Source organism: Vibrio glycogenivorans, from assembly GCF_051660965.1.
Classification (GTDB): Bacteria; Pseudomonadota; Gammaproteobacteria; order Enterobacterales; family Vibrionaceae; genus Vibrio.
This window is the reverse complement of the sequence record NZ_JBPVIS010000004.1, coordinates 1-57,671: the sequence shown is the minus strand read 5'-3', so window position 1 is coordinate 57,671 and position 57,671 is coordinate 1. Positions and strand designations below refer to the sequence as shown.

Sequence of the window (57,671 nt, the reverse complement as noted above, 5' to 3'; positions counted from 1 at the left end):
ACCAATAGTGCACCCCAATACGCGGTCCAAGGCAAGTTACGACGCATGTTGTCACCCATCGACAGAGAAACGATGTTGGGTACAATCAAGCCAAGAAACGGGATCACACCGACGATCATCACCACCGAAGATGATAAAACCGCCACCAACATCACGCCCACCATCACGACTTTGCGGTAGTTCAAGCCGATGTTTCTCGCAAAGCTCTCACCGATACTGGCTGCACTAAACTTGCTCGCGTAAAGGTAAGCCAGAATTGAAGCTGGGATCGCCAGATACAGGGTCTCGTAATTGCCTTTGAGTACAGAAGCAAAGTTCGCGACCGTCCAGGAGTTAAGGGTTTGCACTAGGTCATATTTGTAGGCGACAAAAGTGGTGAGGGCCGAGACTACATTACCGTACATAATGCCTATTAGTGGGACCAACATCGCACTCTTGAATTGCATCCTTTGGATAAAGCGCACGAACAACAAGGTGCCAAGCACAGCAAAAGCCATGATGATGCTCAGTTGAACCCAGTTTTCGAGGCGAGCAAAAAATACCAGGCTGACAATGTAACCGAGCATGGCACAATCGATCGTGCCGGTCGTTGAGGGGGCAGCGAAACGGTTTTGCATGATCTGCTGCATGATAAGCCCAGCCACGCTGAGCCCAGCCCCGGCGAGAGCGATAGCAAAAAGACGCGGCAGGCGACTGGCGAGCAAGATTTGTATCGCATGATCATCACCGGCCATAAGCGACTCTAGGCTAATATTGGCGACACCGATAAACAGAGAAGCGAGACCCAAGGCAATGAACAGAGCTGCTGCAATAAGGGGTTTATTTAAGGTCATAGTCTGAAAAGCAACAACAGATGGTAATCATTACCATCCGAGTTTAATTTTGAATAGTTCTACAGGACGTTTTTGACGTCGTTAATCATGATTTGAGTGGCTTTGTAGCCCCCCGCTGTTACGTACCAAGCCGCCGGATCTAGATACACCACCTTACTATTCTTGGCAGCAGGCGTGCTGTTAAACAACGGGTTATCGAAGAATTGCTCAGAGCGTTCATTGGTGGCACCAATAGCTTGCTGACGGTCTAGGATAAAGATTGCGTCGGGCTGAGCATCTGCAACATACTCAAAAGAGACAAGGTTACCGTGAGGGCGTGCGATAGAGTCGACCTTGTTACTCTCTTGGATCTCAAAGCCTAACTCGTCATAGATGAGTGAGAAGCGGCTGTTGGAACCGAACATAGACAGACGGTTGCCCGCATTCATCAGGCTCATCGCATTCATCGACTCTGAAGAGACCTGCTGTTCGATCTGGTCAAACTGGGTCTGGATAGTCTCTATCATCTCCTCAACCTGCTTACTTTGACCAAACAGGTCACCGAGCACTCGCCAGTGATGTTGTGTTGTTTGCCAATAATCGCTGTTATCGATTTGATACATATAGACAGGCGCGATGGAGGACAGGTCCTTGTACAACTCAGCTTGGCGACCTTCTGCGATGATAAGGTCGGGCTTCGCCATGTAGATAGACTCAAAGTTGGGCTCTTTCAGGCTGCCAGAGGCGTGAAACTGCTTATCGTTGTATTGCTCAAGGTAACTCGGTAGAAGTTGCTGAACCACGCCAACAGGCTGGACACCAATTTCATCAAGAAAATCCAGAGCGCCATGACTGAGCACGACTACTCGCTGGGGCTCTGTTTTGATTTCGATACTACCTAGTTGATGTTCAATGGTTTTAGCTAGTGAAAATGGGCTGAAGGTCACCAGCGCTGTAGTCAAAATCGCGCTAAGTGAAAAGGTTATTGACGTTGTCATGCGAAAATCTATCTCTATTGGGCTAGTGGTTAACGCTCTTTGGGTTGTCTTGTATAAAACAATCTAGAAACCAAAATATACTAATTGATAACATTCCAGATGAAAAGACAAACAAGAATCATTCTTGATTACTGCTCAGCGTATCAGGTAACATCTATGCGTCAACGGAATTTAATCGATAGTGAGTATTCATAAAATGAATCTAAGTAAGATTGACTTGAACCTACTGGTGATCCTCAAGCAACTGCTGCACGAAAAGCATGTCTCTAATGCCGCTTTGTCACTTGGAATGAGTCAGCCAAGCGTGAGCCGTTCTTTACAAAAGCTTCGCAGCCTGTTTGAAGATGAGTTGTTGGTGCGCACAACTGGTGGGTATGAATTGACCCCAAAAGCAGAGTTACTAAAAGGTGAGTTGGATGCCATCGTTCAAGGATTGGAAAAATTTATCAAGGGCGATCACTTTGAGCCTGCGAGTTCAGATAATACGCTAAAAATATTTGGGCTAGCGCCGGGCATAATGGAAATTATGCCGCCGGTTCTTAAAGAGATCCGTCAACAAGCACCCAATATGGTGATCGATATCGACACTATCCCCAAGCGCCATTTTGAGAGTCTTAACGAGGGGAATGTTCATTTCGTGATCACAAGCTTTGAGCCTAACTCAAGGGAGCAAGATCTCTATCGCATGGTCATCAAGCCTCAGTCATACCTGTTAGTCATGAGTGCCAGTCATCCCTTAGCCATCGATAATTTAACCGCAGAAAAGCTTCGCTATGCCCATTTCGGCCAGATCTCGCTTGAGGGAAGCAAGGCACTATCGATTGAGCCTAGGTTTCGTGAGATGGGGATATTAGGCAGGAATGAAAAGATATCCACCCCGGTCATGCTGACGGACTTTAACACCGCCGCCAATGTTGCAGAGGTGAGTGATATTATTTTTCACCTTCCAGAAGGGTATGCGCGAGATATTGTCAAGGGTAAAAACTTGATCACCCGTGAAGTTCCTGATGTGGTTAAGCAGCCAAACCGTTCTGTGTTCCTTTACTGGCACAAACGTTTTCATAACGACCCGATGTGTATCTGGGTGCGCAATATTTTTCGGGACAAGCACCATGTTGCTACCCAACCTGAATAGTGATCTTCTCGTCGCTAGGTTATTGCATTAGTGAGTGGTTTAGTGACTTGATTGCTTCAATCAGTTTTATATTTCGCCTTTTAGCTTATTCCTTTGGCGAATAGCCACTATGTAGCTTACGCATAGAACCTTTGGTGTAAGTGGCAACGTTAGGCTGTAGGATGCGAGTGATTATCATTTAAGACTAAGGCGAAGGAATCAAGATGTCTCGCTCAACAACGTTTAAACTCACCCCTTTAGCAATGTGTATTGCAGCAAGTTGCTCTTTAGCTGCATCAGTAGTAGCCCAAGAAACTGACAGCTCGGAAGCGGAAGTGATTCAGGTTTGGGGCACCACTATCTCAGACTCTAACTCACTACTTGCGGACGATATTGACCGCAAACAAGCGGGTCACCTCAGTGACTTGCTGCGCGATCAGCCTGGCGTTGATGTTGGCGGCTCTCATACGATGAACCAAGGGATTAACATCCGTGGTGTGAGTGAGCTTGACCTTAATATCACTATCGATGGTGCGAACCAAACCAACAACGTGTTCCACCATGTGGGGAACTTATTGATCAACGCTGATATTCTAAAAGCCGTAGACATTCAGGTCGGTAATAACTCGGTCCTCAATGGTGGTATCGGTGGTGGCGTTGCCTTTGAGACCAAGAGTGCCAATGATTTGCTTAGACCAGGCGAGCGTGCGGGCGGACGGGTCAACTCAGGGTTTGCGAGTAATAACTACTACCACTATTCGGGCACCGCTTACGCTCAGTTGACGGATACGGTTGATACACTTGTGTACTACAGCGTGCTGAACAAAGACAACCCAGAAGACGGTGCAGGTATCGAGCAGCTTGGCTTTAAAGGTCAAATGGATAATTACCTAGTTAAATTTGGTTGGGAGCCGAATGATGCCAACCGCTTTGACTTTGCTTACGACTACTACATTGATGCGGGTGACTACAGCACCAAATCCAATATGGGTATGGACTGGCCAGGTCACGAAGACTTCATTAGTCCTAAAGAATATACGCGTGAAACCATTACCCTTAACCACAGCCTGACTCTTGTACATACTGACGTTAAATCAACGCTTTACTACAATGAAATGAACTACAAGAGTGAAGCAACGGAAGATACGTCTTACAGTGAAGGCAACACGCAGAACTATGGTCTAAAAGTCCTTGCCCAGACCTCTTATGAAATCGGTCCGATTTGGAGTACCGCGCGATACGGTCTAGAAGCCAACAGTGCCGAAGGTAAAAACCTCGATACTGGTAAAGAGAACCCTGAAAGTGTTGAGACGTCAGACTCGTACTCTGTCTACGCTGAAAATGAGATGGAGCTGTTTGATGGTTTCTATCTAACACCTGGCGTGCGTTACAATAGCTACACCGTTGATATGGCGGCAACAGACAAAACCTATACTGGCACTGTATTTGGTCTAGCGGCAAAGTATGAACTGACTCAAGACTGGACTGTTCGAGCAAGTGCAACAGAGCTGTTTAAAGGCCCAGGTCTTACAGGCTCTTATCTAACCTCGGGCTCTGAAGCAAATCCGGACCTGAAGCCAGAAACGGGTGTCAACTATGAAGCAGCGATTGCCTATCAAACCACCAATTTTGGTCACCTAGACTCTTTTGGTGCGTCTCTAACCGTGTTTAAAACCGAAATTGATGACTACATCGATGATGTGATGACCGGCAAAAGCTCAATCTACGTGAACGAGGGCGATGTTGAAATCCAAGGTTTTGAAGCGATTGTCAATGCTCGCGTAGGCGCGCTTGGTGGCCGCCTGACTTATGCCAAGTCCGACTCTGAGTTTACTCGACTGATTGAAGACTCATCGCGACTCATAGGTCAATCTCTTGACGACGCCGTGGGTGACAGCATCTCACTCAATCTCGATTACGATATTGCTGACACAGGGGTGAGCCTTGGCTGGTTGAGTCAATATACTTTTGAGTTAGATACGAAAGATGACAAGGAAGACCCTCGTATTAAAGACAGCTACCATGTCCATAACATCAATATGATGTGGACACCAAATGGGACACCTGATCTCACCTTGACGGCAGCGCTGGATAACATTTTTGATACCCAGTACTACTCACATGCGTCTCATGATTTGGGTTCGCCAGACTACGAGCCTGGGCGTAACTTCAAGCTATCAGTTTCTTACTTGTTCTAGATATAGTTAGACATCGATAAGATGAAACAAGGGTGTATTTTTCGAAATTCACCCTTTTTTATCGCTTTGAATTGAGCCTGGGTTGTGTTGATTGTTAAAACGCGTTGATTTTTGCTGGTTCTCTGTGTTCAAAATATTGATACCCAAGTGACCTATTGGTTTGGTTACTGAGAATAATTTCAACTAAAAGGATGATAGCGGGATGAATAAATGCATCACCTGTTTTTTCTTGGTCTTTATGACTGTATTTAGTGGCTATTCATCCGCTAAAACCGATCAACTGACAAACTGTTTAACAGGGGCTATTGCCGAGCAAGACAAAAAAGTTCTAACTAATTGGGTATCGTTTGCGATTGCCGCGCACCCAGAATTAGCGCAACTAACCATAATTGGCGATGATGACAGGGTCGCTGTGAACAAACAGATGGCAGATTTGGTCAGTCGGTTGCTTACCAAAGACTGTCGTAGAGAGCTTGCTCGCGCGCAAAAGAGGGATTCACAAGCGGTGGGTCGAGCATTTGAGCTGTTTGGGCAATTGGCATTATCGGAGCTTGTTTACAGTCGAGAGGTAAAAATGTCCCTTAGAGGCTATTTACCTCATGTGGATGAACGTGCAATTAACCGAATTATCACTCCGAACCCGCAGTGATTTGCCCCCGTCTAAATAAACACACACCTTAAGTAGGGTTAAATCAATAAGGTAAGACTGATAACGATAGCGTGTGACTGATTAAGAACAATACATAAAGGTGAGTATTTACTCACCGATAATCTTAAAAAAGCTAAGTGTAAGGACAAAGATGCTTCAATCTTCATGGTTATTATGGGCGGTACTCTCAGCGGTGTTCGCTGCGTTGACCGCGGTGCTGACCAAGCTCGGGGTTAACACCATTAACTCCGATTTTGCGACCTTTATTCGCACCTGTGTGATTTTGGTTTTAGTTGGGGGGATAGCCTATTTCACTAAGCAAATACAACCCTTATCTGAAGTGTCAGGCAAAGGTCTGGTGTTTTTGGTTTTGTCTGGTTTAGCAACGGGTGCCTCATGGCTGTGCTATTTCCGCGCTATGAGTTTGGGTCAGGCGTCACAGGTCGCGCCAGTTGATAAGATAAGTGTGGTCTTGGTTGCTGTGTTTGGTGTTGTTTTGCTTGGTGAGCAATTAAGCGCTATCAACTGGTTGGGAGTTGCGTTGATTACTGGCGGGGTGGTTTTGGTGGCTTGGCAAGGGTAAACCAGAGGTTTAAGTGGCGGGTTTCGAGGAATGAGGAATTTAACGTAATGGGTGAGCGCCTCAATGTCTTCTGGCTGCATCAGGAGCATGTCCTGAGCCCTAAAAAAAACCCTACCTAAGAAGGTAGGGGTTTGTATCGGTAACTGACGTTATTAGATTAGAATGTTGCGTTCACAGAGAACTTGAAGCGACGCTCGTCGCCGTAGTGGACGTCAGTAAGAACGCCGGTACTGTCGCTGTAAGAGCCACCGCCTGTGCCAGAAACGTACTCTTTGTCAAACAGGTTTTCGATGTTGAAACGGAAGTCCCAAACCACGTCACCGCTCTTCACTTTGTGAGAAGCACCTGCGTCAAAACGTGCGTAGCCATCGAGTTTGATAGTATTAGTCCGGTCAGCCCAACGCTCACCTTGGTAGTTCATACCTAGGTTAAGTGCTGTAAAGTCAGTTAGTGCGTAACGAGTCCATGCTGAACCTTGCCACTCAGGAACGTTTGCTGGTGTATTACCATTGAGCGTATTGTGGTTGGTGTACTCAGCGTCCAAGTACATGGCAGAAGCCATTACAAATAGTTTTTCACCGATACGGCCTTGAGCAGCAGCTTCGGCACCTTTGTGGACTTGGCTACCTTCTTGGAAATATACAGTATCATCGCGGCTTCCTTCAGAAAGAACGATATCCTCTTTCTCAATATGGAAAATCGCACCAGATAGAAGTAATGAATCATCCATCAACTCCCACTTGGTACCGAGCTCATATTGCGTTGAGTAAGTTGGGTCGAACTCCCACACAATGACTTCATCAGCAGGTTGTGTGTATTGGTTACTGTTGTATGAGAAGCTTTCAGCATAGCTTGCGTAGATACTACCATTGTGTGCTGGATGATAAATCACACCAACTTTAGGCGAAAATGCTGATGCATCACCAGAGCCTTCTTCTCCTGGCGTCACGCTACCGTCTGCTTCAAGGCTATCTTGGTAAACCGCGTCAAAACGAAGACCTAGTACGACTTGCCACTGGTCATTAATTGACACCATATCCTGGGCATAGATGCCAAAGGTTTGACTCTCGCTACGGCTTGTTACTCCGGCTCTCTCGTAGTCCAAGTCAGGGAACGTTGGTACATGTTCATCACCTGGGCCTACGATGATGCTATCACCGCTATAGCTGTCTCTTTTCTGCTTATAGCTGGAAAATTGTCCATTGATGCCGAATAGAGTGCGGTGGTCGACACCAAACGCTCGGAAGTCACCGTTCACGTCAAAGTGGAAAGTGTGGTGCTGCCAGTGGTCGAGACGATCAAACGGCTTAAGCTCATAAGAACCATCGACGATAGTATCTCCAGTAACGCCTGGAGAAGAGTCTCGACGGTGACGATACATGCTTTGGTAGTTATAGCTTGCAGCTAACGTCCAGTCAGGATTGACAAAGTACGTTAGATCTGCACCGATATTTTCAACGTTATTGTTGATAAATGCCCAAGGCGCATCACGGATTTCATTAGGATCTCCGATGACATTGCCATTACCATCAATCCATGAGCCTGTATCAAGCTGTGCATCGTCATGGGTGCGCTCATAATGAACTGACAAAAGAAGATCATCGGTTAAATCCGCTTCAACCACAGCAAAGCCAAGGAAACGGTCTCGTTCTTGGTTAGTACCGTTACGGAACTCACGACTAGATTCAGTGTCTTGTTTTACAAGAACCGTACGGCCACGAACGCTGCCCGATTCATTTAATGCACCTGATGCATCGATTTGGTAACGGGTGCTGCCGTTATCGTCAAAGTCAGTACCAATATTCACCATAGGAACATGAGTTGGCTTTTTAGTCACCATGTTAATCAGACCGCCAGGCTCGGTCGTGCCGTATAGCAAGCTTGATGGACCTTTCAATACCTCAATTCGCTCCAGTGTTTCGATTGGCTGCATATAGTGCGAAAACTGAGGGTGGCCATTTCTTAGGTAACCTGTGCTTGAGCTAAGCTCAAAACCACGTGATGAGAACACTTCGCGGTTCCATTTTTTTGTGCCAGCACTGATACTCGCGTCATTCTCTAGAGCGTCACTTAATGTTGTAGCAAGCTGCTCGTCAAGGATGATCTCAGGGATAACTGTAACACTTTGCGGTGTCTCTAAAAGCGTTGCATCAGTACGCATTGCACCAACAGCATGGTCAACTTTGTAATCTTCAAAGCTACGACCAGTAATCGTCATAGACTCATCAGTTTGTAATTCGGTATTGTCTTGAGCAATTGCAGCACCAGAGGCGAGAGCCGCCAAAATAGCAGTGCTAACGGTGCTTGGTTTAAATGTCATGTTCGAAATTCCTTGTTGTATTTTGAATCTAAGCGATGGAACTGATTGCAAATGATAATGATTATCAGAATAAATTAAATTGATAATTTACATTCTGTTACAAACTTGACGGAACTCATGGAAATGAAATATTTGGTTACATTTGGTGTGAAAAATAAGATTGAAAAACAACAACAAAAGAAATTAAATGAGACAAATTATCATTTGCATTTTCTCGTTAACCACGTCAAAATACGCCTACAATCGACGTCAGCAGTAAGACATGAATAAAGTAATTACCAACAAAAACGTCCAGACCTGGTCGCGAAAAATCCATATTTACAGCTCTATTGCCCTCCTTGTATCAATGTTCTTTTTTGCCGTAACGGGCCTGACATTGAACCGCCCAGAACTCTATGTTGCTGAGCCGAATATTAAAGAGTGGGTGGCTGAATTACCGACAGATTTCACTCATACCCTAAGTGAAGATCAGCAACAGTTTGAAAGCTCGATTGTTGAGTGGTCAAAACAGCAAGGCAAGCTGAAAGGGATTGTTTCTCCCGTGCGAACTTACACGCGCTTTAACGGGGAAGAACTAGTAGAAGGTGAAGTTGAATTTGACTTTAAAGGCCCTGGCTACGATGCCAGCGTTTTCATTGACCTTGCTGAAAATGAAGTGGAGTTTCGTGTCGCCGATTATGGCACAGTTGCTTGGCTAAATGATCTGCACAAAGGGCGTAATACCGGTGCAGCATGGCACCTATTTATTGATATCGCTTCCGTCGTGATGCTGCTGTTTATCGTGACGGGTTTTATTTTACTTTTTCCTAAGAAGAAAACACTCAATGTGGCCAGCAAGTGGTTATTTTTTGGCACCCTAGCGACAGTGTTTTCTTATTACTTAAGTTATTAACGGACGGTTTGAATGTTAAAGAAAACCCTTTGCGCAGTAGCGTTATCAACGCTGGCGCTGTCTCCCTTTGCCTCAGCAGAGACTCTTCCTGAACAAGCGCGCGTTTCAGTGCAGTTTGAACTGCCAGAACTCAATGTGGCCATGTATGCTCGCCCGTATGTGGCAATTTGGGTTGAAGATGGCGAAGGTCAGGTAGTCAAAAACGTTGCACTGTGGACCGGCAATCAAACGGAATGGCTTAAAGATATTCGTAGCTGGTGGCGTAAGTTTGGCCGTTATAACAGCGAAAAAATTGATGGTATTTCGTCAGCGACACGTGGAGCGGGTAATTACCGCGTTGAGTGGGACGGCACCAATGATAAAGGTGAGCGAGTAGAGCAAGGTCAATACACGCTATTTACCGAGGTGGTTCGTGAGCATGGCGGCCGTGACATCGTTCGCCAGGCAATTGAACTGGGTCAAGAAGAGTTTGTTATCAGCACAACGCCTCAAGCTGAGGTTGGTGTCATCGAAATCACTTACCAAACAAATTAATATTTTAAGGAAAAATAATGAAAAAAATCACTACAGGTCTTTTGGCTGCAGCTTTAATCGTACCGTCTCTTGTTAGCGCACACCCACTTTGGATTTTGCCTTCTCATTTTACTGTGTCTAAGGATGACGGCGACTGGGTAACGTTTGATGTGACTGCTTCACACGGCACGTTTGTTTTTGATAAAGCTGCGTCTGCGCATGGTGCAACTATTGTTATGCCAGACGGTACATCAGCGCGTCCAGATCACGTGCTTCGCGGCAAGCGTCGCTCAGTGTTCGATTTCTTCTTTGAAGAAGAAGGCACCTACAAGGTAGTTAATAACTTTGATCCAATGTACATGACGACCTATAAAATCGGTGGTCGTGACACAGTGCGTCGTATTCGTGCAAGCAAAGCAGAGCGCGATGCGCAAATCCCTGAGGGTGCACGCGATGTTAGCACTAGCCTAGTCGAGCGTCGCTCAGAGAGCTATGTAACTGTAATGGCACCCAGCACTAAAGCGATTGAACCAAAAGGCAAAGGCTTTGAGTTCAACCCGATTACTCACCCTTCAGACATCATTGAAAATGAAGAGGTTACGTTCCAGTTCCTATTTGACGGTGAGCCTCTAGCGGGCGTTGAGTCAACCATTACTCGCGAAGGCACTCTTTACCGCGCAGCGCAGGAAGAGATCACAGTCGTATCAGGCGAGGACGGTAAAGTATCGTTTACTCTAGACCAAGCAGGTCGTTACGTGCTGCAAACGTCTACCCGTACACCGGTTGAAAACAACCCGCAGGCTGACGTGATTTCTACCATGCTGTCAGTCACGTTCGAAGCGCAGCTAGACTAAGGAACTTCGATGAAATACTTTCTGTTGGCATTTGCCCTATTTTCACTGCCAGCTAAAGCGCATTACGGCATGTTGGAGTGCTGGTTTGTAGACGATCGCTCTGGCGTGCTATGTGAAGCCAGTTGGAGTGATGGCAGTGATGCATCAAATTACGATCTTGAGCTGTTTGACTACGATGATAACCTGCTCGAGCGTCAGCGCACTGACGCACAGTCGCTAGCACGATTTGAACTGCCAGAAGACGACTTTTATGTGGTTTTCGACCCAGGTCATGAGGCACCAGCGGAAGTGGACATCGTCGAGATCAAGGATAAATAATGGCATACACACAAAAAGTATGGCCAGACAATGGCGCCCGTGAAGGGCGCTATATCTTTTTCTGCATTGCCATATTATTACTGCTCGGCATGGTAACCATTCCGCTTAATCAACGTGATAATGGAATCGTTGAGCTTGAAGCCCATCAGCTTCGTGTTGACCAAATGAGCGTCAACCAGCAGACTTTGCTCAGTCAGCTGAAAATCGCTCATGAAGAGATCGTGGATATCTATCAAGATAACCTAGAATTCGATGGTGCTGATCAGTGGCCTAACGTTGATGAACTCGAAGCGCTCTACCTCGCCCCTTTTGTTAAAGACCACAACTGGAATAGTCTTGCTCAACTTGATTGGCATAGCCTTGAAGACGGTCGCTACTTGGGTAAAGCCGCCAATGATGATTTAGGTTACCAGTCGGTGTTACTCGATAGTCAGGCACAAGACGCTGTTCATATCTGGCTGCATCGAGCATCGGTCGAGAGGCCTGAAATCGATCTTATCAAGACCCATTGGCAAGAAGCTGTGTTTGTTCAAACCAGCCGTCAAGCTCATCATCACTAGTTTAATTAACGTACGAATATGAAAAATATAATAAAACGTAGCAGCCTTCTTCTTGCGCTAGCGCTCACTCCATTGGTTGCTCAAGCTAAAATGGTCGTTGGTACCACGCTACATCCATACTACAGCTATGTGTCGGTCGTCGTCGGAGATAAGGCTGAAGTCCTGCCATTGGTCGATGCTGGCTTTAATGCCCACAACTACCAAGCTCAACCCCAAGATTTACAGCGTTTGGCCAAAATGGACGCTATCGTGATCAATGGCATCGGTCACGATGACTTTGCCCTTGAGGTGATTCGCGCGGCTAATCGCAGCGACCTTACGGTGATCAACGCCAATAACTCAGTGCCACTGCTACCGGCAATGGGAGCCAGTGTTGGCTCAGATGCGGTCAACCCACACACTTTTATCGGTATTACGACGACGATTCAAAAGGTCTACACCATTGCACAAGAGCTGGGTAAACTGGACCCAGACAATGCACGTGAGTACCGCCGTAATGCACGTAATTACGCAGCACAGCTTCGCCAAATGAAGCAGAAAACCATGGAGTCGATCACGGGTATCGACACGCGCGGTATGAAAGTAGCAACGACCCACAATGCGTATGACTACCTGTTACAAGAGTTTGGTATCGGCGTGGATACAGTCATTGAACCTGCTCACGGCGTCGAGCCAAGTGCTAGCCAGCTGCAAGACACCATTAACCGTATCCGTGAATCGGGTATTAATATCTTGTTCTACGAACTGGATATGCCAAATCGTTTTGTTGCGACGATTGAAGAAGAGACTGGTGTGCGTCTGTTCCGCTTCTCACATATGACTTATGGTGCGTTTGATAAAGACAAAGTGACCCTTGAAACGACCTCTAATCTTGAGACTCTAGTCGAGGCGATCCACTTCTCTGCGGAGCAAAGTTAATGGGACCGAGTATCGAAATCTCAAACATGTCACTGAGTTATGTCGGTGGACCGGTGTTGCAGTCTGTCAACCACCAGTTTGCAGCAGGCAAGTGTCATGTATTGATGGGCCCTAATGGTGGGGGAAAAACCTCGCTGTTGCGTTCCATCCTTGGTTTAACGCCTTTCAGTGGCGATATCAATGTGATCTGGCCACAAGAGCAGGGCAAGATTGGCTACGTGCCGCAAAAAGCCGCGTTTGAGCCGAGCCTACCGCTGACCGTGATGGACTTTGTGTTGCTCAATCAGACTCGTCATCCGCTGTTTTGGCGTCAGAATGCGGCGCATAAACAGCGTGCGATGCAGCAGCTTGAGCGTGTTGGTATGGCCGACCGCGCCCAGCGCCGTATGGGGCAGTTATCGGGAGGGGAGCAGCAGCGTGTGCTATTTGCTCAGGCTCTGCTTGATGACCCTCAATTGATTATGCTCGATGAGCCAACAACAGGTATGGACGAGCAAGGTGTGCGCTATATCGAGGCTTTGATCTCAGAGCTTGTCGCCGACAAACGCACCCTTATCGCGGTGCTACATGACCCTGATACAGTAGAAAAACTGCCATCACCAGAGGTGCATGTAATCAACCGCAAACTGCTGCGCTCTGGCCCTGCCAGTGAGCTGCTGCAGGCAGAAAACCTGTCTACGCTGTATCAGCAAAAACCGTTTCAAGCACAGGGGGCTGCATAATGGAATGGCTTCGTGAATTAGTACAAAGCGCCGCGCATGCTGGTTACCTATCAGACAGCTTTACCTACGCCTTTGTTATCAATGCATTGATTGCGTCTTTGCTGATCGGCCCAATGCTTGGTGGTCTTGGCACCCTGGTTATCGCTAAACGCTTGGCGTTTTTCTCCGAGGCCGTTGGCCACGCAGCAATGACGGGGATTGCGATCGGTATCTTGCTTGGTGAGCCAACTGATAATCCGATCATCAGCCTGTTCTGTTTCTCAATGATCTTTGCACTGCTACTGCACTATGTACGTAACCGAACTCAGGTGCCTTACGATACGCTCGTCGGTGTGTTTCTTGCGGTTGCGTTGGCCGGTGGTGCGGCGCTGCTGATGTATGTGGCGCGCCAGATTAACGTTCACCTATTGGAGAATGTACTGTTTGGCTCAATCTTGACGGTAAGAGACAGCGATATCTATCTACTGGCGATTGCCTCAATACTGATCTTGATCTTCTTCTTGCCGACCTTTAACCGTATGCTTTTGACCTGTATCAGTCCTGATTTGGCCAAGGTGCGAGGCTATAAAACGGCGCTGTATGATTACTTGTTCGTTATTATGATCACCCTGATCACCATCGCCGCGGTGAAGATCATTGGTGCGGTTTTGGTCGGTGCACTGCTATTGATCCCAGGTGCGACTGCGCGCTTGATCAGCTCCGATATGGGCACCTTTGTGCGCCGTTCTGCGGCCATCTCAACGGTTTCGTGTGTGCTGGGTACGGTTGTTCCGATGGAACTCGGTTGGTCAATCCCATCCGGCGCGGCAATTATTCTGCTGTGTGCAAGCTTCTTCCTTAGCGCGACCTTGTACCGCATTATTGTTAAAGCCTAATTTAAGCGAGAATAACAACAAATGAACAAATATCTTTTGATCTTATTGGCTTGGCTTCCGACGTTGGCCAATGCTGAGGAGGCGACAAACTCAGAGCAAAAGCCTGCTGAGGTTCTAACGACTCTGCCTGCGACTTTTATGATTGCCGATCAGCTCACGCAAGGGACTGGCCTTAAAGTGGAAAACATTGCTCCAGCGCGCTTTGGATTTGAGCGTCTGCCAGGTTGGTTTGAGCAGCAAGGTGCCGAGCACGTTGAACAACTAACCCGCGAAGCCCAGGTTGTGGTTTCACTTGGCTCTATTTGGCAAGCTGACCCAATTTTCCCTCATGCACGCGCCCACAATATTCACATCGTGAACGTAGATGCCGGCCAAGCACTGCTACCAAATGGTCAAGCCGTAACAGCGCTGCATACTGCTGATGGCGTTTCACCCTTTGTTTGGCTGAGCGCAGCGAACCTGATGCGCATGACCGAGATCGTCGGTGATGACTTTGTGCGTATCTGGCCAGAGCATGCAGAGAAAATTCATGATAACCAAGGTGAGTTGTTGCAATCGCTTAAGCAGTTGAGCTCAACTCAGCAGCGCCAGTTGTTTGAATCAGACATTGATAGCGTGATCTTGCTGGATGAAGCACTGGAAGACTTTGTCCTAGCTAATGACTTGTTTGTGCTTGAGCGTAAATTTAAAGCCAACCTCGACTGGAACGAGCAAGATATTGCAGAGATCGCTCACTGGGCAGAAGAGGAGCCGGAGCTGTGGGTTTTGACTACTCGTCCTGTCAATCAGCGTCTGCTTGACCTTTTGCCTGAGGGGATATCAGTACTGCGTATCGATCCACTCGATCGTTGGGGACGCGGTATTCGCGCCGATAACCCACTTCAGCGCTGGAATCTCGATCTTTAGATTGGCGTATAACAAGCAATGAATGAGCAAAAGGGGATCATTGGAAACAATGTTCCCCTTTTTTGATCATGCTCAGTTATCCATCCGTCTGTTTTGCAGATCACTCTCTGGTGATGGCTACTTTAGCTAACTGTTACTCTCTATTGGTAAGCTAGGCGCTGCGTCAAATGTGAACAGCTTCCAATTATCAACAATTGCAATTGGTTATCATTAGTATTTGAGCGTTGACTTAGGAAAGGAATGTCATGCAAATAGATAACACGATTGCTCGCACCTTATTTATCCCTCTGTATATGAAAGCCAAAGAGGCAAAGCGCAAGGATGGCTTTTTCGATGATGAGGTGGCATGCCAACTTATCGAACAGGTCGATTTTGATTTTTCTGTCTTTGATAATGCGCTGCGCAGTCAAATCGGCTGTGTGCTGAGAGCGAACTACTTTGACCAACTTGTGTGTCAGTTTTTACAGACACATCCGCAGGGAGTCATAGTGAATGTTGGCTGTGGGTTGGATGCTCGCTATGAGCGCATTTGTCGCCAAATTCAGTGGCCTGAAACGGCGCTATTGTACGATTTAGATCTCCCTGAAGTGATGGATTTAAGAGGGAAGTTATTTACTCACAATCGACAAAATCCACCGTTAGCGGGCTCACTGTTTGAGCAGCAGTGGTTAGAGGAAATCTATAACAAACATGGCAACGTGCCAGTGTTTTTTATTATTGAAGGTGTGTTGATGTATTTTGATATTGACCGAGTCAAAGATGCCGTTGTGCAGATGGTTAACAGGTTCTCACAATGCCAAATTGCCTTTGATAGTTCGACGAGCCTGATGTGTAAGCTTTCTAATCATCATGATGCGATAAAACACACCAGTGCGGAGTTCAAGCTTTGTTTGGATAACCCTTATGATGTTGAGACTTGGCATCCCAGTATCAAACTCAAGTCGATTAAGCGCTACAGTGATTTCAAACGCTGGCGTGGTGTTGGCTGGTTTAACTATTGGTCAATGCGTTTGGTACCTCCACTGAATAATGCGTCATGTTTATTGCATCTAGAAGCGAATGACTCTTCAAGTTTGGGTAAAAATAAACGATTTAATCGATAACCAAGAAGAGCTTGGAGTAGCGTCTTGATAACCTCGCGACTCATCAACCCATAAGAGGTGGAAGTCTGTATCGTATGCAGCAGGTTAATCGATGCTCAACTCACGGCTTTATATTGACCACTTGATCATGAGAGCATTTCTCCAACCTGCAGAGCGTGTTACGCTAGTCGCCATTCTCAACCGCTTTGTTCATACATCATATATGTCGATTATTCTTGGGATCGATCCCGGCTCACGTATTACCGGTTATGGCGTTATTCGCCAGCAAGGCCGCCATTTGCAGTATTTAGGTAGTGGTTGCATCCGTATGTCAGAGAAAGAGCTGCCGGGTCGATTAAGACAGATCTATGCTGGGGTGAGTGAGCTTATTACCCAGTTTCAACCAGACGTGTTTGCGATTGAGCAGGTGTTTATGTCGAAAAACGCTGACTCAGCGCTTAAGCTTGGCCAAGCACGGGGCAGTGCGATTGTTGCGGCGGTGAATGCCGATCTTCCGGTTTATGAGTATGCAGCGAGATTGATTAAGCAGGCCGTGGTTGGCACCGGCGGTGCGGATAAAGCCCAGGTGCAGCATATGGTTCAGCATATGCTTAAACTGCCGGCCAAGCCGCAGGCGGATGCTGCGGATGCGCTGGGTGTGGCGATTTGTCACGCTAATACCAATAAAACGCTTGTTGCTTTAGCTGGTAAAGCCACCTCAGCGCGTCGTGGACGCTATCGTTAATATCCTCAGCCCTGCTAGATAGCACGGAATCGTGACTTGTACTGGCTATCCATCCAGTTATTGATTATCATCACTCCACTAACCGAACAACTATAGGAAACCTCCAGTGATTGGACGTCTGCGCGGAATACTGATTGAAAAATTGCCACCAGAAGTATTGATTGAAGTGAATGGCATTGGCTATGAAGTCCAAATGCCAATGAGCTGCTTCTACGAGCTGCCGAACGTTGGCGAAGAAGCCATCATCTATACCCACTTTGTGGTGCGTGAAGATGCTCAGCTGCTGTATGGCTTCAATACGGTGAAAGAGCGCGCGCTATTCCGTGAGGTGATCAAAGCCAATGGTGTGGGGCCTAAACTGGGTCTTGGCATCTTGTCTGGCATGACGGCAATGCAGTTTGTTGCGTGTGTTGAGCGAGAAGATATCTCGACCTTGGTTAAGCTGCCAGGCGTAGGTAAAAAGACCGCTGAGCGCTTGGTGGTAGAGATGAAAGACCGCCTCAAAGGCTGGGGTGAGGGCGATCTGTTTACACCTCATACTGATGCTGCGCCGATGGATTCAGGCGCGCCAAGTCAAAACAACGAAGAAGAAGCCGTCAGCGCACTACTTGCACTTGGCTACAAGCCGACCCAAGCTTCTAAGGTGATCTCGCAAGTTGCTAAAGACGGTATGTCGAGCGAAGAGCTGATCCGCGAAGCATTGAAGTCAATGGTATAAGTGTCAAACTGGTCAAAAGTTGAAGTGTCATGATTGAAGCCGATCGTTTAATCGCCCCAGAGAACCCAGTATTTAAAGACGAAGACGTGATTGATCGCGCCATTCGTCCTAAAAAGCTCCAAGATTACCAGGGGCAAGATCATGTCCGTGATCAGATGGAGATCTTCATTAAAGCGGCGCAGCTGCGCAGCGAAGCGCTCGATCACTTGTTGATCTTTGGCCCTCCGGGCCTGGGTAAAACCACGCTCGCTAATATCGTTGCCAATGAAATGGAAGTGAATATTCGCACCACCTCAGGCCCTGTGCTTGAAAAAGCCGGCGATCTGGCCGCGCTCCTGACTAACCTTGAAGAAAACGATGTGCTGTTTATCGATGAGATCCACCGCTTAAGCCCAATGGTGGAAGAGGTGCTGTATCCCGCGATGGAGGACTACCAGCTCGATATCATGATTGGTGAAGGCCCTGCGGCGCGCTCAATCAAGATTGATTTGCCGCCGTTTACGCTGATTGGTGCCACCACTCGAGCTGGCTCATTAACCTCGCCACTGCGCGACCGCTTCGGCATCACCCAGCGCCTTGAATACTACAAGATCCCCGATTTGCAACATATCGTCCAACGCAGCGCCGATTGCCTCGGCTTATCAATGGACCCAGATGGTGCACTCGAAGTAGCAAGACGTGCCCGCGGCACACCACGTATCGCCAACCGCCTACTACGCCGCGTACGCGACTACGCCGAAGTAAAAGGCGATGGCCACATCAGCGCCGAGATCGCCGACAAAGCACTTAACATGCTCGACGTCGACGCCGAAGGCTTCGACTACATGGACCGCAAACTCCTACTCGCGATCATGGAGAAATTCGGTGGCGGCCCAGTAGGCTTAGATAACATGGCCGCTGCCATAGGTGAAGAGAAGGACACCATCGAAGATGTTCTGGAGCCTTATCTAATCCAGCAAGGCTACTTGCAGCGTACGCCACGTGGCCGCATCGCAACTGATCGCGCTTATTTACACTTCGGCCTTGAAAAATAGAGGCGAGAGTCGAGAATAGAGAGGCGAGGGGTTTACAGCGTGTGATAAACCTTTCGCACCCGAATACCGGAGTCAATAATCGGTAGGTGGGCGAGATGTTCTCCGCGCGCGTTAAACCCCTCGAACCCCGGAACGAAGTGAAACCCGCTCCTCGGAACGCAGTGATACTCGCGCGCCCTGTGCGCGCCGTCACAATGTTACATTTTGGTTTTCATTATCGACCAAGCCTGGCTAGATAAATATGTTGCAAGTGTGTTCCAATTCACGCCTGCGACAGTTCCTTTCACCACATCTGTGTAACAGCCTGTAAAAAAAACGATTGACTTGCGTCAATCTGATGCTTTTTTATGCAATTTAACCTTTCAAATCTTGATCTTCATCAAGGCGCAATTTCGCAAGAAACTTTTTGAAACGCTCCCGATTAATCAGTAATATTAGCTCCAGCTATATTAGTTATCGCTTAACAAAAATACAACATTGCGATACAAGGCGGCAACAATCTCGCAAAAGGATTGCAATATTATTAGTCGCTAGGCGATAGCTAATGGAATTTAGTGTTTAGAAAGTGCCATTCAGCCGGCACAAAGGAGTAATAATGTTCGACATCGACGTAGTGGATCTGTCGCGGTTGCAGTTTGCAATCACCGCGATGTATCACTTCCTCTTCGTACCGTTGACTCTCGGTCTAGCTTTCTTGCTAGCTATCATGGAGTCTTTGTACGTTATGACCGACAAGCAAATCTACAAGGACATGACCAAGTTCTGGGGTAAGCTTTTCGGTATCAACTTTGCCCTTGGTGTTGCCACGGGTTTGACCATGGAGTTCCAATTCGGTACTAACTGGTCGTACTATTCGCATTACGTAGGGGACATCTTTGGTGCGCCTCTCGCCATCGAGGCCCTAGTTGCCTTCTTCCTTGAATCTACCTTTGTCGGTCTATTCTTCTTTGGCTGGGATCGCCTGTCCAAGCGCCAACACTTGGCGGTAACTTGGCTAGTCGCGCTTGGCTCTAACTTCTCTGCACTGTGGATCTTAGTCGCGAATGGCTGGATGCAAAACCCAGTTGGCGCTGAGTTCAACTTTGAAACCATGCGTATGGAGATGGTGAGCTTTGCTGAGGTCGTGCTCAACCCAGTCGCTCAGGTGAAATTTGTTCACACGGTTGCGTCGGGCTACACCACAGGTGCGATGTTCGTTCTTGCGATCAGCTCATACTACCTACTGAAAGGACGTGACATTGCCTTTGCTCGTCGCTCGTTCGCGATTGCAGCTTCTTTTGGTATGGCGTCAATCATCTCGGTTATCGTCCTAGGTGATGAATCGGGTTATGAGCTAGGTGACGTGCAAAAAGTCAAACTGGCCGCGATTGAGTCAGAATGGCACACCGAGCCGGCACCTGCTCCATTTACTGTATTTGGTATTCCTAACCAAGAAACTATGGAAACCGACTACGCGATTAAGATCCCTTACCTAATGGGTATCATCGCGACGCGTTCACTAGATAAAGAAGTAACGGGTCTGCGCGATCTGCGCGAAGAGCATATCGATCGTATCCGTAACGGTATGTACGCTTATGAGCTCCTTGAGCAACTGCGCGCTGGTAACAAGTCTGAAGCCAACATGGCGGCGTTTGATGAAGTCAAAGGCGACCTTGGTTACGGCATGCTGCTTAAGCGCTACACCGATGCGGTTGTCGACGCAACAGAAGATCAAATTCAAGCTGCAGCGGATGACTCAATTCCGACTGTATGGCCGCTATTCTGGTCGTTCCGTATCATGGTGGGCTGTGGCCTGATCATGCTGTTTGTCTTTGGTGCGGCGTTTGTTCAAACCTGTCGTCAGAAGATTGAGCAGAAACAGTGGGTGCTTAAAGCTGCGCTTTGGAGTTTGCCACTGCCTTGGATTGCAGTAGAAGCAGGTTGGTTCGTCGCTGAATATGGTCGTCAGCCATGGGCGGTGGGTGAGATCCTACCGGTTAGCGTGGCTGCCTCAGCACTGACTGCAGGTCAAATCTGGACATCACTGTTTGCCATCATTGCGCTTTACACTGTTTTCTTGATTGCTGAGGTTTACCTGATGCTGAAGTTCGCACGTAAAGGCCCAAGCAGCCTGAAAACAGGCCGCTACCACTTTGAACAAAACGCCACGACTGTCGAAGACAAGCTTGGCCGTCAAGTTGAAGCGTAATACAAGGAGAGATGTATGTTTGATTACGAAGTGTTGCGATTCATCTGGTGGGTACTGATTGGTGTCCTACTGGTCGGCTTCGCGATTACCGATGGTTTCGATATGGGTGTGGGTGCCCTAGTCCCATTTGTCGGTAAAACCGACAACGAGCGCCGCGTGATGATCAACTCGATCGCGCCGCACTGGGATGGTAACCAAGTTTGGCTAATTACCGCTGGTGGTGCGCTGTTTGCAGCCTGGCCATTGGTTTACGCGACGTCATTCTCTGGTTTCTACTTTGCGATGATCATTACCTTGGCCGCACTTTGGCTGCGCCCAATTGGCCTTGATTACCGCTCTAAAATCGAAGATCCAAAATGGCGTGAAGCGTGGGATTGGGGCATTTTTGTCAGCGGCTTTGTGCCACCGGTAATCTTCGGTGTCGCATTTGGTAACCTGCTGCAAGGCGTTCCATTCCAGCTCAGTGATTTCTTGATGCCAACCTATCACGGCTCATTCTTTGGTTTGCTCAACCCATTTGCTCTGCTGTGTGGTTTTGTCAGCCTGTTTATGATTGTGATGCAAGGCGCGACTTGGCTACAGATGAAGACCACCTCTGATGTTCACACTCGCTCACGCAATGTCGCACAAATCACCGGTATTCTTACCGCAGTATGCTTTGTCCTAGCGGGTTTCTGGGTGCAGTCTATCGAAGGCTACGTGATCGTCGGTGGCATTGACACCAATGCAGCGTCTAACCCACTGAACAAAGAGGTTATCCGTGAAGCGGGTGCGTGGATGCGTAACTTTGAGCAATACCCACTGTTGTGGCTAGCGCCAGCACTGGGTGTGTTTATGCCTCTCCTAGCCGTGGTTGCTTCACGCTTTGAGAAGTGTGGCTTTGCCTTCCTAACCTCAAGCTTGGGTAACGCAGGTATCATCCTGACGGCGGGCTTTGCCATGTTCCCATTTGTGATGCCATCAGACTTGGTGCCTTCACACAGCTTGACGATGTGGGATGCCACCTCAAGTGAACTGACACTGAACCTGATGACCGCGGTTGCGGCTGTGATGGTGCCAATTATTCTGGCTTACACATCTTGGACTTACTACAAGATGTTCGGTCGCCTTGATGACAAGTTCATCGAGGAAAACAAAAACTCACTGTATTAAGGAGTCGAAGCTATGTGGTATTTTGCATGGATTCTAGGTGTACTGTTGGCGTGTGCGTTCGGCATCATCAACGCGCTATGGCTAGAGCACACTGAAATGATGGACAAAGACAGTGAGTGATCTGAATCACCAGATTCAGTCGTTACATAAGCCATTGGATAGGGCGCCGCTGCGCGTCTTATCCCTGCTGCTGGGCTTCTTCCATGTCGCAATGCTGATGTGGGAGCCTGAGCTGTATAGCCAGGCGATAGGGGGCTTCAATGCGCTGATCGCGCCTTTGATGATCCTTGCGCTGTGCAGCAGCATGATCTTTGGGATTGGTTTTAAGCCACGCTTTTGGCTGTGGCAAATACTATTCAGCCCCTATATTTCACTGTCAGTATTACTCTATTTGTCGGTTGCTTACGTGCTATAAGCCGTTCAAAAGAGTTAGTAAATGTTAATAAAAAAACGCCAGCCGAAAGGTTGGCGTTTTTTTATGCATTTTCAGTGCGATAACATGATATATTCAGGCAAAAATGTACTTAAATGCTAAACACTTACTAATACTTTGCGTTATAGTAAGTTTTTCGTGTGGAACCCAAATGGATAACATTTTGCATACTTCTGATAACCCTTTTCATTGGCCTGTCACTATTTACTACGAAGATACGGACGCAGGTGGTGTGGTGTATCACGCTAACTACGTCAAGTATTTCGAGCGGGCGAGAACAGAGTTATTGCGTTCAGTTAACATCTCGCAACATGTGTTGCTGGAACAAAAAATTGGTTTTGTAGTCCGACATATGGACATCGATTTTTTGCAGTCAGGACGCCTTGACGATCAACTGACAGTAAGCACATATATTCATGAATTGAAAAAGGTTTCGCTGACTTTCTGTCAAGAGATTGTCAATCCCGCTGGGAAAACTTTGTGCCGTGCCATCGTTAAGATAGCATGTGTGGATATTGATAAACTAAGGCCTAAGGCCATACCAAACGAGCTACTTTTGGAGTTAACCGCAAGTGACCGCTGATATTTCTTTTTTCGACCTCTTTTTACAAGCAAGCGTGCTGGTGCAATTAGTGATGCTGACCCTACTTGGTATGTCAGTGATCTCTTGGGCAATGATCATCAAACGCAGCAAAGCGATCAAACAAGCCTCCAAAGAAGCTGAAGACTTTGAAGACAAATTCTGGTCAGGCAACGATCTGGCCATCATCTACCAAGGCATGAAATCGCGCAAAGATGAGCTGGCTGGTAACGAGGAGATCTTCTACTCGGGCTTTACTGAGTTTGCACGTCTGCGTAAGACCAACCCTGATGCGCCAGATTTTGTGATGGAAGCAACCGGTCGTGCGATGCGCGTGGCGGTGGCTCGTGAAGTTGATGATCTGGAAACCAACCTGCCGTTTCTTGCGACCGTTGGCTCAATCAGCCCATACATTGGTCTGTTTGGTACGGTATGGGGCATCATGCACGCGTTTATCGCCCTAGGTGAGGTGAAACAAGCAACCCTAGCCATGGTTGCACCGGGCATCGCGGAAGCATTGATCGCGACGGCGATGGGTCTATTCGCAGCCATTCCAGCCGTAATGGCTTACAACAGCCTAAGTAACAAAGTGGGTAAACTTGAGCACTCGTACGCGACGTTCTCAGAAGAGTTCCACACGATCCTGCATCGCCAAGCAATGGCAGCCAAGGATCAACACTGAACAGAACTCTTGAGGATTAAACATGGCGGGTTATCAACCTAAAAAACGTAAGATGACAGCGGAGATCAACGTTGTGCCTTACATCGATGTGATGTTGGTACTGCTGATTATCTTTATGGTGACGTCACCCTTTATTACTCAAGGGGTGGACGTGGAGCTGCCGAAGACCTCGGCGGCCAAGCCTGCATCGGAACTAGCAGGTGAATCCGAGTCGAGCTTTATCATTGTTGAAATCGATCGTGACGGTAACTTGGGACTGAGCGTCAATGATGAAGAGGTGATGCGCGGCTTGGGGATTCAGGACATTATTGTGCGTGTTCGAGCTGAGCGCTCGCTCAAGCCAGACTCTCCAGTGGCGGTCGGCGGAGATGCCGCAACGCCTTATGCCGACGTGGTGTTGGTATTGGATGAGTTGAGCCGAGCAGGAATTGAGAAAGTTGGCTTGTTAACGGACATCAAGGAGTAGATGCAGTTTACCATGCGAGAAAAGAGAACCAAGAATCACGGATTGGGTAAGCCTCTGGCGATCTCTTTCAGTATCCACGCAGCGGTGATTGTAGGGTTACTGTTTGGCACCGATTTTTCCATGTCAACGCCTGAGCCACAGCGCCAAGTCGTGCAAGCCGTGGTGGTGGACCCGTCTGCGGTTCGCCAGCAAGCGCAGCAGATCCGCGCTGAGCGCGAAGCTGCGGCTAAGCGCGAGCAAGACCGTTTGGACAAGCTGCGCCGCGAAAGCGAGCAACTGGAGAAGAATCGCCGCGCCGAAGAAGAGCGCATTCGTCGTCTGAAAGAGCAGCAAGCACGTGAAGCCAAAGCCGCTCGCGAGGCTGAGATCCAGCGCAAGAAGGTTGAGCAAGAGCGCAAAGCCGAAGAAGCGCGAGTCAAGCAAGAGCAAGAGCGGGTGCGTAAAGAGCAAGAGCGCGTTAAGCAAGAGCAGGAGCGTGTTCGCAAAGAGCAAGAGCGAGCGGCAAAGCTTGAGGCGGAGCGCAAAGCCAAAGAAGAAGCGATTCGTGTTGCAGAAGCTGAGCGTGTGGCGCGTGAAAAAGCCGCCCGTGAGGCCGAAGAGCGTGCTCGCGTTGAGCGTGAAGCGGCAGAAAAAGCCGAAGCCGAGCGTATTGAGCAAGAGCGCGCTGCTAAAGAAGCGGCAGAAAAAGCGCGGCAAGAGCAAGAGCGCCTAGATAGACTCGAGCGTGAGCGCAAAGAGCAAGAAGCGGCGCTGAACGATATTTTTGCCGGCATGGAAGCCGAGTCACAAAGCAATCAAGCGGCGCAGTCGCGTCATAACCAGTCTGAGGTGCAGCGATACAGTGCTATCTACACCCAGCTGATTCAGCAGAACCTGCTACTTGAAGACCGCTTTGTGGGAAAGTCTTGTCGAGTGAATCTGCGTCTGATCCCAACTGGTTCAGGCGCTATCGTGGGTAACATCAGTATTGAGAGTGGCGATCGTCATTTGTGTAATGCGAGTAAACGCGCGATTGCTCAAGTGTCGTCATTCCCAATGCCGACGAATCAGCCAGCGGTGATAGAACAGTTAAAAAACATCAATTTAACCGTTCGACCAGAGTAAGATTCACATCGCTATGACTTTCGAGCATCGGCGAGATAGTATTGTTACAGCCGTAGAGTTTGACTCTACGACCCGTGGACAAAATACAACAGAAAGGAACAAGCTTGTGATAAAGCGTGTATTTTTAGGACTTATCCTAACCCTCACCGCAGCGGTCTCCACCGCCCATGCGGCTTTGGAGCTGGTGATCACCGACGGGATCAACTCAGCGCGTCCAATCGCGGTCGTCCCGTTTAAATGGGAAGGGGCAACGCCGCTCCCTGAAGATATCTCTGGCGTGATTGCCTCTGACTTGCAGCGCAGTGGTAAATTCAACCCATTGCGGGTTAGTTCCATGCCACAAACGCCGAACGATGAGCGAGAAGTCGATTTCGATCAGTGGCTCGCGACGGGTGTTGATGCGGTTGTGGTCGGTTCGATTAAGCAAAACCAAGCCGGTGATTACCGCGTTAATTATCAGTTGATCGACGTGGTTCGCGGTCAGTTGACCCAAGGTGAGTCACGTAGCCTCTCTTCAGATGGCAAGCTGGTTTCATCTCGTGATCACGTGATGTTCAACAAGGTGGCGACGGTACCAAAAAGTCGCATGCGCGATTACGCTCACCGTATTTCTGATTTGATCTATGAAGAGCTTACTGGCGAAAAGGGCGCTTTCCGCACTCGTATCGCGTATGTGGTAGGTCAAGAAGATGCCCAGTACCCGTATCAACTGCGTGTGGCAGACTACGATGGCTATAACGAGCGCCTAGTATTGCGCTCAAAGCAGCCATTGATGTCTCCTGCTTGGTCACCTGATGGCAGCAAACTTGCTTACGTGAGCTTCCAAAACGGCCAATCTGAAATCTTTATGATGGACATCTACACCGGTGAGCGCGAGAAATTAACCTCTTTTCCACGTCACAACGGTGCGCCACGCTTCTCGCCAGATGGCAACAAGCTCGCAGTGGTTTTGTCTAAGTCAGGCAGCTTGCATGTCTATACCTTAGACCTTAAGACCCGCCAGCTTGAGCAACTGACCACCGGACGCTCAAATAACACCGAGCCATACTGGACGCCAGACGGTAAAGGCCTAGTGTTCACCTCTGACCGCGGTGGTCGCCCACAGATTTATCAAATCGCGTCTAACGGCGGCACGCCGAAGCGAATTACTTGGCAGGGCTCACAAAACCTCAGTGGTCAAATCACCCCAGATGGTCGTTTTATGGTGATGGTGAACCAGAACAACGCGGGTCAATTTAACCTCGCCAAACAAGATCTAGAGACAGGAGCGGTACAAATCCTGACGGAGACGCTCCTCGACGAATCACCAAGCCTTGCGCCAAACGGCAGCATGGTGATATACAGCTCTATGCATAATCAGGCGAATGTGCTATCGATGGTGTCCATCGATGGACGTTTTAAAGCTCGTTTACCATTGACTAACGGTCGTGTGCGTGCGCCCGCTTGGTCCCCATTTTTAAAATAAATACAAAAGGAATATTTAGATGCAATTTAGTAAAGTGTTTAAAGGCTTGATGATTGCTTTGCCGGTTATCGCAATGACGGCATGTAGTTCAAGTGATGAAGCAGTAAACGCTGAAGGTTCTTCAACGGATTATGAAACAAACCAACCGGCTGCAGAAACGCCAAAAACAGATAACACTGTTGTTTCTCCAATCGATGACGGCAAGGATGCACTGACTGAGCAAGAGCTACAACAAAAAGCACTTGCTGAGATGTCAACTATCTACTTTGCATTCGACAACGCGTCTATCTCAGGCGACTACGAAGAAGTGCTAGCGTCACACGCGGCTTTCCTAGTATCTAACCCATCAAAAGATGTGACTATCGAAGGTCACGCGGATGAGCGCGGTACTCCTGAGTACAACATTGCACTGGGTGAGCGTCGTGCTGAAGCAGTAGCGAAATACCTACAAGCTCTAGGTGTTCAACCTGATCAGGTATCTATCGTGAGCTACGGTGAAGAGAAGCCAATCGCCTTCGGTCAATCTGAAGAAGCTTACGCTCAAAACCGTCGCGCAGTACTGGTATACTAACCAGCCGCTCGGTTAATAATATATAGAAGGAGAGTGATGCCATGTCGATTGAGTGCATCATTACAACGGGTCGAGTTTTTACTCTTTCAGGTTTAGCTCTTGCGCTGTCGGGTGCGGTAATTGCCGCGCCTGCTCCTGTCGCAGACATTACCGCGACCAATGCCACAGTAACGGCGACCGCTACCAATACGGCAGCGGTCAGCGGCGCTGAAACCGAAGTTCAACGCCTAGAGCGCGTTCTTGAAAGTCGCAACCGCACGCAAGCGCGTATGCAGATGCAGATGGACGAGATGGCTCAGGAGATCAGTGAACTTCGTGGTCAGTTAGAGCAAAACAGCTACGAGCTGCAGCAGATGCTTCAGCGTCAGCGTGAGCTGTTTATTGAACTCGATAAAGTCCGTACTCAAGCGCCAGCAGTCGCTGTCGTACCTGTCGAGTCTGATGAGGACGACGCACCTATCGGTGGCAAGGCGACATCGAATGCTGGTGAGCAGCAAGCCTACCAAGAAGCGGTAGACTTGGTGCTGAAAAAACGTGATTACTCTGCGGCGATTGTGGCGTTCCAGGAGTTCCAAGAGGAATACCCGGATTCGACTTACAGCGCCAACGCGCATTACTGGCTTGGTCAGCTTTATTTTGCTAAGAAGCAAGATAAAGATGCGGTGAAGAGTTTTGCGGCGGTGGTGTCGCACAAAGAGTCAAATAAGCGTGCTGACGCGATTTTGAAGCTTGGTGAGATCGCGCGTCGTAATGACAATATGGATGCGGCGAAAAAATACTATCAACAAGTTATCTCTGAATACCCAGACAGTGCCTCGGCTAAACTGGCGAGAGAGCGCATCAAATAGCGCGTAATGTGTTGATTTTGCATTAAGGCGGCCCTAGGGTCGCCTTTGTTTTTTCCGCTGAAGGAACCTGTTGCCTTGCAACCTTTGATCCGACATTTCACAGGGTGTACAATCGCTTAATCGTTGTAACACTGAGAGCCCGGGCCATGAGCCATATCCTAGATAAAATCGATACTGTTTATCCTTTCCCACCTAAACCGATGCCACTGTCGGATGAGGAAAAGGCGCAGTACGTCGCAAGCATCAAAGCATTATTAGAAGAAAAAGATGCGGTTCTGATTGCACACTACTACACAGACCCTGAAATCCAAGCCCTTGCGGAAGAGACTGGCGGCTTTGTCGGTGATTCTTTGGAAATGGCCAAATTTGGTAACCGTCATTCCGCTAGCACGCTGATCATTGCGGGCGTGCGCTTTATGGGCGAATCGGCGAAAATCTTGACGCCAGAAAAAACCATCCTAATGCCAACGCTAGAGGCAGAGTGTTCACTTGACCTTGGCTGTCCAGAAGACAAGTTCACCGAGTTTTGTGACGCACACCCTGACCATACGGTTGTGGTTTATGCCAACACATCAGCGGCAGTGAAAGCTCGCGCTGACTGGGTCGTGACGTCAAGTATTGCCCTAGAAATCGTTGAGCACCTTGATGAAGAAGGCAAGAAAATCATCTGGGGTCCGGATCGCCACCTAGGCTCTTACATCTCAAACCAAACTGGCGCGGAGATGCTACTGTGGAATGCGGAGTGTGTGGTTCACGACGAGTTCTCTGCCGATGCATTGCGCAAGATGAGAAACGTCTACCCAGACGCGGCTATCTTGGTTCACCCAGAGTCACCTGCGAGTGTTGTCGAGCTTGCCGATGCAGTGGGCTCAACCAGTCAGCTGATTAAAGCGGCTAAAGAGCTGCCACATAAGCAGATGATTGTCGCGACTGATAAAGGCATCTTCTTTAAGATGCAACAGCTAGTGCCAGAGAAAGAGCTGATTGAAGCGCCGACGGCTGGTGCAGGCGCGACATGTCGCAGCTGTGCTCACTGTCCTTGGATGGCGATGAACGGCCTTAAAGCGATTGAGCAAGCGCTGCGTGAAGGCGGTGCTGAGCACGAGATCTTTGTTGATGAGCAAGTGCGCGTGAAATCGCTAATCCCGCTCAATCGTATGCTGGATTTCGCTGAGCAGTTGAATATCAAGGTCAAAGGCAACGCGTAAGTCGTCGTTAAGGCGAAAACCGTCTTTGAAGCATAAAAAAGCAGAGCTCGATTGGCTCTGCTTTTTTTGATCTTGTGAGGCTTGTTTTATTCAGGCCTAGTCGTCTTGCGCTTGAGCTAGCGCTTGACCGCGCTGTGATAGGCCGCAAATCATCACCGGGATAGCGTTGAAGATCTCTTCAAATTGCTCCAAGCCTTCCATGCCTTGCTCTTTAAGCGTGGCGAGTGATGTCAGTGGGTCGTATAGCATGGAGAGAGAAAGCAGCACGCCGCCAAGTAGGGCATTGTCTTCACTGTCCTCTGGCATCAGAGTTTCCCAATCATCACGGCTGAGCTGCCAGCCTTGCAGCATGCCTTCACAAAACTCACGTGTCTCCTCGCTGACAATATCTTCTTCATCGAGCGTGCAAGCCTGTGGCCACTGCCACGTACCTTCAAGCAGTTGAGGGCCGGTCTCGTTCCAGATGTTGATCACCAGCTGGATATACTCCTCAAGCTGAGCGCCATCGCTAAACGGCGCTTGTTCCTCGCCGCCCCACAAGAAGGGTAGCCATTCGTTGACCTCAAGTAGGTAAGGGGCGCTCGCCATTGCGGTGATAAAACCACGCGTCTGCGCTTCGCTTAGTAACTTATCCTGCAGCTCGTGCGTTGCAATCAGTTCAGATAGGGTCACTTTAGTTTCCATTTATTGCTGAGTGTGTTTACAGGGCAGTGTAGCAAGCCAAGGCAGAAAAATCAGGCAAAATAGCTTGCCAGATCAGACGTGTGTAGTTAGCTTTGAATAAAGGCTAGGCAACAATCACCACCAATAGCCGCAGTGGAACGACTCAATTACAGCTATGGATAGCATGACTAGGGATAGCGCATACCGATGGAACAGACGTCCTCATTAAGGCGAAAAAGTAAATTCGCACTCAGTGTGTATCTCATCATTATCATTACCGTGATAGGTAGCGTGGTCTACAAGGTGGTGGAGCCGCCCGTGCGCGAGCAACTCCAGCATAGTCTGGACCTACGTACTATGCTGCTGGCCGCAGAAATTGAGCAGCAACTGAATAACTCCTTGGTTATTTTGAACAACATCAGCAGTGTCGGCGAGTCCGGCCTAAGTGCGTTTGGTCAACGTGAGCTGCTCTATTCAACCTTTGCCAATAATACCGGCATTGCCGTCAGCGGCGGCTTATGGCCCGAGCCAAAGAACACCGAGCAAGGTAAAGTTTATCAAAGCCTGTTCTTTAACCGTGCCGCCGATGGGCTGGTTGAGCAGATCTATTCGTGGAATAACCCCGCTGGCGGTGGATACGACCAAGAGGGATGGTATCGCAGTGCGATTAACCTGCCTTCGGGTGAGGTTGTTTGGTCGCCGGTATATATAGACCCGTTTACCCATGTTCAGATGATCACCGCATCGGCTGCCTACTATGTTGAGGGGCAGTTTGCCGGTGTCGCGACGGTAGACATCTCCCTCGTTGACCTAATCGAGAGTGTTCGCCAGCACGCAGAACAATACAATATCGGCCTGGTGCTCAACGATGGCTTTGGCGAGACGATTATTCATCACAACTACAAGGTGGTGGAGAACATCTATATCTGTCAGCACACCTTTGGGGATTTTAATTGGCAGGTCAATGTGGTCAACTCGCAGTACTTAGTCAAAGATCAGGTCTTTCATCTGGTCTCGCAGATTGAGGCGGGCGTTATTCCAATCCTCTTGCTGTGTATCCTATTGGGTTACTATCTACTGAGCCACTATTTGATTCGGCCCATTGTCTCAATCGCAACCTGTGTGCAGGGCAGCAAACAGAGCGATACCATTGATATCGACTATCGCAGCCAGGATGAGATCCGTTTACTGATTGATAGCTTTAATCAAAAAACCGTGTTTCTTGAGGATGAGCGACGCCAAGCTCAGGTGTCAACAGAGGCCAAGAGCGCGTTTCTAGCGACCCTGTCTCATGAGATCCGCACGCCAATGAATGGGGTGCTCGGTACCGCGCAGATCCTGCTCAAGAGCGATCTTAACCCCGAGCAACGAAAAATGATGCGCATGCTGTATGACTCGGGCGATCATATGATGACGCTGCTTAATGAGATCCTCGATTTCTCCAAGATAGAGCAGGGGCAGCTTGAGCTCGATAATAGCGCCTTCCCGCTGGACAACATCATTGGCAGTATCAATAGCGTTTATCACACCCTGTGCACCGAGAAAGGCCTCGACTTTAGGATCCGTACCGAGGTGCCTCACGACCGCTGGTATTACGCCGATAAGGCGCGTCTGCGCCAGGTGTTGTTTAACCTGCTTAACAATGCCGTTAAGTTCACCTCGCATGGCTTTATTGAGGTGTACATGAAAGAGCTACACGTCGGCGAGAATCATTTTTTAAGTATCCGCGTGCGTGACACTGGGATTGGGATCACCAAAGAGGCTCTCGAGAAGGTCTTCTCTCCATTCCAGCAAGCAGAATCCACCACGACCCGTCGCTATGGAGGCACCGGGCTTGGCCTCGCGATCGTTAAACAGCTTGTGGAACTCATGGGCGGCAGTATCACCCTCAATAGTGAGGTCGGGATTGGCTCAAGCTTTGAGGTTGTGGTCAAGGTAGAGCTCGCGACGCCTGCAGCCCCTCCAGTGTCGATTGAGCAAAGTAAGACGTTTAAGGGCCTTAAAGCCCTGATTGTTGAGGACAACCGCACTAACGCGATCATTATTGAAGGCATCTTAAAAGGTAAGCTTTTCGATATCTGCGTGGTTGAGAACGGTCAATTGGCGGTTGAAAAACTCACTCATCAGTCATTTGATTTGGTGATGATGGATAACCACATGCCGGTGATGGATGGCATAGAGGCCACAAGACGGATTCGCGGCTTAGATAACGCCATGAGTATTGTCCTGATCCTTGGCTGTACCGCAGATGTATTTGAGGAAACCAAGCAACGTATGTTGGCCGCGGGTGTTGACCACATTATTCCTAAACCAATGAAAGAAAAAGAGCTGGATGATGCGCTGTACTTTTATGCTGATAAGCTGCGCCAGTTCCAGCAACACGCACACTCATCTGCTGCGATTGGCTACAGCGATGAGCTTGAGGCTGTTGTCGTGGATCTGAGTATCTCCATCGACAATCAAGCCTATGATCAAGCTCAAAAGGCATTAGATAGCCTATTCCCGATGCTTCCCGTCGAGAATACCGAAGGCAAACGATTGCTTGAGTCACTTCAGCTATCTATCGAGCAAAAACAGCCACCATCGAAAGAGCTGATGGACAATTTGGTTGTGCATATTTTGAGTTGATAGTCATATATTCTACTATAGATTCAAAAGATGGTTTGTTTCACTGGTTTTTGTTTTATATTTAATATCCTAATCTAAATATTTTATGTTCTAATAGCGCCATCGTCTGGTCGTCATTGGCCGGGCTTTTTTATGCCTGTTGATCAGCCGAGCTTAGCCGGTGCTGATTGATAAGCACCTGATTTTAAGTCGTGTTATTGGAGCCTAAAGAGAATGAAAGCGCGAGCGCCGTTCTGTATTCGCAACGCAGCAGCAGATACTTTTGCTATGGTGGTTTTTTGTTTTGTCACTGGGATGGTCATTGAAATCCTGATATCAGGAATGACATTCCAACAGTCACTGGCCTCAAGAACACTCTCTATCCCAGTCAATATTGCGATTGCTTTCCCATATGGCCTGTTCCGTGATTTTTGCTTGCGCCAAGGCAAACGAATCTCTGAGACGGCGCTAATGCGTAATATCTCAGACTTGGTTGCTTACGTGCTGTTCCAATCACCGGTTTACGCACTTATCTTGCTGGCCGTTGGCGCATCAAGCGAGCAGATCATTACCGCAGTTTCTAGTAACGCAGTGGTATCGTGCGGTATGGGCGTCCTGTACGGCTACTTCCTAGACATGTGCCGTCGCTGGTTCCGTGTTCCTGGTTATCAGCGTCAATCAGTGTAAATTGCTCAATCAATCAGCGAGATAGCTAAATAATCGCCACTTGGTACGCAAAAGCCGATTTTTTTCCAATATCTGCTTGACCAAAGACCTCCGAATCATTAAATTAGCGCCTCGTTGGCACACGATGCCAACCCAATCAAAATACGGTGAGTTGTCCGAGTGGCTGAAGGAGCACGCCTGGAAAGTGTGTATACGGCAACGTATCGAGAGTTCGAATCTCTCACTCACCGCCACATTCTAGAAGAAAGACGTCCTTGGACGTCTTTTTTTATGCCTTTAACTTCTAAAAATCAATATGTTATCGTTCGATAACGTCCAAAGAAACCCTAGTTCGTTCGCCGTTTTGTGGTATGACAATGTGTATGATTTAATCACTATCAACTTCGGAATCATACCATTTGAATGTGTTTTTTTAGCCCTATAAAAGTCTCAAATTGCTCATAAATTAGAGCGTATGGCGATTATTGTGTCGATAAATCAGAGATTTATATTTTAGTGGTATGATTCGAAAAAACTAACTTTTTCTGAGCATTGCTTTGTCATACCTAGGGGGCAATATGTCACACTTGATACATCGTTTGAAAGATAAGGAAATTGAACAAGCACAGGGTCGAGATCGTAGCTATCGTTTACCGGATGGTGGTGGTCTCTATCTGTTGGTAAAACCTAACAACCTCAAATATTGGGAGTTTCGTTACACTAAGCCTGGGACTAAACAGAGAACCTTCTTGGGGTTGGGTAGCCTAGACATGCTAAAAGTTAATGGTGCTCGTGATAAGGCGTTTGAAATGCGTAAACTTCTCAAGGAAGGAATTGACCCCAGACTGGATCGGATAGAAAAGAAAAACCTAATTCAGCAAGAGCAAGCATGCACATTTGAGTCTGTTGCTGGTGAATGGGTTAAGACAAAGACGAGACAGAAACCAAAGACTGTTAAAGGAATCAGGTTAATCCATTCTCGACTACACATTTTGGTAACCCTATCTGTACTGTCCAAGAATCGATTCCATGCCTTGCACACTTTCGACACGATATCGTTGTAATCAGTGAAGCTCTGGTTGGCAAGATAATGCTGCCTGAGCCAGCTCCACACCTGTTCTATTGAGTTTAGCTCTGGTGAATAGGGTGGAAGTTTGATGATGCTGACATTATTGAACTCTTGTGCAATATCATCGGTATGCCATCCGGCATCATCCATGATGACCACCGCATGACGACCTTTCTCTGTAACCGTTGAGACCTGCTTGAGATGCTCAATCATGATCTCTTTGTTGACCCATGGAACAACCATAGCTTCTCCGATCCCTCTAGCGGGGCATACTGAGCCAAACAAATAAGCATATTCAAACTGCTGCTGTTTTATCGCTCTCGGTCTCGAACCTCGCTGTGCCCAAAGACGGGTTGTGGTATTTTGCTGACCAAACCTCGCTTCATCTTGAAACCAAACATCGACGTTATCGAGCCCCATATGGCCTGGGATCTTAAGGATCGTTTCAATTTTGAATTTTTTTAAAATCGTCTTGGACTTGTTGCGATTGACGAGGGTGTTTGGAGCGTGAAGTTATCCAAGAGAAGCCCATATGATTAAGCAGATAGTAGATAGAATCAGGGTGGTAGTGTTTACCAAACTCTTTCACGATGTAGGCATGTATATCAGCCCCTGTTAATCTGCCGCCAGATGAATCTTCAGCTCGAGACTTTATGAACTGGCTTAACTGTTCACGCTGTTGAGCATTGAGAAAAGCGGGACGACCCGTTCTTGGTTTTTCTTGCAGCCCTTCAAGCCCTTTTTCAAGAAATACTTGTACCCACTTATTTACACTGGTTCTACTGACTTTAAGAAACTTAGCGATTTGGGTACGAGAATGACCATCTTTGAAGTGGGCCAATGCGAGTAATCGCATCTTCATCTGGATAGATTTTTGTTGGCTAGCAAGCTTTTTAAAATCAATATTATCGAGGCTGTCCATAGCATCCATTTTCACGTGAAAGTAACAGCCTCAATTAGATCATATTTTTACTTAGATTGGTATAACGCATTCATTTTAAGATTGGCGATTAACCCCTTGTCTTGCCACAAACGCTTTTCTAAGTGGCTGAGAAGCTCACTTAGGATGATATTGTGTTGAAGGTTCCGTTCAGGCAACCGAATCGAACTGAAAAATAGTGGACTTAGAAGGTCTTTTAGTCGTAACTCAGATGTGCTGACAACAGCATGCTCAAGGTTGAACTCGATTTCATCGTCGATCATTGAATGAAATGCACTTGGCCAGTTTGCGAAAAAATGGGTGAATGAACGATGGTCGAACTTATTGTCATTAAGGTGCATCCACCAATGTACCAAGCCCCAGCGATAGCTTTGAGGGAGGTGTGGTAGCTCTTTAGATTCAAAACCAGCAAGCCAATTTGCTACAACGGATATAGCATCACAGCTACTCCCACGACTATCTGTAGCTATAGGTTTTTTGCAACTGCTACAAATTCCATTTATCCCCGATGTCCTATAGTCATATTCAGCACCACAGTCACAAGTGCTGACTAACAGCACATCGTGAATGTGGCAATGATCGTAACCCTCCAAATGCCAGAGGTAGGAAGCATAACCATCTTTTTGGAGGCACAAAGGGCAGCAGGGTATCGAGTTAGTGCGGAGCAAACTACGAGGAAACACTTCAGAACCTCGTATCACGGCAGATGTCGAAGGTGAATACTTCAAGTTCGTTCTGTTTATTGTCAACCCAAGTAGCTCAGTCGGTTCATTAAATGTCAGTTGAGCGAGTTTCAGGAATGACGCCGTTCGCGCGCTGGAACTATTTTTAGCTGAGTATGGGTTTATCCGAGTTATATCAGTAGGAAAGCTCCTATAGCCATTATGGTCGATGTCTTGCAGGTAGCGTTTTGTAGCCTCAAGGAAGCGATGGACATACTCATATCCATTGCTGTTAGCAACCCTGATACAGAAGCTCTCCAGACTCTCGTTAGTGTGGGGCTTTGGCCTTTGCAAAAACATAAAGTTCCTCCTCAAATTCCACTATAGGAGTTCAAAACGAGTCCGATTGTGTTTTCGTTTGGTTTGAGACGTTCGACACAAATTGGTATGTAGTTGAATATCAACTTAGTGCTCATTGCTGTAAACTCTGTTCCTATAAGTAAAAATAGTTACGGACGTAAGAATGGCAACGTTACTCACTTGGCTTGGCAGAACTGATCTTGACCAAATGAAGCAGGATAATCCCGCCTCAATTGCAACGATTGCACTTAAAGGCAAGATTCTAGACAGTATTATTATCCTTGCCAGTACATGGGAAGATGAATGGCATGAATACAAAGAATGGTTGGAGAAAAAGCTCGCCTGCGCGGGACGTTCCAAGACCTTAGTGACCATTCAACGAGTTCGATTGTCGTCACCAATAGACTATTCAGCTATAACAAAAGTGATGCAGAAACAACTGAGTAAAGTATCTGCTGGCTCAGAAAGCCTTTATCTGAACCTCACATCTGGAACGCCAGCAATGACGGTAGTTTCTGTCCTTCTCGGCAAGAGCGTTGGCAAATGCCAGTTTCTGCAAACATCTCCGAAAGGAGAGTTAATAGAAGTTGATATCCCTGTCGATTTCGCGACGGAGTACGTTAGAACATCCACTAGTGCTATACAGTCACTCACATCAGATGCCCCCAGATTGAGCTCGGCATTTGAAGCTATCACGGCGAAATCGGAAATCATGCGACTTCTAGTGAAAAAAGCTCACAGACTTGCGTTATCGGACTTACCTGCACTTGTCCTAGGTGAAAGTGGATCAGGCAAGGAGGTCATGGCAACAGCCATTCATAATGCAAGCGCTCGCGCTGAAAAGCCTTTTAGAGCCGTAAACTGTGGTGCGCTACCAGAGAACTTGGTGGACTCAATTTTGTTTGGTCACGTCAAAGGTGCATTTACAGGAGCAGATAAAGATCATTCAGGGCTATTCGAGCAGGCCAATGGCGGCACCTTGTTCCTTGACGAAGTGGGCGAGCTCCCGCTCAATGTCCAAGTTAAATTACTGAGAGCGCTGCAACAAAAAGAAATTACAAGAGTTGGTGACGTTAAGTCTAAGGTTGTTGATGTGCGTATTATTGCAGCCACGCACCAAGATCTATTTCAGATGACATCGCAAGGTGTCTTTCGTGAAGATTTGTTCTACCGACTTGCTGTTGGGGTAATTGAAATGCCACCGCTTAGAGCGAGATCGGAAGACATTCCAGAGCTCATATCAACTCTGATGAATGATATCAATCAACAGGCCGAAAAACATCCTCTGTTTGAAAGTAAGAAAATTTCCACCGATGCAATTAATTTTGCACAATCATACTCGTGGCCCGGAAATATCAGGGAGCTTTGGAATACACTGAATCGAGCAGTGTTATGGTCTGAATCGACCACCATTTCTGTCGAAGACCTTCAATCGTCAGTATTGAGTGCAGGCAGAAACCAATCTTCACAGAGCGATTTTTCTGTACCTGGGGATATACAGCAATACATTGATAATATTAAGAAAGGTGCGGTTGAATTAGCTTTAGAGTATAGTCGTAATAATAAATCCAAAGCGGCGGAAGCACTAGGTCTAAAGAGTCATCAAACGTTAAGCGGATGGATGACAAAATTAGGTATTGAAGAGTAAACGAGTAGGCTAGAACACGGTTGGCATAACCATTGCTCATTGAGGTCAGGAGAACAAAAAGAGTGAAAACGTCAATGAACTTTGAACATCTAAGAAAAGACTGGCCAGAACTGGCTGAACTGGGCGCATTTGCTGAAGCTTATGCGGTGACTGATCCACAAAGTTCGATGGTTAAGCTTCGTTGCTACGTCGAAAAAATCGTAGGCTATCTTTATAGAGAGCTACGTTTACCTGTATTGCCTAATGCGTCGGTACACGACAAGCTGACCAGTGCCTCGTTTACTGCCATCATTCACAACGATATTCTTGATAAGTTTCACGCTGTTCGTAAAGGCGGAAACAAAGCCGCTCATGACGGGTATGTTAATCAGCATGATGCGCTCTGGTTACTCAAAGAGTCCTACCTAATTGGTTGCTGGCTTTTCATCGCCTATGGCGATGGCTCACAAGAAGAATGCCCTCGCTACACTCAACCAGATAATGCTCCGTTAGAGGGTGAGTCTAAAGCAGAATTCAAACGTAAAAACAAACAGCTACAGCAAAAACTTGCCCAGAACAGTGAGCAGTTAACACAGGCGTTAAAAGAGCTTGAAGAGGCTAAAGAAGCCCAGTTACTGGCACAACAGGCTGCAAGTAAGCTCAAGTTGGAAGTTGACCAAACTAAAGCTGACAAGCTAAAGCGCAACACCCTCAAGTTGAAGAACAGCTTTGACTTTAACGAAGCGGAAACACGTAAACGTCTAATCGATTCAGAGTTGAGAAGTGAAGGTTGGGACGTCGCGCTGGAAGAGGTGAGCACCGAACAAGTATCCAAAGAGTACGAAGTAGAAGGCCAGCCGACTCAATCAGGCAAAGGTCGTTGTGACTACGTCTTGTGGGATGACAACGGAAAACCGCTGGCGGTTATTGAAGCGAAGAAAACCCGCGTGGATGCACGTGCAGGACAAGAGCAAGCCAAAATTTACGCTGATGCGTTAGAAAAACAAACAGACCAACGTCCCGTTATTTTTTACACCAATGGCTACGATATCTGGTTATGGGATGATGCTCAGGGTTACGTACCACGCAAACTGTTTGGTTACTACTCTAAAGACAGCTTGCAATACCTTATCCAGCAGCGTGCGTTGAAGAAAGATCTCAACAGCACGCCAATAGATACTGAAGTTGCAGGACGACTCTATCAAATGGAGTCGATCACTCGTGTCTGTGAACGATTTAACAACAAACACCGCAAAGCTCTGATTGTACAAGCAACTGGTACGGGCAAAACGCGCGTTTCTATTGCATTGACTAAGCGTTTACTTGATGCCGGTTGGGCAAAGCGAGTCCTGTTTTTATGCGACCGTAAAGAGCTTCGTAAGCAAGCGGCCAACGCATTTAATGAGTTCACTAAAGAGCCGCTGTTCGTAAAAGGTAAAAGTAAAAAAGACCTCGCCAGTAAAGCGCGTATCGTGATCGCGACTTACCCAGGTATGATGCAATCCTTCGAAGAGTTTGATGTCGGTCACTTCGACCTTATTATTGCTGACGAATCGCACCGCTCCATCTACAACAAGTATGGTGAGCTGTTTAAGTATTTTGATGCCCTACAAGTTGGCTTAACCGCAACGCCAGTTGAGATGATCTCCCGTTCTACCAGCCAGTTGTTTGGTTGTGACTACAAAATGCCAACGGCGAACTATCCGCTAGAACAGGCGATTGAAGAGGGAAACCTTGTACCTTTCAAAGTCGTTTCTCATACCACCAAGTTCTTGCGTGATGGCATAAAAGGCAATGAGCTCACTGATGAGCAGATAGCTGAGCTTGAAGATCAAGGCATCGACCCGAATGAGCTCGATTTCGATTCAAAGCTGATTGATAAAGCAATTTTCAATAAAGACACCAACCGCCAGATCATCCGTAATCTGATGGAACGTGGTCTTAAAGATGCAGATAATCAATTGCCAGGTAAATCCATCATCTTTGCTCGTAGCATCAAACACGCAGAACTTATCGCCGATCTGTTTGCCGAAATGTATCCCGATCTTGGTGGCAACTTCTGCCGAGTGATTCACTCGAAATACGAACGAGCGGATGAACTGATCGACAACTTCAAAAGCGCTGAAGGCAACAAAGAAGAAATCACCATTGCGGTGTCTGTCGACATGCTTGATACCGGTATTGATGTGCCGGAATGTATTAACCTTGTGTTTGCTAAACCGATTAAATCGAAAGTGAAATTTTGGCAAATGGTAGGTCGTGGTACTCGTTTGTGTGAAAACTTGTTTGGTCCAGGCGAACATAAAAAGCATTTCTTGATCTTCGATCACTGGAACAACTTTGAATACTTCAAAATGAACCCAGATGAAGACGATGGTGCAAAAGGTAAGTCTCTTGCGCAAAAGGTGTTTGAAGCACGGCTAAACTTGGTTGATGAAGCGCTCAAACGCGCTGAAATGGATATATTCGATGCGGTGGTTCCGCAGATTAAAGCCGATATCGATTCACTCAACGACAAAACTATCGAGGTGCGTGAAAACTGGCAAATTAAAGCGCAGTTAAGCGATGAGAAAACCTTGCACCAAATGGCTCCGGATACCAAAGAGCGACTCCGTTCCACAATCGCTCCGCTGATGCAATGGAAGCCAATTACTGGCGAGAGTGAAGCATTGCGTCTCGATCTTCAGTTCTTAGAACTTGAGCTTATTAAACTCAAGCAACCCTCTAAGGTCGATATTGTTGCGTTGCCGATTATGGACAAGGTTACCACACTTTCGATGCACCTTAACGAAGTGCGCAGCAAGGCCAGTACGATTAAGCAAGTACAGCAGCCGAACTTCTGGAACGATGCTGGCCACAATGAATTAGAAGCTTGTCGAAGTGAGTTGCGAACGGTGATTCATTTACGTGATAAAGGCGCGACACCGCCACCTAAGCCAACACCCGTATTGGACGTGAAAGAGGATGCCGCTGAATATCGCACGGAAGAGGTGAAAACCGATATTGTTACGGTTGACTATCAGATCTATAAACAAGAGGTCGAAAAAACCCTTTCGCCATTGTTTGAATCTAATGAAGTGTTACAGAAAATACGTGCTGGACAATCGGTAACTGAAGCGGATTTAGACACGCTCAATGCGCTTGTGCATACACAAAACCCAAGTGTCGACCTTTCGATTTTGAAAGAGTTCTTTCCGGAATCAACAGCAGGTCTTGACCAGATTTTGCGTACCATTGTTGGGATGGATGCTAAGGCGATTGAAGGTGAGTTCACAGCGTTCGTACAGCAAGTACACACGCAACTTAACTCAAGACAGCAACGTTTTATCGGCATGCTCAAAAATCACCTCTGTCGCTACGGTAGCGTTGATATTGAAGAGCTCTACGAAGCACCATTCAATCAAATTGATGATGCTGGCTTAGATGGCGTATTCCCAATCCCAGCGCAAGCGGATGTAGTAGAGCAGTTTGTTCGACGCTTTAGTGTCCATTTGGGTGAGAAACAAGCAAGTTTCGATAAAGTAGTGAATTAACTCTTTGGCAAAAGGGACCGGCTAAGTACACTACAACCAATTACAATTGTCGCTAGCTACCTGCTAGCGTCAATTGCCATAAAAGAATATAGAGAATAGATAATGATTACATCAGGCGCATTAAAGAGCCAAATTGACAAACTATGGGAAGAATTTTGGACAGGAGGGATCACCAACCCGCTAACCGTAGTTGAGCAAATCACATATTTGATGTACGCCCGCATGCTTGATATGAATGAGCGTAACGACGAAAAACGTAGTGCTCGTACAGGTAAGGCATTCTCACATAGATTCCCAGATGATAAGCAGCACATCCGCTGGGAAAACTTCCGCCACCTTGGGGCAGAGCAGCTTTACCCATTGGTAAAAGATGAACTGTTTCCCTTCTTTAAAGAGCTCACTAGTGACGACACGCTTTTTGCTGAGTTTATGAAAGATGCTCAGTTAATGATCCAAAAGCCATCGCTGTTAGTGAAAGCGGTTGAGCTAGTGAGTGAATTACCACTGGAAAACAAGGATGTAAAAGGTGACTTGTACGAGTATTTGCTGTCTAAATTGACTACCGCAGGTATCAACGGTCAGTTCCGTACGCCGCGCCATATTATTCGCGCCATGATTGAAATGCTCGATGTAGAAGAAACGCACCGAGTGTGTGATCCAGCTTGTGGCACGGGTGGCTTCTTGTCTTCGACCTACGAATACCTTTTAGAAAAGTACTCATCGCCTGAAGGTGTAGAGAAAGAGCAAGCGTTTGATACTGAAGGTAAGCCAGTACTCGACGTTCATGGTAACCCGGTGTTTAACTACTTATACGCAGGTGACTTACTGTCTAACCGTTGGCATATTGATGAAGATATGTTCCATGGCTTTGATTTTGACTCAACAATGCTTCGCGTTGCGGCAATGAACTTGGTGATGCACGGTGTTAAACAGCCAGACATTCACTACCAAGATACCCTAAGCCAAAGTTTTATTGAGCGTTTCCCTGATGAAGCGAAAAACGGTTTTGATATCATCCTCGCCAATCCGCCATTTAAGGGTAGCTTAGATGAAGAAGATGTCGATCCTGCGATTCTAAAAGTGGTCAAAACCAAAAAGACCGAACTGCTGTTTGTCGCACTGATCCTACGTATGCTAAAAGTGGGCGGCCGCACTGCAACCATTGTCCCTGATGGCGTGTTATTCGGTAGCTCTAAAGCGCACCAAACCCTGCGTAAACACCTAGTGGAAGATAACCAGTTGGAAGCGGTGATCTCACTGCCAAGCGGCGTGTTTAAGCCTTATGCGGGCGTTTCTACGGCGATACTGATTTTCACCAAAGGTGGCAGTACCGATAACGTCTGGTTCTACGATGTGCAAGCCGATGGTAAGTCGCTCGATGATAAGCGCACCCCAATCAAAGACAACGACTTGCCAGATTTGGTTGAGCAGTACAAAGCCTATCAAGCGGCAGTAGTTGAAGGCGGCTCTACTGAACAATGGGCAGACAAAACGCAAAAAGCCTTCTTGGTGGCCAAAGATGACATCAAGTCGAACAAATATGATCTGTCGGTCAACCGCTATAAAGAAGTGGTGTATGAGCAAGAAAGTTACGAAGAACCAAAGGTGATTTTAGGCAAACTCAAAGCCCTAGAAAATGAGATTCTGGCTGACCTCGATGAGTTGGAGTCGATGCTATGAGTTGGCCGATTGTAACACTGGGTAATCTAGTTGATGTAAAGGGAGGAAAGCGATTACCTAAGGGGGAATCTTATCACCAGTCAGAAACTAAGCATCCTTATATACGAGTTACTGATTTTATAAATGGCTCTGTGAGTATCGAAGGGTTGGAATATATTAGTGAGAAAACTCATAATAAAATCCAGAGGTATACGATTAGTAAAAACGATGTATATATTTCAATCGCAGGAAGTATAGGAATTGTTGGGAAAATACCGCCATCACTTGATGGAGCAAATTTAACAGAAAACGCTGCTAAATTAGTAATTAAAGATGATCAATTACTTGATCAAGATTTCCTTATTCGATTTTTGTCGACGCACGGGCAAGACCAAATTCAATCAAAGAAAAAAGCGACAAGTCAACCAAAGCTAGCACTTTTTCGAATAGAGGAAATAGAGGTCCCCCTTCCCCCACTAGAAGAACAAAAACGCATTGCTGCCATTTTAGATAAAGCAGATGCCATTCGCCAGAAACGCAAACAAGCCATTGACCTTGCCGACGAGTTCTTACGCAGCGTGTTTTTGGATATGTTTGGTGATCCGGTAACGAATCCGAAGGGGTGGGAGGTAGTGGAGTTAGCAGATGTTACCCATAAGGTTACTGATGGAACACACAAAACTCCTACCTATACTTCCGAAGGTGTACCGTTTTTGTCAGCAAAAAATATTAAACCTTGGGGGCTTGATTGGAGTGACACTAAATTTGTTTCAACGGATGAGCATAATGACTTGATTAGGCGTTGTAATCCCGAAAAAGGTGATGTACTTCTTAGCAAAAGTGGTTCATTGGGTACACCTGCAATAGTTGAAGTTGATAAAGAATTTTCTCTGTTCGAAAGTGCTGCTTTGTTTAAATTAAACAAAGAGCTTATTGAACCTGAATATCTATTCCACTACCTGCGTTCAAATCCCACGAAATATATGATGCTTAGGAGTACAAAAGGAGTCGCAATTAAGCACCTACATTTAACAGACTTAAGAAGGCTAAACATACTACTTCCCCCAAAAAGTCTTAGGCTGCAATTTATGGAAATCGCGTCACTAGTCAAAAATAAGGTAGAAAAGTTGAACGATGCAGGTTCGCTCTCGGACGACAACTTTAGTGCTCTTTCCCAAAAAGCCTTTTCAGGCCAGCTATAAATTTCAGAGGCATCTTCGGATGCCTCTTTTTTGATCAGAGGTTAGGTCCTTTCTATTTAAAACATCGGAAAATAACATCACTTATCTTTGGTGGATTTAAAGGAATTAAAAACAAAGCCACGAACCCACTTGCTCCTATCACAACAGTGGCTATTCAACGAACATCTTATCTGTAAAAACTATTACACATCGGTAAATTATCTTCCGGTCTAAAAGTGTGACTGCCTACTTATTCCTCATGAATTCAATTTGTTACCAATTGGAATGTTTGTTGCAATGCATTAGCTTGTATACAAAAGCAGCTAAGTAGTAAGTACTTAGCAAAATAAAGTTAAGGCTAGGCAACTAAGGTTAGGTTATTTATGGATACTACGTCCCCCGGCGCACTTGAACCTGCAAGCGCGATACTCGGCTCTACTTCGGTTAATGGTTGCCTACGAGCCATTTTGACGAAACGAGAACTATCCCAGCCAACAGGTAAGCCGCTCTTTACTTATCAGCTATCAGAGCCCGAATATCATCACTTAAGAACCAGTTTAAAAAACCAAAAATTGCCGACAAGGTTACACGGGGATAGCAGCTGGTGTGCAGCTTTTTGCCTTTTTAGTGCTGAATGGTATCGCCGTCAATATCAAGGTGGATGGAGCTGGCGTGGTGTATCAAACAGTTTAGGGTTTGAGTTAGATGCTAACCAACGCAGTAAGGTAATAAAAACTGGCTTTAAATATTGGCGGCGAACGGTTAGCCAATATAACGATGATAGGCATAGTTTTCTTGGTTCAGTCTTTCGAGAGGGCGGTTTGCCCTATGGGCTGCTAGCGAGTGAAGGCGGCCGCTTCCAAACAATTTTCAAACGTATTCTTAGGATTTTTGACGATGCTCACGAATTTGGTCTATCGCCTTTTCAGTTAGTATCGGAGAGCCTGAAACATTTACCTGAGGCATTTAGACAAGAAACCACGGTTGATCTTATCACTAATATGGCGGAGCTATTGCTGCGTTTAACCGACGAATACAACCTGCAACAACAAGAGCAACCAGCCAATCATTTAGATACCCATTTGCCGAATTGGCGAGATCTATTTCCAATCCCGCTTGATGTAGACACCGGAAGTGAATTTCTCACTGGCCTACTGACTTCAGCTTCCGTTCAGCGAAAAGACAAATCGCAACAAACAAAACGAATTATCTGTAGACAAAGGCTTGCCAACAATGATAATTTGGGCTTTGTGGCTCAAATTAAATTGATGAAGGCAACACCTATGCCTTTTAAACGCGAAGCATTGATTAACAGTCGAGTTGAGTTATTTATACAAGAAGGCAATAGAGTAATAGCAGAGCTAGGAATTGGTCATACTACCTTTGAAGGAGAAACGACGAAGGTTATTTTACGAACTCCTGCTTGTGAATTTCGTCGCCAAGCCATAGAGCAAGATCTGTACTTAGTCGTATTGCAAGCCGGCGTTGAGCTTCATCGTGAAGAAATCGCTAATTCTGATCTCGCTGTCAATGAGATGCCCATTGTGCTTAAGTCAGACGGTGAGCATGATTGGGTCGTTGGACAAGGCAGTGTAAATGTTAAAGCAGATCAACTGAAAGCGATCTTATCAAAAGGTTCGACGTACGAAGCTGAGTTTCCAGAATTGTGCAAATCAGTAACGACAGAACACTGCCAGTTTGTTCACTTTAGTGGGGAAATTAAGGTTGATTATTATACTGAAGATGATGAGTGTGATACTTATGTAATATCGACACGACAGTCTGCAGTGTTAGCCGAGCAAGTGAGTGTTCGAGGTGCCAAATTACAGTATTACTCTAGCACTGGACAGCCTATCTATCTGGGGTTGCCAACCATTACCAGCCAGGAAGCCAATACAGAATTATGGTTAGGTAATAAACCACTAGGAGAAACGCATCAAGCTGGCTTATTTGGTATCCAATCAGTAGGTTTAAAGGCGAGCGGTAATCGCACAATACTTCGTAAACGACTCGCTATTCTTCCGCAGTCATTCCACCTTGAGCTTAAGCCGTCTAAGCTGGCCAATAGCGGCCATATCGACCTTCATTGTGAACGAAATTTGTTTGTATCGATAGAAGGGGAACAGGTCACTTGTAAACAAACAAACATAGAAGGTGGCAAAAGAATCAAGGTGACAGCCAAAGGGGCACCGCCAGCAGATATTATACTTTCTATCAGCGCTAACTTGATGGCTGACCCGATAAAAGTACGGGTACCTTTTCCTGCCTCAGGAGTGTTAGCCTTTGATAAACATGGTAATGGCCTAGCTCATCGTATCACCATCGATGATCTATTAGGTTCGCGTATTCAGTTTTTCCCACGTGTAGATGTAGCGGCTAGTTACCATATTGAATTGAAAGGACCGATGAAGTCGCGTGATGCCTCATATTTTTGGGAGTACAAGGTTACAGATAAAGTATTAGAGGTAAGCCTATATGAATTTCGTCATCGAATTCGAGAATTACTGGCGGCATCTGGTGAGCTAGATGATGAAATCCGAATGGTTATTGGAGGGGCGGGTTGTAGAGAGCAACAAACGATTATTGGGCGATATGCCACAGAAGTTCAACAATTAGATGACACGGTGAGTTTTAATACAAAACTGGAACAAGATCTCATTGTTAAGCCTGAGTTGATTAATTTGGCTGACCCTGCAGAAAAACCGCATGCTCTTCAACAGAGATATTCCAGTGGTGTAGCGACAGGCGTTTTCGAGTTAAATACAAAGTTATCTCAGCCAGCGTTAATCGTTCCTTCAAACAATACTCAGCTGGCTTTTCGCGCGAAATTTATTCCGAGTTGTGAGCCTATTGAACATTCTAGTGATGTAAAAACCTTAAATAAAGCTGTTGCGTTATTTCATCCAGTAACTAACCCAAACGCGATCACCAATGTGCTCCCAATGTTAGCGAATGATTTTAACCACAGTAGCTGGAGATTTATTAATGACTTGTTTGCTAACTATTCTCACCTTCCAATGGCGACCTTTGAAGTGTGGAAAGCAATCGTGAAACACACGGCTTGCTTATCCGCACTCGCGTTTAAAGCCGATAATCCAGTTCAATTAATGGAACGTTTGAAGGTTGAATTCAATGTGATCTGGGAGCTTATACCGCTTAGCATTTGGCGGTCACATATTGCTAAGTATCGGCAGATGTTACTAGATATAGGACTGCCTGAAAAAGTGGTAGATAACAAAGTTAAGAGCAAGTTAGATACTCTTTCTGAATTTACTCCATTGTTTGAAAAGCAGTGCAGAGCACTAATTGACGATCAATTTACTCAACTGAAGGCTAATCTACCAGCTGTGTTTCAATACTTCCTTCCTGATTGGAGCCAAGATTTGGTGCGAGTTCACTTGTCTGACCGTGAATGGCCGACAGCATTTGGTTTTGAGTTAGAAACATGGTGCCAAAAGCATTGTGAATCGCTACTTCATTTTAAAGTTAGTCGTGGGTTCCACAAGAGCGTCCTTTATTTTCCTATCTTTGCAGCTGCAGTGGCGTGTGGAAAAGTTCAATTAGAAGAACTGTCATCATCGCTTTACCCCATAGATTATTTCCATTTGCGACAGATTGTTGAGTTTGACCGCCATTGGTTTAACCCCGTATTTCAAAGTGCATTATGCGTATTTGCTCAAGAGGATGCTTAGATGAAACATTACTTTTCCACACTAAAATCACAAGCTAATAGCCGAGCAAAAGAATCTACTTTAAGTATTCTGGGGATTAATAATCCGGCGCTTAGAAACCACTTAAGTGAACGAATGGAAACAGATGAAAAATTTGTTCACGGTCCTGTCTTTGAGCAAATGTTCTCTTGGGAAGCAGACGAAATAACGATAGAAAACCTTTCAACCCCTGAATATAAAAATCTAATCAGCCCAGAGCTACTAGACGCGCTAGATGTCGCACCACATAAAGAGGGGTGTAAAAGAGACAGTAGCTGCAAGTGTAAATATGTTCTGAATCGAGAGATAAAGCCGTACAAACATCAACTAGAAGCATGGAGAGGTTTGCTTGACCCTCGCCCCCAGTCTCAAATTATCACCAGTGGTACAGGTTCGGGTAAGACAGAGTGTTTCATGGTACCAGTTCTCGAAGATTTGTACCGAGAAACACAACAAACCAACAGTGCGCTAACCGGGGTGAGAGCGCTATTTTTGTATCCTTTGAATGCGTTAATAAACTCGCAGAAAGAACGACTGAATGCTTGGACGAAACACTTTAAGGGTGATATTCGTTTTTGTCTGTATAACGGCAATACACCTAATGACCTTAAAGCTCAAGATAGGCAAAGGCAAAGAAAGCAGCCTCAGGAAGTACTTTCTAGAAAGTTGATGCGAGACAACCCGGCTCCTATTTTGGTAACCAACGGAACCATGTTGGAGTATATGTTGGTGAGGCAAGCAGATGCTCCCATTGTCCAGCAATCACAGGGCAAGCTGCGTTGGATCGTATTAGATGAAGCGCATACGTATATTGGTTCCCAGGCCGCTGAACTTGCTTTGCAACTAAGGCGTGTTATGCAAGCTTTTGATGTTAAGCCTGAGGATATTCGCTTTATTGCGACTTCCGCTACGATTGCGGGCGCTGAAGCGGAAACGCAACTAAAAACATACCTCGCTAGGTTAGCTAATGTCGACGTAGCGCAGGTAGCCGTCATTGGGGGGAGACGTGTTGTTCCTAACTTACCGAAAGTAGCGCCGGCAAATTTAACCCTTAGTGAAATAGAAGCGATAGAGCCGGACGGTGAAGAGCCTAAAGAGAAGAAGCACAGTAGAAACGCTGAAGTATCCGAGCGTCGATATTCTGCTTTAGCGGGCTCCCCCATAGCAGTGAAAATACGAGAGTTGTTAGCGGGCGACAATATAGGCCCAGTTCATTACGCTGAATTGCTCGATAAATTAAAACCTTATGATTTAAACGAAGCAGAGTTAAGCCGGTGGCTAGATATTTGTACAGGGACAAAAATAACCCATAGTAGTGAGGCATTCTTAAAGCTTAGAGCTCATTACTTCCAACGAACATTGCATGGTTTGTGGTGCTGCATTGATCCCAATTGTACGAATAAAAAGCCGTCCAAACTGAACGGAGCATGGCCATTTGGAGTCGTCTATAGTGAGCATCGACAGAAATGCCATTGTGGTGCAGCAGTGCTTGAATTAGCGTTTTGCAATGATTGTAACGAACCTCATTTATTAGCAACCGATCACAATGGCCACTTGCAACAATGGACAGGAAAAATCAACGATGAGTTCTCGCTACTTGATGAAGCCGAAAAAGAGATAGATGAAGAGCGCTCCGATCAGTTTTCCAAAAATACAACGGCAAGTGATACTCAAGTCGTCATTGGATCAAAACAAAGTGATAGCTACATGTTAACGGGATTTGACACTGTTGGACACGAGCAGTTTCTGGACAAAAGTGCAATTCAGTTGACAAAATCGATGTGTGAATCGCAACAATGTTGTGAATGCGGATACTCAGGAAGGGGTCAGCACAGTAAAGCGTTACGAAGAGGGTTACTAGGTGCGCCATTCTATACGGCGAATGCGGTACCAACAGTATTGGAGTACTGCCCAGATATTGAGGTGGATAAAGAATCCAAGATAGGCCCTAATTCTGTTCCTGGTCGAGGACGACGGTTAATTACCTTCACCGATAGCCGACAAGGAACGGCAAAAATGTCTATTCGGATGCAGCAAGAAGCTGAGCGGTCTCGATTGCGAGGTTTAGTATTTAAGGAGCTTCGTAGGCATGTTGAAGAGAAGGTTGTTATAGATGAGGCGTTACTCGCCAGAGTAAAAGACTACTTGAGCATGCCAATCGACAAACTTCGAGTGATGTTGCCATCCATCGAACAAAGCATGCCAGAAGATGCCAAGGCACTAAAACAGTATATTGATGTTGTGAGTAGTTCGGTTGCTATACCTTTACCTCAAACGATCCCTTGGTCTGAACTGGCCGCTGTTATTAAGCAAGATAATGATTTGAAAGAGTCGATGTTAAAAGAGAACAAGCGGCTATCCCCAGAAATTTTTGATGACTCGACAGGGCCTCTAAGACTGACTCAAATGCTACTCACTAGGGAGTTTGCAAGACGTCCAAAAAATAGAAACAGTCTAGAGACTCAGGGATTGGTCAAAATAGTCTACCCAGGATTGGACAAAATTGATGTTGTACCTGAGCTTTGGGGGAATTATGGCCTAACAGTTAAAGATTGGCGTGATTATCTCAAAATTTGTTTGGATTTTTTTGTTCGCGAGAACTCTTATGTAACCATTGATCGCGAATGGGTTCGTTGGATCGGCATGCACTTTTCACCGAAAACTTTACTAGGGCCTGACGCGAGTGATGCTGATGAAAACAGAGCGAAGAGCTGGCCGTTGGTGAAAAAAGGCAGTAAACGTCAACAACGTATAATCACTCTGCTCACTGTTGCCACAGGAATTGATATAACGAGCACGTCAGGGGAAGACACGGTTAATGGTTGGTTGATTTCTGCTTGGAACGCATTAACCCGCTCCAAAATTTTACAAGATTCAACAGCAGACAAACAATATAGTTTGGACCTGACTAATGTCAGCTTTTCTTTGATGGACTCGGCTTACATATGCCCGATTACAAACAAGCTACTGGACACTACGTTTAAAGGGATCACTCCTTATATTCCGTTTAAAGGCCAGTTAGATGGCAACCTATGTGAACAAGTGAAACTACCCGCATTATGGGCTTTCGAAGGAAGTGACGACTTCTTACTTTCACTTGTTTTAACGCGCAAGGATATTGAAAACTCATCGGAAGTGAGAGCACTCAGAGAGCAGAACTTGTGGACGGACATTAATGACCGAACTGTAGAGGGTGGTTTTTACTATGCTTCAGCAGAACATTCTGCGCAGCAATCTGCTGAGCGACTTAAAATCTATGAGGATGAGTTTAAAGTTGGTAGGAAAAACGTTCTCAATTGCTCAACAACAATGGAAATGGGTGTTGATATTGGGGGGATTACTGCGGTAGTGATGAATAATGTGCCGCCACACCCTGCGAACTATCTTCAGCGAGCAGGCCGCGCAGGTCGATCTAAAGAGTCTAGAGCGATAAGTTACACGCTTTGTAAAAGTAATCCTCACGACACGTTGGTTTTTAATAACCCTAAATGGCCATTTACCACTGTTATACCGGCTCCTCATGTTGAATTTTCGTCTGAGAAATTGGTGCAGCGGCATGTCAACTCATTCTTGATGGGGCGCTTTCTAATTGAAGAAGTTGGATTAACGAGTAAAGAGAAATTCAGCTTAGATCTTGAGTGGTTTAACGCGAAGATTAATGGTGAGAAATCTATAGCAGAACGTTATATTAATTGGGTGAAAGCCTGTGACAAGAGGTTTCAATCAGCGCTATCTACTTTAGTTAAAGGAACTGCGTTGAGAAACGCTCCTTTGAAGCAAATTTGTATGCACTCAGCACAGAGAATAGAAGAAATAACCACGCGTTGGGTAAAAGAATATCAATATATAGAGAATGAACTGGTCGGTATTGATCCCGATGGGCCTTATGCTTATAAGCTAAATAATGAGAAGTCCCGTCTATGTCGAGAGTACTTACTTCGGGACCTAGCGACAAGAGCGTTCCTACCTGGCTATGGATTCCCTACTGATGTCGTAAACTTGGATACTGATAATATCGTCGATTTTAGAAGGCAGCTCCAATTTAAAAACCTAAAGAAACTTGAGCGAGAGGATAATGTTTCTATCAATCGAGGGTTACCAAGTCGAAACCTAGCTGTTGCAATTCGAGAGTATGCTCCCGGTGCAGAAATAGTACTTGATGGTCGAGTACATCGAGCGGCAGGTATTTCTTTAAACTGGCAGAAAATCCACGTTGATGGTGCGAAAGACTCTCAGAAGTTTGATTTAGCGTGGCGTTGCAAACGTTGTGGCCAAACAGGCTACGAATCAGATCTAGAAATACAATCTGATTCACATAACCTTGTGTGTACTAATATCGCTTGTGGGCAAAGTATTCCTGACAATACTGATTGTCGAAAAAAGGTGATTCAACCTACAGGTTTTGTCACTGATTACTATCGAGAGCCAACCAATAATATTTCGAATAATAATTATGTTCCCGTTCAACCTTCTTGGGTTATTGCATCGGGTACAGCGACACCATTACCAATGCCTACACTTGGTTATATGGTGGCGGATACCAATGGCAAGGTCTTCCATCATAGTTCTGGATTGTCGGGCAAAGGGTATGCATTATGTATGGCTTGTGGCCGCGCGGAGTCAATGACAGCCAAAGGTGAGTTGCCAAAAGCACTTAACCTGGAAAAGGCGCATAAACCACCGCGCCCTAGTAAATTCGATAAAGATGAATTAGGTCGACACGCTGATTGTGACGGGTCAGCCAAGATCATGTCTTCTATTCATTTAGGTATTAACTCTCGAACAGATGTGTTTGAACTGGTGATAAAGAACCCCAAAACGGGTGAATACATACCTGATAACGAGCAGGGATGGAAAATTGCGACCACGTTAGTTGTGGCATTACGAAAGTGCTTAATCGAACAACTTGGAGTGTCTACGAATGAAATCAATTATAGCGTTAGGCCAACAATTATCGGTGATAATCAACATGCATTAGTGTTACAGCTTTTTGACAGTGTGGGTGGTGGTGCCGGGTTTGCAACATCAGCACCGTTTCATATATCTGAGATATTGAAAGGATTAGTTAGAAAACTTGATTGTAGGAAGCAATGTGATGCGTTTTGTCCTGAATGCCTTTTAGAGTCCGACTCGAAACACGATACCGATAAACTGGATCGCATGTTAGCGATAGAATGGTTAGGAGATGATTTTAAGCACCATGTATCACTCTCGACTATGCACCAAAACCTTATCAAGGATGGAAAATACTGCCCACAAACTATTGAAGCGCAACTATCCGATTTACTCAATGAAAAGGTATCGGAATGCTTGTTTGTTCTTTCTTCTGAAGTTGAAGGCTGGGATACATCCCTTCTCCTGATGAAATCGAAATTGCATGAACTATTAGCAAGGAATATAGCTGTTTCAATTGTCGTCCCTAAAGTTGAATTTACAGAAGAAATTCTGAGTTTCTTAAGGGAAATTCAAAAAATCGGCGTTCAGCTTAGGTATGGAAAAGAGTGTGGAGCTATTGTTTTTCAGGGTTTAACAAGCAGTGGTTGGTCAACTTTAGCCAACCTCGATGTTAAAGCAACTACTCCAGGGGAGCATTGGCTTACAGCGGAAGATATTTCCATTGTTTCTTATTCTGAACCAGAAATAGCAACAGTCCCCTTTGAATTAGACTCAATGGAGCCTACCCACTTGTTAGGAGCGCTCCATGTTGATATTGCGACTGAATTAAATGGTTCACTTTCAAACTTCGGTAGAGGCTTTGTTAACTTATTGAAAAGTAAAGATGAGCGATTGGAAAAGCTCCTTAAAGAAGGTGAGTTGAAGCGAATTTCGTATTCAGATAGGTATCTCCAAAGTCCAGTTTCTTTATTGTTGTTAGCAGAGGTTCTCAAAGTGCTAGGAGAAGCTTCGGATTGCCAAATAGAAGTAAATAGCTGCTTTGATGAACAAAGTAGAAATCCATTTGCAGTTAATCATGATTGGAACGATCGCTACGATTACGAAGCAATATTTGATGCGTGGTTGACTCATATGGCCGGAAAAAAAGTAAATACCAACATAATTGACAACAAACGCGAAGTGCCGCACCGAAGAGCAATACAATTACATTTCTCTTCTGGTGACATCGTCGAGATTACTCTAGACCAAGGATTTGGATATTGGCGATTAGACCTTGCCGGTGGAATGCATCGGTTTGATTTCATGAGAGATGCGCATGACCAGATAAAGCGGCTAATTGAGGTATATAAATTGGCCAAGGTGTCCAATAGCGCCAATTGGTCGACTTGGATCGCAGTTAACGTTTTGTAGGCATTTCAGATTGTTAAAAGGTTAAATATGAAGATAACGTCATTGACGATTGGTGGATTTAAAGGCATTAAAAAAAGGGCCACGATTCCACTTGCACCTATCACACTATTCTTTGGCGCGAACAGTACAGGCAAAAGCACAGTGTTACATGCATTACTGTATCTATATGAAGTAGTCGCTAAACGTAATTTTGATGCGCAATATAGTTCAATCGCTGGGGAGTCACTCTACTTTGGCGGTTTTCAGAACTTGGTTCATGGAAAAGATCTAGATGGTGTCATAACTATAGGGGCAACTCTGGATTTTAGAGATGGTACAACGGATATTTGGGATGATTATTTATCCGACTCTGAACGTTGGCTGTTAGAGTCTAGTTTGGGCTTCACAACAGATTCTGATACAGACGTTTTATCTTTCGAGTTAGATATTAAGTGGGACCATACCAAAAACCGTACGTTCATCAGCCGATATGTATGTAAAAGCCACGGCATTGAGTATTTCAAGACAACCGCTCAAGCAGGTCGACCGGATTGCCAAATTTCTCACTATCAACCATTGCCGCATTGGGAGGTAGATGAATCATTTAAAGTCGAGAATCTCTTTGATTCTGGCCAGTGGGAAGATGTCTCCATAAATAGCCAAGATGCGTTGCCGAATATATACAAAAGACTTGATCTGTCTGATCCACCGTTCGACTGGTTTAACGTATATGAAGACCATCCGTTAGCTGCTCAGTTGTTTGCTGAGGCAGCCTTATCTCAGGCTGCGTTTGCGCCACTAAAGATATTAGTGAATAAACTTGAAGACTTGCTTCATATTGGGCCGTTGCGTGTTGTGCCAACACGCGCTACCGTCTTGAACAAAAGCACGAACACTCAGCGTTGGTATGATGGCACAGCTGGTTGGGAAACCTTCGCCTTTTCGAGTGAAAGGGTAAAAACCAAAACTAATGAAAAGTTCATAAGTAGCCAGTTCTTCGGCACCAATTATTGCTTTGAGGCTCCAGCTTACGGCGAAGCAAGTTTGAGTGAAAAATCGGTCATTCTAAAAGACTCCCATACTGATATCCCTTTATTGCCGTCAAGCATTGGTGTTGGCGTATCACAAGTTTTCCCATTTGTTGTAGCGGCGTCACTTGAGCAAGATCTTATCGTGTCGTGCGAGCAACCCGAACTGCATATACACCCTAAATGGCAGTTAGCCTTAGGGGATATGATGCTAGAGGCAACTAAGAAAAATCCTGACCGTATGTTTTTAGTTGAGACCCACAGCGAACATTTGCTATTGAGGCTGTTAAAACGTCGCCGCCAAACTGCAGATGAAGAGATCGAATACGAACCATTTGGTTGTAATAAGAGTGATGTACAGATAGTTTTCTGTGAGCAATCCGAAGGTAAAACTCGTTTAACTCCAATTAGAACAACTGATGAAGGCGAGTTTGATGCACCTTGGCCAAATGGCTTCTTTGAAGAAAGAAGAGAGGAGCTATTCTGATGTTGCATTTGGAATTTGCGGTCGCGCCAAGTCAAATTAGCTCTTTGATGGATCTAGTGATACTGGAAGCAAGAATGGGCTACGAGAAAGGAGCAGTGTTATCACGTTTTCCTAGAGCCTGGTTCAGAGAGGTATCTCAGAAGCTCAATGCAGAGCTTGATGGAACCAAACTAGATAGAGCAACTGAAAAGCTCAGAGCTTTACAATCCAGCAAGCTAGTTTCATTTGGAAGGACGTTTGACGGAGAAGGTTGGGTAGAGGCTGCTAGAAATAGCCACGATGCTAAGCTATTCCATCGGTTAGTTGAAGCCTCCTTCGACGATCGGCCTGTATTTGTTCCGTCACTTATAGATTTAGAGGATGCAGACTTTGAGTATGTGTCTCTTTACACACGTGAAGCCGAGTCTTTAGCAAGTGCAGCTTCCGGTCTTCTTTTTGGCGCAGAAAAGGTAACAATTTACGATCCATATATATGCGCTACTAAGCCCGGTAGTCGCAAGACACTTTTGGAATTGATGAAGTTATGTGAGAAAGGCGAAGTTGAGTTTCACGTTTTTTCGGAAGAAGATGGAAAACCTGCTTGGGAGCGAACAGAGCAAGCTCTTGTTGAGTTTAGGGATACCATGCCTGAAAACGCGAAGTTGTATTGGTATTGCGCCGATGATCAAGGCTCGGGATTTTTACATTCTCGAGGCTTGTTTACAGCTAAGGGAGGATTGATATACGACAGAGGGTTCTCAGAGCCAGGCGCTGTAGATCAGATTCAAGAGCTGACTGAGATTACGCCGATGCCAACTGATTTGTTTCAAGCGAAGGCCAAGTCATACAACACTTCGCTTCAGTATGAAAATTTTGAACTTGTAAGGGGGGTTTGGTCTTCCCATCCTTGATGGCCATTGGAGCCTGCAACTTGATGCGTCACATGTGGCAGGCTCTCTAAAACATTATTTAGGGTAGATTAGGATTTCTTTATGCAACTTCAACTCAGTGCAACCAATGCGCTAACCAATTGGCTTAAAGCTGATTTACCACGTTTGCCAGTAGAAGCGGGTAAACAAGCTGGGGTAAATAAACTGAGTTTGGATGTAGCTATAATGAACTGGCAGGTGCACCTGACACCTGATTGATAACCGCTACAAATCCGCAGAGAAAACCTTAATCGTCGGTGAAGCCAATAGCCGCTTCACCTATTTTATTCCGCTTAATCGAGTGATTTTTACGCCCGACTAACTCGCAGAAAGGCTAAAAATAGATTGGCAATTTGCCCTTGTTGAAGCACTGGAAGAGAGCCGCTTAATTGGCCGCTATGACATTGTTGCGCTGCTATCTAAGCTCAATGAAATTGAGTTCAACCCGAAGTGGTTCAAGAACACCGATCTGAGTATTAACGGCCATATAGCCGATGCCGCCCAATGGGTCACTCAAACCCTAGACGATAGAAATCTCGACCGCTTAAGCCAGCCGCTGGCGTTTGAGATTTCTAGTTATATCAATGCTCAAACCAAAAGCGTCAAGGTGAAGAGACTGTCCTGAATTCTGTGTAACTGTCTACACTTAAGCCGTACTGTGGTAAGACCCCACTTCCCTAGACACTTAATAGTTATATAATTCAACAAACTCTGAGGTGTTGTTATGAGCGGAAAACGCTACACAGAAGAATTCAAAATCCAAGCCGTTGAACAAGTC

Annotated in this window: 46 protein-coding genes, 1 tRNA gene and 1 pseudogene (1 of these 48 running past the window's edge); 42 read left to right on the top strand and 6 right to left on the bottom strand. The window is 46.2% G+C overall.

Annotated elements, in window-relative coordinates; translation table 11 throughout:
• Together ACSTTG_RS10965 and ACSTTG_RS10960 are read right to left on the bottom strand one after the other, a co-directional pair.
• Nucleotides 1-833, bottom strand: partial view of an ABC transporter permease gene (locus tag ACSTTG_RS10965; RefSeq protein WP_438474832.1) — the 5' portion only. It extends 127 nt beyond the left edge of the window; the window shows 833 of its 960 coding nt (coding positions 1-833); the start codon lies at nucleotides 831-833; its stop codon lies beyond the left edge, outside the window.
• Nucleotides 834-892: 59 nt separating this feature from the next.
• Nucleotides 893-1,810, bottom strand: coding sequence for a siderophore ABC transporter substrate-binding protein (locus ACSTTG_RS10960; RefSeq protein ID WP_438457084.1), 918 nt, complete (start codon nucleotides 1,808-1,810; stop codon nucleotides 893-895).
• 196 nt (nucleotides 1,811-2,006) lie between these two features.
• Here ACSTTG_RS10960 and ACSTTG_RS10955 point away from each other — a divergent pair, with 196 nt between their 5' ends.
• From ACSTTG_RS10955 to ACSTTG_RS10940, 4 genes are all read left to right on the top strand, one after another.
• A complete protein-coding gene (locus ACSTTG_RS10955; RefSeq protein ID WP_438457085.1) occupies nucleotides 2,007-2,945 on the top strand; it encodes a LysR family transcriptional regulator in 939 nt (312 codons plus the stop codon).
• A gap of 203 nt (nucleotides 2,946-3,148) precedes the next feature.
• Complete coding sequence (locus ACSTTG_RS10950; protein WP_438474831.1) at nucleotides 3,149-5,122, top strand: TonB-dependent receptor domain-containing protein; 1,974 nt, start codon at nucleotides 3,149-3,151, stop codon at nucleotides 5,120-5,122.
• A gap of 202 nt (nucleotides 5,123-5,324) precedes the next feature.
• On the top strand, nucleotides 5,325-5,771 hold the full coding sequence (locus tag ACSTTG_RS10945; RefSeq protein WP_438457087.1) for a hypothetical protein: 447 nt from the start codon (nucleotides 5,325-5,327) through the stop codon (nucleotides 5,769-5,771).
• 151 nt (nucleotides 5,772-5,922) lie between these two features.
• Nucleotides 5,923-6,354, top strand: a complete 432-nt coding sequence (locus tag ACSTTG_RS10940; RefSeq protein ID WP_438474829.1) for an EamA family transporter — start codon at nucleotides 5,923-5,925, stop codon at nucleotides 6,352-6,354.
• 157 nt (nucleotides 6,355-6,511) lie between these two features.
• On the opposite strand, the gene ACSTTG_RS10935 is transcribed toward ACSTTG_RS10940, so the two are convergent.
• Nucleotides 6,512-8,674, bottom strand: a complete 2,163-nt coding sequence (locus ACSTTG_RS10935) for a TonB-dependent siderophore receptor (RefSeq protein ID WP_438474828.1) — start codon at nucleotides 8,672-8,674, stop codon at nucleotides 6,512-6,514.
• A 262-nt stretch (nucleotides 8,675-8,936) separates the two neighbouring features.
• Between ACSTTG_RS10935 and ACSTTG_RS10930 the strand changes: the two genes are divergently transcribed.
• The 25 genes from ACSTTG_RS10930 (at nucleotide 8,937) to nadA (ending at nucleotide 29,508) form a co-directional block, all read left to right on the top strand.
• The gene (locus ACSTTG_RS10930) at nucleotides 8,937-9,566 is read left to right on the top strand and encodes a PepSY-associated TM helix domain-containing protein (protein ID WP_438457090.1); all 630 of its coding nucleotides are present in this window, start codon (nucleotides 8,937-8,939) and stop codon (nucleotides 9,564-9,566) included.
• 12 nt (nucleotides 9,567-9,578) lie between these two features.
• Nucleotides 9,579-10,100: a DUF2271 domain-containing protein gene (locus ACSTTG_RS10925; RefSeq protein ID WP_438457091.1), complete on the top strand. Its 522-nt coding sequence runs from the start codon at nucleotides 9,579-9,581 to the stop codon at nucleotides 10,098-10,100.
• 17 nt (nucleotides 10,101-10,117) lie between these two features.
• Nucleotides 10,118-10,933 carry a DUF4198 domain-containing protein gene (locus tag ACSTTG_RS10920; protein WP_438457092.1) on the top strand — a complete coding sequence of 272 codons (816 nt, stop codon included), beginning with the start codon at nucleotides 10,118-10,120 and terminating at the stop codon, nucleotides 10,931-10,933.
• 9 nt (nucleotides 10,934-10,942) lie between these two features.
• The gene (locus tag ACSTTG_RS10915; protein ID WP_438457093.1) at nucleotides 10,943-11,251 is read left to right on the top strand and encodes a hypothetical protein; all 309 of its coding nucleotides are present in this window, start codon (nucleotides 10,943-10,945) and stop codon (nucleotides 11,249-11,251) included.
• A complete protein-coding gene (locus ACSTTG_RS10910; RefSeq protein ID WP_438474827.1) occupies nucleotides 11,251-11,811 on the top strand; it encodes a DUF6162 family protein in 561 nt (186 codons plus the stop codon). The genes ACSTTG_RS10915 and ACSTTG_RS10910 overlap by 1 nt, the downstream gene beginning before the upstream one ends.
• 18 nt (nucleotides 11,812-11,829) lie before the next feature.
• Nucleotides 11,830-12,729 (top strand): metal ABC transporter solute-binding protein, Zn/Mn family, encoded by a 900-nt coding sequence (locus ACSTTG_RS10905; protein ID WP_438457095.1) that lies wholly within the window; start codon nucleotides 11,830-11,832, stop codon nucleotides 12,727-12,729.
• Nucleotides 12,729-13,451 carry a metal ABC transporter ATP-binding protein gene (locus tag ACSTTG_RS10900; RefSeq protein WP_438457096.1) on the top strand — a complete coding sequence of 241 codons (723 nt, stop codon included), beginning with the start codon at nucleotides 12,729-12,731 and terminating at the stop codon, nucleotides 13,449-13,451. The genes ACSTTG_RS10905 and ACSTTG_RS10900 overlap by 1 nt, the downstream gene beginning before the upstream one ends.
• Nucleotides 13,451-14,326 carry a metal ABC transporter permease gene (locus ACSTTG_RS10895; protein ID WP_438474826.1) on the top strand — a complete coding sequence of 292 codons (876 nt, stop codon included), beginning with the start codon at nucleotides 13,451-13,453 and terminating at the stop codon, nucleotides 14,324-14,326. Before ACSTTG_RS10900 ends, ACSTTG_RS10895 begins: the two co-directional genes overlap by 1 nt.
• Nucleotides 14,327-14,347: 21 nt before the next feature.
• Complete coding sequence (locus tag ACSTTG_RS10890) at nucleotides 14,348-15,232, top strand: metal ABC transporter solute-binding protein, Zn/Mn family (protein WP_438474825.1); 885 nt, start codon at nucleotides 14,348-14,350, stop codon at nucleotides 15,230-15,232.
• Between the two features lie 245 nt (nucleotides 15,233-15,477).
• Nucleotides 15,478-16,335, top strand: coding sequence for a class I SAM-dependent methyltransferase (locus ACSTTG_RS10885; protein ID WP_438474824.1), 858 nt, complete (start codon nucleotides 15,478-15,480; stop codon nucleotides 16,333-16,335).
• A gap of 202 nt (nucleotides 16,336-16,537) precedes the next feature.
• Nucleotides 16,538-17,059 (top strand): crossover junction endodeoxyribonuclease RuvC, encoded by a 522-nt coding sequence (gene ruvC / locus ACSTTG_RS10880; protein WP_438457099.1) that lies wholly within the window; start codon nucleotides 16,538-16,540, stop codon nucleotides 17,057-17,059.
• Nucleotides 17,060-17,165: 106 nt separating this feature from the next.
• Nucleotides 17,166-17,777, top strand: a complete 612-nt coding sequence (gene ruvA / locus ACSTTG_RS10875; protein WP_438457100.1) for a Holliday junction branch migration protein RuvA — start codon at nucleotides 17,166-17,168, stop codon at nucleotides 17,775-17,777.
• Nucleotides 17,778-17,806: 29 nt separating this feature from the next.
• Nucleotides 17,807-18,811, top strand: a complete 1,005-nt coding sequence (gene ruvB, locus ACSTTG_RS10870) for a Holliday junction branch migration DNA helicase RuvB (protein WP_438474823.1) — start codon at nucleotides 17,807-17,809, stop codon at nucleotides 18,809-18,811.
• 595 nt (nucleotides 18,812-19,406) lie between these two features.
• Nucleotides 19,407-20,999, top strand: a complete 1,593-nt coding sequence (cydA, locus tag ACSTTG_RS10865; RefSeq protein ID WP_438457102.1) for a cytochrome ubiquinol oxidase subunit I — start codon at nucleotides 19,407-19,409, stop codon at nucleotides 20,997-20,999.
• A 15-nt stretch (nucleotides 21,000-21,014) separates the two neighbouring features.
• On the top strand, nucleotides 21,015-22,151 hold the full coding sequence (cydB, locus tag ACSTTG_RS10860; protein ID WP_438457103.1) for a cytochrome d ubiquinol oxidase subunit II: 1,137 nt from the start codon (nucleotides 21,015-21,017) through the stop codon (nucleotides 22,149-22,151).
• Nucleotides 22,152-22,163: 12 nt separating this feature from the next.
• Nucleotides 22,164-22,271, top strand: a complete 108-nt coding sequence (gene cydX, locus ACSTTG_RS10855; protein WP_000270285.1) for a cytochrome bd-I oxidase subunit CydX — start codon at nucleotides 22,164-22,166, stop codon at nucleotides 22,269-22,271.
• Nucleotides 22,264-22,566 carry a cyd operon protein YbgE gene (gene ybgE / locus ACSTTG_RS10850; protein WP_438457104.1) on the top strand — a complete coding sequence of 101 codons (303 nt, stop codon included), beginning with the start codon at nucleotides 22,264-22,266 and terminating at the stop codon, nucleotides 22,564-22,566. The genes cydX and ybgE overlap by 8 nt, the downstream gene beginning before the upstream one ends.
• A gap of 169 nt (nucleotides 22,567-22,735) precedes the next feature.
• Nucleotides 22,736-23,167, top strand: a complete 432-nt coding sequence (gene ybgC, locus ACSTTG_RS10845) for a tol-pal system-associated acyl-CoA thioesterase (protein ID WP_438457105.1) — start codon at nucleotides 22,736-22,738, stop codon at nucleotides 23,165-23,167.
• The gene (gene tolQ / locus ACSTTG_RS10840; protein WP_438474822.1) at nucleotides 23,157-23,846 is read left to right on the top strand and encodes a protein TolQ; all 690 of its coding nucleotides are present in this window, start codon (nucleotides 23,157-23,159) and stop codon (nucleotides 23,844-23,846) included. Before ybgC ends, tolQ begins: the two co-directional genes overlap by 11 nt.
• A gap of 22 nt (nucleotides 23,847-23,868) precedes the next feature.
• Entirely contained in the window at nucleotides 23,869-24,312 is a 444-nt protein-coding gene (locus ACSTTG_RS10835) for an ExbD/TolR family protein (protein ID WP_438457107.1), read from the top strand.
• A 12-nt stretch (nucleotides 24,313-24,324) separates the two neighbouring features.
• Nucleotides 24,325-25,416 (top strand): cell envelope integrity protein TolA, encoded by a 1,092-nt coding sequence (gene tolA / locus ACSTTG_RS10830; protein WP_438457600.1) that lies wholly within the window; start codon nucleotides 24,325-24,327, stop codon nucleotides 25,414-25,416.
• Nucleotides 25,417-25,522: 106 nt separating this feature from the next.
• Nucleotides 25,523-26,881, top strand: coding sequence for a Tol-Pal system beta propeller repeat protein TolB (tolB, locus tag ACSTTG_RS10825; RefSeq protein ID WP_438474820.1), 1,359 nt, complete (start codon nucleotides 25,523-25,525; stop codon nucleotides 26,879-26,881).
• Between the two features lie 19 nt (nucleotides 26,882-26,900).
• Nucleotides 26,901-27,452 (top strand): peptidoglycan-associated lipoprotein Pal, encoded by a 552-nt coding sequence (pal, locus tag ACSTTG_RS10820; RefSeq protein ID WP_438457109.1) that lies wholly within the window; start codon nucleotides 26,901-26,903, stop codon nucleotides 27,450-27,452.
• Nucleotides 27,453-27,493: 41 nt separating this feature from the next.
• Complete coding sequence (gene ybgF / locus ACSTTG_RS10815; protein WP_438474819.1) at nucleotides 27,494-28,300, top strand: tol-pal system protein YbgF; 807 nt, start codon at nucleotides 27,494-27,496, stop codon at nucleotides 28,298-28,300.
• Nucleotides 28,301-28,446: 146 nt separating this feature from the next.
• On the top strand, nucleotides 28,447-29,508 hold the full coding sequence (gene nadA, locus ACSTTG_RS10810; RefSeq protein WP_438457111.1) for a quinolinate synthase NadA: 1,062 nt from the start codon (nucleotides 28,447-28,449) through the stop codon (nucleotides 29,506-29,508).
• Between the two features lie 96 nt (nucleotides 29,509-29,604).
• On the opposite strand, the gene ACSTTG_RS10805 is transcribed toward nadA, so the two are convergent.
• Entirely contained in the window at nucleotides 29,605-30,192 is a 588-nt protein-coding gene (locus ACSTTG_RS10805) for a UPF0149 family protein (protein WP_438474818.1), read from the bottom strand.
• A 186-nt stretch (nucleotides 30,193-30,378) separates the two neighbouring features.
• On the opposite strand from ACSTTG_RS10805, the gene ACSTTG_RS10800 reads away from it, so the two are divergent.
• The 4 genes from ACSTTG_RS10800 (at nucleotide 30,379) to ACSTTG_RS10785 (ending at nucleotide 34,508) form a co-directional block, all read left to right on the top strand.
• Complete coding sequence (locus tag ACSTTG_RS10800; protein WP_438474816.1) at nucleotides 30,379-32,799, top strand: hybrid sensor histidine kinase/response regulator; 2,421 nt, start codon at nucleotides 30,379-30,381, stop codon at nucleotides 32,797-32,799.
• A gap of 213 nt (nucleotides 32,800-33,012) precedes the next feature.
• Nucleotides 33,013-33,465, top strand: coding sequence for an L-alanine exporter AlaE (locus ACSTTG_RS10795; RefSeq protein WP_438457114.1), 453 nt, complete (start codon nucleotides 33,013-33,015; stop codon nucleotides 33,463-33,465).
• 145 nt (nucleotides 33,466-33,610) lie between these two features.
• Nucleotides 33,611-33,698: transfer RNA gene (locus ACSTTG_RS10790), tRNA-Ser, on the top strand.
• 324 nt (nucleotides 33,699-34,022) lie between these two features.
• Nucleotides 34,023-34,508, top strand: coding sequence for an integrase arm-type DNA-binding domain-containing protein (locus ACSTTG_RS10785; protein WP_438474815.1), 486 nt, complete (start codon nucleotides 34,023-34,025; stop codon nucleotides 34,506-34,508).
• On the opposite strand, the pseudogene ACSTTG_RS10780 reads toward ACSTTG_RS10785, so the two are convergent.
• Together ACSTTG_RS10780 and ACSTTG_RS10775 are read right to left on the bottom strand one after the other, a co-directional pair.
• Nucleotides 34,409-35,435, bottom strand: a pseudogene (locus ACSTTG_RS10780) (IS630 family transposase); the annotation flags it as partial. The gene ACSTTG_RS10785 and the pseudogene ACSTTG_RS10780 sit on opposite strands and share 100 nt — an antisense overlap.
• Nucleotides 35,436-35,482: 47 nt before the next feature.
• Nucleotides 35,483-36,475 carry a TniQ family protein gene (locus tag ACSTTG_RS10775; protein WP_438474814.1) on the bottom strand — a complete coding sequence of 331 codons (993 nt, stop codon included), beginning with the start codon at nucleotides 36,473-36,475 and terminating at the stop codon, nucleotides 35,483-35,485.
• Between the two features lie 163 nt (nucleotides 36,476-36,638).
• On the opposite strand from ACSTTG_RS10775, the gene ACSTTG_RS10770 reads away from it, so the two are divergent.
• The 9 genes from ACSTTG_RS10770 (at nucleotide 36,639) to ACSTTG_RS10730 (ending at nucleotide 57,112) form a co-directional block, all read left to right on the top strand.
• Nucleotides 36,639-38,123 (top strand): sigma-54 interaction domain-containing protein, encoded by a 1,485-nt coding sequence (locus ACSTTG_RS10770; protein WP_438474813.1) that lies wholly within the window; start codon nucleotides 36,639-36,641, stop codon nucleotides 38,121-38,123.
• A gap of 74 nt (nucleotides 38,124-38,197) precedes the next feature.
• A complete protein-coding gene (locus ACSTTG_RS10765; RefSeq protein WP_438474811.1) occupies nucleotides 38,198-41,635 on the top strand; it encodes a DEAD/DEAH box helicase family protein in 3,438 nt (1,145 codons plus the stop codon).
• A gap of 102 nt (nucleotides 41,636-41,737) precedes the next feature.
• On the top strand, nucleotides 41,738-43,315 hold the full coding sequence (locus ACSTTG_RS10760) for a type I restriction-modification system subunit M (RefSeq protein ID WP_438474810.1): 1,578 nt from the start codon (nucleotides 41,738-41,740) through the stop codon (nucleotides 43,313-43,315).
• Nucleotides 43,312-44,496 carry a restriction endonuclease subunit S gene (locus ACSTTG_RS10755; RefSeq protein WP_438474809.1) on the top strand — a complete coding sequence of 395 codons (1,185 nt, stop codon included), beginning with the start codon at nucleotides 43,312-43,314 and terminating at the stop codon, nucleotides 44,494-44,496. Before ACSTTG_RS10760 ends, ACSTTG_RS10755 begins: the two co-directional genes overlap by 4 nt.
• 362 nt (nucleotides 44,497-44,858) lie before the next feature.
• Nucleotides 44,859-48,167 (top strand): STY4851/ECs_5259 family protein, encoded by a 3,309-nt coding sequence (locus ACSTTG_RS10750; RefSeq protein ID WP_438474808.1) that lies wholly within the window; start codon nucleotides 44,859-44,861, stop codon nucleotides 48,165-48,167.
• Nucleotides 48,168-54,491 carry a DEAD/DEAH box helicase gene (locus ACSTTG_RS10745; RefSeq protein WP_438474807.1) on the top strand — a complete coding sequence of 2,108 codons (6,324 nt, stop codon included), beginning with the start codon at nucleotides 48,168-48,170 and terminating at the stop codon, nucleotides 54,489-54,491.
• Between the two features lie 27 nt (nucleotides 54,492-54,518).
• Nucleotides 54,519-55,985: a DUF3696 domain-containing protein gene (locus ACSTTG_RS10740; RefSeq protein ID WP_438474806.1), complete on the top strand. Its 1,467-nt coding sequence runs from the start codon at nucleotides 54,519-54,521 to the stop codon at nucleotides 55,983-55,985.
• The gene (locus tag ACSTTG_RS10735) at nucleotides 55,985-56,875 is read left to right on the top strand and encodes a hypothetical protein (protein WP_438474805.1); all 891 of its coding nucleotides are present in this window, start codon (nucleotides 55,985-55,987) and stop codon (nucleotides 56,873-56,875) included. The genes ACSTTG_RS10740 and ACSTTG_RS10735 overlap by 1 nt, the downstream gene beginning before the upstream one ends.
• 81 nt (nucleotides 56,876-56,956) lie before the next feature.
• Nucleotides 56,957-57,112, top strand: coding sequence for a hypothetical protein (locus tag ACSTTG_RS10730; protein WP_438474804.1), 156 nt, complete (start codon nucleotides 56,957-56,959; stop codon nucleotides 57,110-57,112).
• Nucleotides 57,113-57,671 lie beyond the last annotated feature (559 nt).

Excerpts from the sequence above, each read along its gene's own strand:
- ACSTTG_RS10960 (WP_438457084.1), bottom strand. The coding sequence starts at position 1,810 with ATGACAACGTCAATAACCTTTTCACTTAGCGCGATTTTGACTACAGCG.
- ACSTTG_RS10955 (WP_438457085.1), top strand. The coding sequence starts at position 2,007 with ATGAATCTAAGTAAGATTGACTTGAACCTACTGGTGATCCTCAAGCAA.
- ACSTTG_RS10950 (WP_438474831.1), top strand. The coding sequence starts at position 3,149 with ATGTCTCGCTCAACAACGTTTAAACTCACCCCTTTAGCAATGTGTATT.
- ACSTTG_RS10945 (WP_438457087.1), top strand. The coding sequence starts at position 5,325 with ATGAATAAATGCATCACCTGTTTTTTCTTGGTCTTTATGACTGTATTT.
- ACSTTG_RS10940 (WP_438474829.1), top strand. The coding sequence starts at position 5,923 with ATGCTTCAATCTTCATGGTTATTATGGGCGGTACTCTCAGCGGTGTTC.
- ACSTTG_RS10935 (WP_438474828.1), bottom strand. The coding sequence starts at position 8,674 with ATGACATTTAAACCAAGCACCGTTAGCACTGCTATTTTGGCGGCTCTC.
- ACSTTG_RS10930 (WP_438457090.1), top strand. The coding sequence starts at position 8,937 with ATGAATAAAGTAATTACCAACAAAAACGTCCAGACCTGGTCGCGAAAA.
- ACSTTG_RS10925 (WP_438457091.1), top strand. The coding sequence starts at position 9,579 with ATGTTAAAGAAAACCCTTTGCGCAGTAGCGTTATCAACGCTGGCGCTG.
- ACSTTG_RS10920 (WP_438457092.1), top strand. The coding sequence starts at position 10,118 with ATGAAAAAAATCACTACAGGTCTTTTGGCTGCAGCTTTAATCGTACCG.
- ACSTTG_RS10915 (WP_438457093.1), top strand. The coding sequence starts at position 10,943 with ATGAAATACTTTCTGTTGGCATTTGCCCTATTTTCACTGCCAGCTAAA.
- ACSTTG_RS10910 (WP_438474827.1), top strand. The coding sequence starts at position 11,251 with ATGGCATACACACAAAAAGTATGGCCAGACAATGGCGCCCGTGAAGGG.
- ACSTTG_RS10905 (WP_438457095.1), top strand. The coding sequence starts at position 11,830 with ATGAAAAATATAATAAAACGTAGCAGCCTTCTTCTTGCGCTAGCGCTC.
- ACSTTG_RS10900 (WP_438457096.1), top strand. The coding sequence starts at position 12,729 with ATGGGACCGAGTATCGAAATCTCAAACATGTCACTGAGTTATGTCGGT.
- ACSTTG_RS10895 (WP_438474826.1), top strand. The coding sequence starts at position 13,451 with ATGGAATGGCTTCGTGAATTAGTACAAAGCGCCGCGCATGCTGGTTAC.
- ACSTTG_RS10890 (WP_438474825.1), top strand. The coding sequence starts at position 14,348 with ATGAACAAATATCTTTTGATCTTATTGGCTTGGCTTCCGACGTTGGCC.
- ACSTTG_RS10885 (WP_438474824.1), top strand. The coding sequence starts at position 15,478 with ATGCAAATAGATAACACGATTGCTCGCACCTTATTTATCCCTCTGTAT.
- ruvC (WP_438457099.1), top strand. The coding sequence starts at position 16,538 with ATGTCGATTATTCTTGGGATCGATCCCGGCTCACGTATTACCGGTTAT.
- ruvB (WP_438474823.1), top strand. The coding sequence starts at position 17,807 with ATGATTGAAGCCGATCGTTTAATCGCCCCAGAGAACCCAGTATTTAAA.
- cydA (WP_438457102.1), top strand. The coding sequence starts at position 19,407 with ATGTTCGACATCGACGTAGTGGATCTGTCGCGGTTGCAGTTTGCAATC.
- cydB (WP_438457103.1), top strand. The coding sequence starts at position 21,015 with ATGTTTGATTACGAAGTGTTGCGATTCATCTGGTGGGTACTGATTGGT.
- cydX (WP_000270285.1), top strand. The coding sequence starts at position 22,164 with ATGTGGTATTTTGCATGGATTCTAGGTGTACTGTTGGCGTGTGCGTTC.
- ybgC (WP_438457105.1), top strand. The coding sequence starts at position 22,736 with ATGGATAACATTTTGCATACTTCTGATAACCCTTTTCATTGGCCTGTC.
- ACSTTG_RS10835 (WP_438457107.1), top strand. The coding sequence starts at position 23,869 with ATGGCGGGTTATCAACCTAAAAAACGTAAGATGACAGCGGAGATCAAC.
- tolA (WP_438457600.1), top strand. The coding sequence starts at position 24,325 with ATGCGAGAAAAGAGAACCAAGAATCACGGATTGGGTAAGCCTCTGGCG.
- pal (WP_438457109.1), top strand. The coding sequence starts at position 26,901 with ATGCAATTTAGTAAAGTGTTTAAAGGCTTGATGATTGCTTTGCCGGTT.
- ybgF (WP_438474819.1), top strand. The coding sequence starts at position 27,494 with ATGTCGATTGAGTGCATCATTACAACGGGTCGAGTTTTTACTCTTTCA.
- nadA (WP_438457111.1), top strand. The coding sequence starts at position 28,447 with ATGAGCCATATCCTAGATAAAATCGATACTGTTTATCCTTTCCCACCT.
- ACSTTG_RS10805 (WP_438474818.1), bottom strand. The coding sequence starts at position 30,192 with ATGGAAACTAAAGTGACCCTATCTGAACTGATTGCAACGCACGAGCTG.
- ACSTTG_RS10800 (WP_438474816.1), top strand. The coding sequence starts at position 30,379 with ATGGAACAGACGTCCTCATTAAGGCGAAAAAGTAAATTCGCACTCAGT.
- ACSTTG_RS10795 (WP_438457114.1), top strand. The coding sequence starts at position 33,013 with ATGAAAGCGCGAGCGCCGTTCTGTATTCGCAACGCAGCAGCAGATACT.
- ACSTTG_RS10785 (WP_438474815.1), top strand. The coding sequence starts at position 34,023 with ATGTCACACTTGATACATCGTTTGAAAGATAAGGAAATTGAACAAGCA.
- ACSTTG_RS10775 (WP_438474814.1), bottom strand. The coding sequence starts at position 36,475 with ATGTTTTTGCAAAGGCCAAAGCCCCACACTAACGAGAGTCTGGAGAGC.
- ACSTTG_RS10770 (WP_438474813.1), top strand. The coding sequence starts at position 36,639 with ATGGCAACGTTACTCACTTGGCTTGGCAGAACTGATCTTGACCAAATG.
- ACSTTG_RS10765 (WP_438474811.1), top strand. The coding sequence starts at position 38,198 with ATGAACTTTGAACATCTAAGAAAAGACTGGCCAGAACTGGCTGAACTG.
- ACSTTG_RS10760 (WP_438474810.1), top strand. The coding sequence starts at position 41,738 with ATGATTACATCAGGCGCATTAAAGAGCCAAATTGACAAACTATGGGAA.
- ACSTTG_RS10755 (WP_438474809.1), top strand. The coding sequence starts at position 43,312 with ATGAGTTGGCCGATTGTAACACTGGGTAATCTAGTTGATGTAAAGGGA.
- ACSTTG_RS10750 (WP_438474808.1), top strand. The coding sequence starts at position 44,859 with ATGGATACTACGTCCCCCGGCGCACTTGAACCTGCAAGCGCGATACTC.
- ACSTTG_RS10745 (WP_438474807.1), top strand. The coding sequence starts at position 48,168 with ATGAAACATTACTTTTCCACACTAAAATCACAAGCTAATAGCCGAGCA.
- ACSTTG_RS10740 (WP_438474806.1), top strand. The coding sequence starts at position 54,519 with ATGAAGATAACGTCATTGACGATTGGTGGATTTAAAGGCATTAAAAAA.
- ACSTTG_RS10735 (WP_438474805.1), top strand. The coding sequence starts at position 55,985 with ATGTTGCATTTGGAATTTGCGGTCGCGCCAAGTCAAATTAGCTCTTTG.
- ACSTTG_RS10730 (WP_438474804.1), top strand. The coding sequence starts at position 56,957 with ATGCAACTTCAACTCAGTGCAACCAATGCGCTAACCAATTGGCTTAAA.